43 protein-coding genes and 2 riboswitches (2 of these 45 cut by a window edge) are annotated in these 57,671 nt (G+C 39.8%); of the genes, 19 read left to right on the plus strand and 24 right to left on the minus strand.

Annotated elements, in window-relative coordinates:
* The 6 genes from H5092_RS13355 to H5092_RS13380 form a co-directional block, all read right to left on the minus strand.
* Window positions 1-1,258: the 5' portion of a PAS domain-containing sensor histidine kinase gene (locus tag H5092_RS13355; protein WP_182733686.1), read on the minus strand. Its footprint begins 56 nt before the window's first position; only the first 1,258 of its 1,314 coding nucleotides appear in the window; the start codon lies at window positions 1,256-1,258; its stop codon lies off the left edge, out of view.
* Window positions 1,258-2,589 carry a sigma-54 dependent transcriptional regulator gene (locus H5092_RS13360; RefSeq protein WP_182733687.1) on the minus strand — a complete coding sequence of 444 codons (1,332 nt, stop codon included), beginning with the start codon at window positions 2,587-2,589 and terminating at the stop codon, window positions 1,258-1,260. The genes H5092_RS13355 and H5092_RS13360 overlap by 1 nt, the downstream gene beginning before the upstream one ends.
* 71 nt (window positions 2,590-2,660) lie before the next feature.
* Window positions 2,661-3,869 carry an ABC transporter permease gene (locus tag H5092_RS13365; protein WP_182733688.1) on the minus strand — a complete coding sequence of 403 codons (1,209 nt, stop codon included), beginning with the start codon at window positions 3,867-3,869 and terminating at the stop codon, window positions 2,661-2,663.
* A gap of 11 nt (window positions 3,870-3,880) precedes the next feature.
* Window positions 3,881-5,194 (minus strand): ABC transporter permease, encoded by a 1,314-nt coding sequence (locus H5092_RS13370; protein WP_182733689.1) that lies wholly within the window; start codon window positions 5,192-5,194, stop codon window positions 3,881-3,883.
* Between the two features lie 3 nt (window positions 5,195-5,197).
* Complete coding sequence (locus H5092_RS13375; protein ID WP_182693985.1) at window positions 5,198-5,908, minus strand: ABC transporter ATP-binding protein; 711 nt, start codon at window positions 5,906-5,908, stop codon at window positions 5,198-5,200.
* Between the two features lie 42 nt (window positions 5,909-5,950).
* A complete protein-coding gene (locus tag H5092_RS13380) occupies window positions 5,951-7,204 on the minus strand; it encodes an efflux RND transporter periplasmic adaptor subunit (protein ID WP_182733690.1) in 1,254 nt (417 codons plus the stop codon).
* Between the two features lie 698 nt (window positions 7,205-7,902).
* Between H5092_RS13380 and gltB the strand changes: the two genes are divergently transcribed.
* The 3 genes from gltB to H5092_RS13395 all read left to right on the plus strand — a co-directional run bounded on the left by gltB (window position 7,903) and on the right by H5092_RS13395 (window position 15,581).
* Window positions 7,903-12,360 carry a glutamate synthase large subunit gene (gene gltB / locus H5092_RS13385; protein ID WP_004335377.1) on the plus strand — a complete coding sequence of 1,486 codons (4,458 nt, stop codon included), beginning with the start codon at window positions 7,903-7,905 and terminating at the stop codon, window positions 12,358-12,360.
* A 9-nt stretch (window positions 12,361-12,369) separates the two neighbouring features.
* Window positions 12,370-13,785 (plus strand): FAD-dependent oxidoreductase, encoded by a 1,416-nt coding sequence (locus H5092_RS13390; protein ID WP_004335378.1) that lies wholly within the window; start codon window positions 12,370-12,372, stop codon window positions 13,783-13,785.
* A gap of 854 nt (window positions 13,786-14,639) precedes the next feature.
* Entirely contained in the window at window positions 14,640-15,581 is a 942-nt protein-coding gene (locus H5092_RS13395; protein ID WP_182733691.1) for a GGDEF domain-containing protein, read from the plus strand.
* A 13-nt stretch (window positions 15,582-15,594) separates the two neighbouring features.
* On the opposite strand, the gene H5092_RS13400 is transcribed toward H5092_RS13395, so the two are convergent.
* The 4 genes from H5092_RS13400 to nadK form a co-directional block, all read right to left on the minus strand.
* Window positions 15,595-15,918 (minus strand): hypothetical protein, encoded by a 324-nt coding sequence (locus H5092_RS13400; RefSeq protein ID WP_182733692.1) that lies wholly within the window; start codon window positions 15,916-15,918, stop codon window positions 15,595-15,597.
* Window positions 15,919-15,950: 32 nt separating this feature from the next.
* Window positions 15,951-17,624, minus strand: a complete 1,674-nt coding sequence (gene recN, locus H5092_RS13405) for a DNA repair protein RecN (RefSeq protein ID WP_182733693.1) — start codon at window positions 17,622-17,624, stop codon at window positions 15,951-15,953.
* A gap of 75 nt (window positions 17,625-17,699) precedes the next feature.
* A complete protein-coding gene (locus H5092_RS13410; protein WP_024597393.1) occupies window positions 17,700-18,257 on the minus strand; it encodes a hypothetical protein in 558 nt (185 codons plus the stop codon).
* A gap of 77 nt (window positions 18,258-18,334) precedes the next feature.
* A complete protein-coding gene (nadK, locus tag H5092_RS13415) occupies window positions 18,335-19,219 on the minus strand; it encodes an NAD(+) kinase (protein ID WP_004335384.1) in 885 nt (294 codons plus the stop codon).
* Between the two features lie 154 nt (window positions 19,220-19,373).
* On the opposite strand from nadK, the gene H5092_RS13420 reads away from it, so the two are divergent.
* Complete coding sequence (locus H5092_RS13420; protein ID WP_004335385.1) at window positions 19,374-20,339, plus strand: HrcA family transcriptional regulator; 966 nt, start codon at window positions 19,374-19,376, stop codon at window positions 20,337-20,339.
* A gap of 58 nt (window positions 20,340-20,397) precedes the next feature.
* Window positions 20,398-21,009, plus strand: coding sequence for a nucleotide exchange factor GrpE (gene grpE, locus H5092_RS13425; protein ID WP_024597391.1), 612 nt, complete (start codon window positions 20,398-20,400; stop codon window positions 21,007-21,009).
* Window positions 21,010-21,035: 26 nt separating this feature from the next.
* Here grpE and H5092_RS13430 read toward each other — a convergent pair whose 3' ends face one another.
* On the minus strand, window positions 21,036-22,238 hold the full coding sequence (locus H5092_RS13430) for a Bcr/CflA family efflux MFS transporter (protein ID WP_182197406.1): 1,203 nt from the start codon (window positions 22,236-22,238) through the stop codon (window positions 21,036-21,038).
* 197 nt (window positions 22,239-22,435) lie between these two features.
* On the opposite strand from H5092_RS13430, the gene H5092_RS13435 reads away from it, so the two are divergent.
* Window positions 22,436-23,233, plus strand: a complete 798-nt coding sequence (locus tag H5092_RS13435; protein ID WP_004335391.1) for a M48 family metallopeptidase — start codon at window positions 22,436-22,438, stop codon at window positions 23,231-23,233.
* Between the two features lie 111 nt (window positions 23,234-23,344).
* On the opposite strand, the gene H5092_RS13440 is transcribed toward H5092_RS13435, so the two are convergent.
* From H5092_RS13440 to H5092_RS13450, 3 genes are all read right to left on the minus strand, one after another.
* Window positions 23,345-24,361 (minus strand): alpha/beta fold hydrolase, encoded by a 1,017-nt coding sequence (locus H5092_RS13440; RefSeq protein WP_182733694.1) that lies wholly within the window; start codon window positions 24,359-24,361, stop codon window positions 23,345-23,347.
* Window positions 24,362-24,559: 198 nt separating this feature from the next.
* A complete protein-coding gene (locus H5092_RS13445) occupies window positions 24,560-25,348 on the minus strand; it encodes a nucleoside-binding protein (RefSeq protein ID WP_182733695.1) in 789 nt (262 codons plus the stop codon).
* A gap of 132 nt (window positions 25,349-25,480) precedes the next feature.
* The gene (locus H5092_RS13450; RefSeq protein WP_182711679.1) at window positions 25,481-26,794 is read right to left on the minus strand and encodes a Na+/H+ antiporter NhaC family protein; all 1,314 of its coding nucleotides are present in this window, start codon (window positions 26,792-26,794) and stop codon (window positions 25,481-25,483) included.
* Between the two features lie 352 nt (window positions 26,795-27,146).
* On the opposite strand from H5092_RS13450, the gene dapB reads away from it, so the two are divergent.
* The 6 genes from dapB to ribB all read left to right on the plus strand — a co-directional run bounded on the left by dapB (window position 27,147) and on the right by ribB (window position 35,573).
* Window positions 27,147-27,950 (plus strand): 4-hydroxy-tetrahydrodipicolinate reductase, encoded by an 804-nt coding sequence (gene dapB / locus H5092_RS13455; RefSeq protein ID WP_004335398.1) that lies wholly within the window; start codon window positions 27,147-27,149, stop codon window positions 27,948-27,950.
* 361 nt (window positions 27,951-28,311) lie between these two features.
* Window positions 28,312-29,448: a glutamine-hydrolyzing carbamoyl-phosphate synthase small subunit gene (carA, locus tag H5092_RS13460; protein ID WP_004335400.1), complete on the plus strand. Its 1,137-nt coding sequence runs from the start codon at window positions 28,312-28,314 to the stop codon at window positions 29,446-29,448.
* 16 nt (window positions 29,449-29,464) lie between these two features.
* The gene (gene carB, locus H5092_RS13465) at window positions 29,465-32,683 is read left to right on the plus strand and encodes a carbamoyl-phosphate synthase large subunit (protein ID WP_182733696.1); all 3,219 of its coding nucleotides are present in this window, start codon (window positions 29,465-29,467) and stop codon (window positions 32,681-32,683) included.
* A gap of 48 nt (window positions 32,684-32,731) precedes the next feature.
* On the plus strand, window positions 32,732-33,208 hold the full coding sequence (greA, locus tag H5092_RS13470; RefSeq protein WP_004335404.1) for a transcription elongation factor GreA: 477 nt from the start codon (window positions 32,732-32,734) through the stop codon (window positions 33,206-33,208).
* Between the two features lie 158 nt (window positions 33,209-33,366).
* Complete coding sequence (locus tag H5092_RS13475; protein ID WP_182733697.1) at window positions 33,367-34,425, plus strand: S66 peptidase family protein; 1,059 nt, start codon at window positions 33,367-33,369, stop codon at window positions 34,423-34,425.
* 76 nt (window positions 34,426-34,501) lie between these two features.
* Window positions 34,502-34,673, plus strand: a riboswitch (FMN riboswitch).
* Window positions 34,674-34,919: 246 nt separating this feature from the next.
* The gene (ribB, locus tag H5092_RS13480) at window positions 34,920-35,573 is read left to right on the plus strand and encodes a 3,4-dihydroxy-2-butanone-4-phosphate synthase (protein WP_182733742.1); all 654 of its coding nucleotides are present in this window, start codon (window positions 34,920-34,922) and stop codon (window positions 35,571-35,573) included.
* An 80-nt stretch (window positions 35,574-35,653) separates the two neighbouring features.
* On the opposite strand, the gene H5092_RS13485 is transcribed toward ribB, so the two are convergent.
* Together H5092_RS13485 and H5092_RS13490 are read right to left on the minus strand one after the other, a co-directional pair.
* Complete coding sequence (locus H5092_RS13485; protein ID WP_182733698.1) at window positions 35,654-36,310, minus strand: nitroreductase family protein; 657 nt, start codon at window positions 36,308-36,310, stop codon at window positions 35,654-35,656.
* Between the two features lie 362 nt (window positions 36,311-36,672).
* Complete coding sequence (locus H5092_RS13490; protein ID WP_182733699.1) at window positions 36,673-37,698, minus strand: zinc-binding alcohol dehydrogenase family protein; 1,026 nt, start codon at window positions 37,696-37,698, stop codon at window positions 36,673-36,675.
* 133 nt (window positions 37,699-37,831) lie between these two features.
* Between H5092_RS13490 and H5092_RS13495 the strand changes: the two genes are divergently transcribed.
* From H5092_RS13495 to rhlP, 3 genes are all read left to right on the plus strand, one after another.
* Window positions 37,832-38,767, plus strand: a complete 936-nt coding sequence (locus H5092_RS13495) for a LysR family transcriptional regulator (RefSeq protein WP_182733700.1) — start codon at window positions 37,832-37,834, stop codon at window positions 38,765-38,767.
* A gap of 13 nt (window positions 38,768-38,780) precedes the next feature.
* Window positions 38,781-39,125 carry a lactoylglutathione lyase gene (locus H5092_RS13500; protein WP_182715803.1) on the plus strand — a complete coding sequence of 115 codons (345 nt, stop codon included), beginning with the start codon at window positions 38,781-38,783 and terminating at the stop codon, window positions 39,123-39,125.
* Between the two features lie 83 nt (window positions 39,126-39,208).
* Window positions 39,209-39,970: a rhombotarget lipoprotein gene (gene rhlP, locus H5092_RS13505; protein WP_404936177.1), complete on the plus strand. Its 762-nt coding sequence runs from the start codon at window positions 39,209-39,211 to the stop codon at window positions 39,968-39,970.
* 69 nt (window positions 39,971-40,039) lie between these two features.
* Here rhlP and H5092_RS13510 read toward each other — a convergent pair whose 3' ends face one another.
* The 3 genes from H5092_RS13510 to H5092_RS13520 all read right to left on the minus strand — a co-directional run bounded on the left by H5092_RS13510 (window position 40,040) and on the right by H5092_RS13520 (window position 45,480).
* Entirely contained in the window at window positions 40,040-40,930 is an 891-nt protein-coding gene (locus tag H5092_RS13510; RefSeq protein WP_182733702.1) for a dienelactone hydrolase family protein, read from the minus strand.
* Between the two features lie 219 nt (window positions 40,931-41,149).
* Window positions 41,150-44,299 carry an efflux RND transporter permease subunit gene (locus H5092_RS13515; RefSeq protein WP_182733703.1) on the minus strand — a complete coding sequence of 1,050 codons (3,150 nt, stop codon included), beginning with the start codon at window positions 44,297-44,299 and terminating at the stop codon, window positions 41,150-41,152.
* A 2-nt stretch (window positions 44,300-44,301) separates the two neighbouring features.
* Window positions 44,302-45,480 (minus strand): efflux RND transporter periplasmic adaptor subunit, encoded by a 1,179-nt coding sequence (locus H5092_RS13520; protein WP_182711580.1) that lies wholly within the window; start codon window positions 45,478-45,480, stop codon window positions 44,302-44,304.
* A gap of 169 nt (window positions 45,481-45,649) precedes the next feature.
* Here H5092_RS13520 and H5092_RS13525 point away from each other — a divergent pair, with 169 nt between their 5' ends.
* Complete coding sequence (locus tag H5092_RS13525) at window positions 45,650-45,913, plus strand: YkgJ family cysteine cluster protein (RefSeq protein WP_182733704.1); 264 nt, start codon at window positions 45,650-45,652, stop codon at window positions 45,911-45,913.
* 384 nt (window positions 45,914-46,297) lie between these two features.
* On the opposite strand, the gene H5092_RS13530 is transcribed toward H5092_RS13525, so the two are convergent.
* Window positions 46,298-48,148 (minus strand): TonB-dependent siderophore receptor, encoded by a 1,851-nt coding sequence (locus tag H5092_RS13530; protein ID WP_182733705.1) that lies wholly within the window; start codon window positions 48,146-48,148, stop codon window positions 46,298-46,300.
* A 340-nt stretch (window positions 48,149-48,488) separates the two neighbouring features.
* Here H5092_RS13530 and H5092_RS13535 point away from each other — a divergent pair, with 340 nt between their 5' ends.
* Window positions 48,489-48,977, plus strand: a complete 489-nt coding sequence (locus H5092_RS13535; protein WP_182715797.1) for a peptide-methionine (S)-S-oxide reductase — start codon at window positions 48,489-48,491, stop codon at window positions 48,975-48,977.
* Window positions 48,978-49,266: 289 nt separating this feature from the next.
* On the opposite strand, the gene H5092_RS13540 is transcribed toward H5092_RS13535, so the two are convergent.
* The 4 genes from H5092_RS13540 to H5092_RS13555 all read right to left on the minus strand — a co-directional run bounded on the left by H5092_RS13540 (window position 49,267) and on the right by H5092_RS13555 (window position 54,524).
* Window positions 49,267-49,818, minus strand: a complete 552-nt coding sequence (locus H5092_RS13540) for a DUF4136 domain-containing protein (RefSeq protein WP_024595193.1) — start codon at window positions 49,816-49,818, stop codon at window positions 49,267-49,269.
* Between the two features lie 108 nt (window positions 49,819-49,926).
* Complete coding sequence (locus H5092_RS13545) at window positions 49,927-52,704, minus strand: ATPase (RefSeq protein WP_182733706.1); 2,778 nt, start codon at window positions 52,702-52,704, stop codon at window positions 49,927-49,929.
* Window positions 52,701-53,249 carry a condensin complex protein MksE gene (locus tag H5092_RS13550; RefSeq protein WP_024605891.1) on the minus strand — a complete coding sequence of 183 codons (549 nt, stop codon included), beginning with the start codon at window positions 53,247-53,249 and terminating at the stop codon, window positions 52,701-52,703. Before H5092_RS13550 ends, H5092_RS13545 begins: the two co-directional genes overlap by 4 nt.
* Window positions 53,250-53,252: 3 nt before the next feature.
* Window positions 53,253-54,524, minus strand: a complete 1,272-nt coding sequence (locus H5092_RS13555) for a hypothetical protein (protein WP_182733707.1) — start codon at window positions 54,522-54,524, stop codon at window positions 53,253-53,255.
* Between the two features lie 222 nt (window positions 54,525-54,746).
* Between H5092_RS13555 and nhaD the strand changes: the two genes are divergently transcribed.
* Both nhaD and lysC read left to right on the plus strand, forming a co-directional pair.
* Entirely contained in the window at window positions 54,747-55,994 is a 1,248-nt protein-coding gene (gene nhaD / locus H5092_RS13560) for a sodium:proton antiporter NhaD (protein WP_101217585.1), read from the plus strand.
* Window positions 55,995-56,095: 101 nt separating this feature from the next.
* Window positions 56,096-56,268, plus strand: a riboswitch (Lysine riboswitch).
* A gap of 75 nt (window positions 56,269-56,343) precedes the next feature.
* A protein-coding gene (gene lysC, locus H5092_RS13565) for a lysine-sensitive aspartokinase 3 (protein WP_182693750.1) crosses the window boundary here: on the plus strand, window positions 56,344-57,671 show its 5' portion. It continues 64 nt past the right edge of the window; only the first 1,328 of its 1,392 coding nucleotides appear in the window; it begins with the start codon at window positions 56,344-56,346; the stop codon falls past the right edge of the window.

A 57,671-nucleotide genomic window follows, 5' to 3' on the forward strand; every position in this document is an offset into this window, starting at 1 on the left:
AACTTATATGCCCTTGGTGCGCTTCTGCTATTTCTCTGCATAAGGCTAGCCCTAAACCACTCCCCGTACTTTTTGTTGAATAAAAGGGCACTAAAGCATTTCCCATTACTTGCTCGCTCATTCCTTTACCGCAGTCGCTTACATTTATAACACATGCTTGGGGTACAAACTCGACCTGAATATGTATTTCATTGGCATTGGAACCTGACTCGTGCGAATTTTTTAATAGGTTTATGAGCAGCTGCTCGAGTTGTGTTTGATCAGCTTGTAATTCATTGTGTGAATTTTTTATTTCGTAGCTAAATTGCCAGTGGTTTTTTAAATTATTGAGGGTGTTTTGCCAGTTAACCCGCGTTTTTTGTGGCTGAGGTAATTTAGCAAACTTGCCATAGCCTTGTACAAATTCAGTTAAATGACTAATTCGCTCATCAATAGTTGCAAATACACGGACAAGACGAGGCTCATCAACTTTATTTGCGAGCAATTGTGCGCTGTGTAGCATGGATGACATAGGGCCGAGTGAATTATTTAATTCGTGGCTAATAATGCGTATTACTTTTTTCCACACCGCAACTTCTTGACGACTAAGTTCACGGGTTAACTGTTTAAATATATATAAATGATGCTTTTGATTATTAAGTAAAAACTCCCCAGTGGCTAAATGCCAAGTTTGCGAGTCTTGATTCTCTATTTCTATATTAAAGAGGCCATCAATACCGTGCTCTATAGCTGCTACTAATTGCAGAGGCGAATTTTCGAGTAATCTACTTAGCTGCATACCTTCAAGGCGAGTTGCGCTATTAAATAAACTACGGCTAATTAAATTACTAAATACCACCGTATTATTATCATTGACCAGCAATAACGCTTGCGGCGAGCTTTGCAAAACTTTATCAAGCATTAACTCGCGCTGGTAAATCCATTGTTTTTCTTGGCGAAGCTGTTTTGCGGTTTGATTATAAAGTTGGCATAGTTTTCCAAGTTCATCATTACTTTTATACGCAAGCAAACTGGAGAGCTCACCATCTTTAAAATTAAGTAATCCGGTTTCAAGCGATTGCATGCCAAGCTTTATTGGCTTGGTGAGAGCTCTTGAAAGTAGAGTGCTAAATGTAAGCGTTAGTAATATTAAAAACAGAGTGTAGTAAATATCAAAGCCACTTAGCGCGGCAATAATAACAACAGGCAGCGCGCTACAAAGTCCGCAAATTAATATAACCTTTTGGCTTAGGGTAAAGTGGCTAATAATGCTCGGCATTAATAATCAATACCCATTTTTTGTAATCGACGATAAAGTGCTTGTCGACTTAAACCAAATTCACGGGCCACTTTGGCTATAACACCTTGATGAGCGCGCATTGCGTGTTCTATTTCCTGTTTGGTAGGCTCTGCTTTTGCTTCTTGTTGAGCAGTAACCGGTGACGATAGTGCAAAGTCATCGACTTTAAGCGCACCTGTAGGTTTTAGTACCGCTACACGCTTACAAGCGTTTTCTAGCTCTCGAACGTTACCTGGCCATTTGTAGTGTTGAAGTGCTTGCTCTGTGTTTATAGTCAGCTCTCGGTGAGGTAAAAAATGGCTAATAAGTGCTAAAACATCATCTTGTCTTTCGCTTAGGGCAGGCACATTGAGCTCAATTACATTAAGGCGATAATATAAGTCTTCCCTAAATCGACCTTGTTGAATTGCTTGTAGTAAGTTCTCGTTAGTGGCCGATATAACCCGCACATTTACCTTTCGTGTTTGTGTTGAGCCTAAACGTTCAAACTCGCCGGTTTGTAGTACGCGTAGTAATTTTATTTGTCCTGAAAGTGGTAAATTACCAATTTCATCTAAAAATAACGTACCGCCATCAGCTGCTTCAAATCGACCAATACGTTGTTTGGTTATCCCCGTATATGCACCGGCTTCAGCGCCAAAAAGCTCGGCTTCTATAAGTTCTTGCGGTAGTGCACCGGCGTTTACCTTAATAAAAGGCTGCGATACAAGCGGGGAGTTTTTTTGAATAATATGCGCAATACACTCTTTGCCACTCCCATTAGGGCCTGTAATTAATGCAGATATATCAGATTTAGCCACTTGAAGCGCCATAGTAACCAGTCGTTCCATCGCAGTACTTTTAAATATTAGCCCAGCAAGGTCTGCATTTTTAAATGTACCTTCACGTTCTTGTTGATGGCGATTATGCGTCGCCATTATTTTTTTAGCACTGCCTAGCTCTATTAAATTACTGATACAAACTAGTAGTTTTGCATCATCCCAGGGTTTTGGTAAGTAATCAGCAGCACCTGCTTTTACAAGCTCAATGGCGGTGGCAAGTTCGGTCCAGGCTGTAATAAGTATAATAGGTAGGTGTGGGTTTATTTCTCGTAGTTCATAAAACAACGCTTTACCTTCTTCGCCAGAGGTGGTGTCACTGGTAAAGTTCATGTCTTGAATTACAAGCTCAATTCGCTGATAGCGAACTATTTGCAAAGCATCAAATGGATTTGTTGCAGTGACTACCGAAAAATCGTGGATCTCGAGCAACAATGAAAGTGCGTCGAGTACTGCTTGGTTATCATCAACAATGAGTATTTTATGAGTCATAGGTTATTTTTATAATTTTTTAATGGCTACACTGCCTTACTAAGCAGTGTAGCATAGTGATTTACATATTATTAAATAGTGCGAGTTGCGATACTGGGCGAAATATTGGCAGCGCGTTTAGCCGGCGCTAATACTGCAAGTAAACTCATTAAAAATACGGCAATGGCGGTAACGGCTATATAACTTGGCGGTAGTGCGGCTACAGAAAAATACTGCATTAACATTTTCCCAAGTAGTATTGCTGTTACTACACCTAAGGCTAAACCTAGGCTACAAATTAATGCATTTTCTACTAAAAAGTAGCTAACAATAGCTGACTTTCTTGCGCCAAGTGCTCTGCGTGTACCAATTTGCTTAGTACGTTTGCTAATATTAAATAAGGTTAAGCCAAAAATACCGAGAGCGGTTATAAGCACTAAAATAGTGATTAATACTATGAGCATGCGCATCATAAGGCGATCTTGAGCGGTATACTCATTTTTTAATTCATCAAGCCCTTTAATGTTGTTAATAACGCGTTTGCTGTAATTTTCGAGCATAGCATTTTCTATTTCTTTCATTACAGCTGCTCGCTGACCAGGCTTAGTACGAACGGCAACTTGTGCATAACTTGCTGCTTTAATATAAGGAATAAACGCAAGATTATCGGGTTTACTGTCTTTGAGCCACGGGCCTTTCATTTTTCCGATCACGCCAATAACTTTAAGTGGTAGGTCACCAAAATAAACTATTTTCCCTAAACCATCTCCATCAGGGTAGAGCTCATCAAGTAAGGCTTTAGTGACTATAGTGACGTTGGTGCGCTTTTGTGTAATTTCGTTTGTAACGAGCACTTCATCTTCGGTAAAGTTTCGCCCTGCAATTAAGTTAACGCCGTAGGTATTAATAGCATGATCGTCTATAAAAATATAAGCGGCCCTGACACTTAGGCCTTCTTGTGGGGCAGGTTTTAAATTAAAGCTCGAAGCGCTGCCACTCCCTGATAGTGGAATACTACTGCTTAATGCGGCATCGACCACGCCTGGCATTTTTCTAAGCATGCTTTCATCAAGCTCAAACTGCTGACTTAAGTTAATATCAGTACCAAAGGTCATTACATTAAACTTAAATATATCTTGTTCAGGGTAGCCCGTTTCTTGGTTTAAATAACTAATTCTATCTTGAATGATAAATGCAGCATTACTGACTATGGCTGTGGTAATTGCAATTTGAATTAGCAGTAATACAGCGCCCACCTTTGAGCGGCATAAGGCGTTAAATATAGGTTTTATTTCTAACATTGTGACATTCCTTATTGGCTCTTAAGATAAATAGCAGGATTGGTTTTACACACTAACCAAGCTGGGTAAAAACCAGCTAAAATGCAGGTTGTAATTGCAATCAATGGGGCGCTCAATAGCATGGTTAAATCCATTGTCGCTAAGTTTTCATAGTAGTCGTAGCTTTGCCCTACGCCCATTAAACCAAGTTGTGCTAGTACAATTCCTAGCATGCCACCTATAAAGCCAAGCATGGCGACCTCAACTAAGTGCTGTAAAAATATTTGCCTTTTACTAGCACCTAATGCGCGTCTTACACCTACTTCTGGCGCTCTGCGTAAAAACTTAGCTAAAAGTAAACCTAAAATATTGGCTAAGCAGACACCTAAGAACATAAAGCTCAGGCCCACTAAAATTTTATTGTCTTCGGTGACGACGTTGTTGTATTGCATCCATTGGTTTACATCGCGAAGTTTATACTCAAGTTCTTTACGATTAAATCGACCACGTTTTTGTTGTTCTTGCATATAGGCTAATAAGTAATTTTGATAGGCTTGTTTTTGTTCAAGCGTATTTAGCTCTGCCCAAAACTGGATCCATACTTGCTCAGATTGCAGTTTATCTGCAAAGGTTGGTGTGTTTTCGTGTTTCCATCCGTTGCTATTGCCCCAACTTACTAGCTCTTTTGTCTTTATTAAGCTAAAGGGCATAAATAATTCTTCTACTTGATTAAATGCACCGTTATTTAAATCATAATATTTAATATTGAGAGGCCAATGGTTAATAACACCAACTACTTGATAGCTTGCATCATCTAAGTAAATCAGTTCTCCGACGGAGTTTTGTCCTGCAAATAGTTTATCGTTTATCTCTTGGGTAATAACAACCACAGGTGCGCCAGAGTCTTCTTGCTCTTTGCTCCAAGCCCCTCCGTATAAAAATGACAAATTAAACATGCTAAAAAACTCAGGCGTTGTCATGCGAGCATTACCTATAAAAGGTTTTATTTTGTCGGAGTCTAGATAAACTGAGAAACCGGTACGTATCATAGCCACTTTTTTCTCTGGCGTGGGTGCGTTTAATAAGTTCTCTGCATCTTGATAGGTCAGTTGCAGTGGCATGTTATCTTCTGTCCACCACGTACTACCATCGTCCATTGTTTGTAATTGCACACTGTAAAGTTGGCTGCTTTTTTCTGGTATAGGATCGGCCGACATCATGTGATAAACACTAAGGCTGGTCATTGTTATGCCTATACCTATCGCAATGGCAAGTACCATTAAAAAGCTAACCAATGGGGTGCGCTTGAAGCTGCGCCAACTTAAATCTAAATAATGAATAAACATTAGTTAAACCCCCGATGCTGTTTTTATAGTTTGCGCGCCTTGATAAAGTGTAAAGTCGGCAAGTTGCCCATCAACTACTTGAATATTACGCGGAGCACGGCGGGCTAATTCGCTATCATGCGTTACCATTATTATAGTGGCACCGTCGCGATTTATTTGCTCAAGTAACTCCATAACTTGGCGAGCCATTAAGCTGTCAAGGTTACCTGTTGGCTCATCGGCAAGTAAAAAACGAGGTTCACCAGCAAGCGCACGAGCTATTGCCACACGTTGTTGCTGGCCACCGGAGAGTTGCTGAGGTAAGTGTTTAGCGCGAGATGCTAAACCAACTTGTTCAAGGCATTGCTCAATTCGACGTTTTCGCTCATTTGCTTTAATCCCTCTATAGCGAAGAGGAACTTCTATGTTTTCATATAAATTTAAATCGGGGATTAAATTAAAGCCTTGGAATATAAAGCCAATTTTTTGATTCCGTAAATCAGCACGTTGGTTATCGTTTAGGCTGCCAACATTAACGCCATCTAACAGGTACTCACCTTCGTTAAAAGGCTCGAGCATACCTGCAATATTTAAAAAGGTTGTTTTTCCTGAGCCGCTAGGACCGGTAACAGCAATAAATTCGCCTTCGTTTACTTGCAGGTTAAAGTCTCGAAGCGCATGGGTTTGTACCATTTCTGTTTGGTATACTTTACTTACATTGTTCATTTGTAACATGGTTGTTCCTAATTATTTTTAGCGTTGGTTGAGAACGTCTGTTTAATTTAATAAAATCGTATCGGCTTGCTTAAAGTCGCTGTAGCTTGAAATAATAATTTCATCGTTTTCTTTAACACCGCTTAAAAGTTCAACCGCATTAATGCTGGTGGCGCCGATTGTAATAGGTATACGCTTTGCAATATTGCCTTCTACCTTATAAGCAAAAATTCCGCCTTGCTGCATAAAAGCGCCGCGTTTTACTTGCATTACACCTTCTCGGTTGTCGAGTAAAATACGTGCAGTTAAGCGTTGGTTTTGACGGATGTTGTTAGTAACACCTTTAAATCGGACGCGTGCTGTTACTTCACGATTATTAACTTCTGGTGATATGGCGGATAAATTCCCCATCACTGTTTCATTGCCTAACTTAAGCTCTACTTCCATACCGAGTCCTAATTCGTTGGCGTAACTTTCAGGTACTTGAAGTTCCGCTTCGAAATTACTTAAGTCGACGAGAGTCATAAGAGGTTGGCTTTGCGTCACTGCGGCTTTTTGTTGCACTAATAGGTTACCCACGATCCCAGTAACGGTAGCCTTAATAGATAGGTTGCTTACTTTTCTGATTAAATCATCAACGATAAGTTGTTGGCGGGTCACATCACTTTTAGCAGCTTGTAGTTCAAAAGCGAGCGTGTCTTTGGCAAGCAATACCTCTTGTTGTGCATGTTTATAGGTGAGTCTTGCACGTGATAAATCATCAACTGCTTTTTCAAGATCAATTTGGCTAATTAAGTGCTTTTGAATTGATAACTGCGCGCGGCGATTTTCGCGCTCAGCGGCGTTAAGCTCAACTTGTGCCATATCGAGTGTTTTATTTAAAGTGAGTGTTTGGCGTCTTGCTTGCAAATACTGCCTTTGCTGCTCGCCTTGTAGTCGTTTAAGCACAGATTCTTGTTGCTTTAATTCGTTAGTTAACTCAGGGCTTTGTAGCAGGGCAAGTGTGTCCCCTTGCTTTACTGTATCGCCGGCCTTTACTTTTAAATCTATAAATCCACGTTCTGGACTGTAGATTTTAGGAGCATTAGCAGCAACAATTTTACCACTGGCGGCAATATCTCGAATGAGCGCTTTAACATGTACTTTTGCAACCTGTACTTTTGAGCGGCTAATAGAGCTTTTAGCGCTATGGTTAGTTAAAAAAATATAAGCAATTGTAGAGGCTGCAATGAAAATAACCGCAGTGATTATCGCGTATTTTTTATAGCTTATAGGTGCCTTTACTTGTACGTCTTGTGCGCTGGTATCTTTAATCATTTAATTCCCCCTACATTGCTTTTATGTATTTTTCGCACAGCAGTAATAAAGCAGCTGTGCAAATGGCGGCAATAGGAGAGAGCAAAAATAAGCTTAGAGTAAACATGGTAATTCCAATTAGCGATTATATGTAAAGCTATACGATTAATATGCCAACTATTATCACATTGATATTAAAGTGCTTTTTATTTTTTGTTCATGAAAATGATGTCCGCGGACAGTTTTTATGTCCGCATCGGACACCGCTTTAAATAAAAATTCACTATTAATGTACAAAAAAGGACATGAACTTTCATAACTATACTAATGAGCAGCAATAATCGGGGATGTTAAGCCATTAAAGTAATGAAATACCATAAAACTATCTAAATGTTAACTGAATAGCCCTTCATTTGTTGAATACTTATTCACTTTTACTCGCCTTTACGTTTACGTAAGCTGCACCTTTGGGTGCTTGTGTTTTTTACAATATGTTAAACTTGACACCAGTGTCATGAAAAAATAGTGGTTAAAATAACGCTAAATGTTAAAAATAATGATAAAAAGAAATCTTGCTATGAAGTGAGAAATATTCAAGAATGTGAATATGTATTCAAAGTGCTATTGACTCTATTTAAGATAGAGGCTAGTTTTGTCCGTCTGTTAGCAAATCGTCGAGCAGTTCATCCACGCTAACAGTGCAGCAAGGGGAGGGGTCTATGTTATACGACTCAAAGTTAGAAAAAGAAAATTGTGGCTTTGGCTTAATAGCCCAAGTTAATGGTCAAGCTAGTCATAGGCTTATTCGTACTGCTATTACGGGGCTTGATCGCATGCAGCACCGTGGCGGTATATCTGCCGATGGTAAAACAGGTGATGGCTGTGGTTTATTATTACAAAAACCAGATAGCTTTTTCCGTGCAATTGCCAGTGAACATAATTGGCACTTAGGCAAAAACTACGCAGTGGGTATGATATTTTTAAATTCAGACCCTGTTTTAGCACAAGCTGCAAAACAAATACTTAGCGAAGAATTAGAAAAAGAAACGCTAAATATTTTAGGTTGGCGTGTTGTACCAACCGACCCATCTATGTTGGGTCCTATTGCTGTACAGCAATTACCAGGTTTTGAACAAATTTTTGTTAGCGCGCCAGAAGGTTGGCGTTCTAAAGACTTAGAGCGTCGCTTATATGTAGCACGCCGCCGCGCTGAAAAGCGCATTGTTGATGATGAAGCTTTCTATATCGCAAGTCTATCTGGTTTGGTAACTATCTATAAAGGCTTAATGATGCCTGCGGATTTACCTAATTTTTACCTAGATTTAGCTGATATTCGTATGACGAGTGCGATTTGTGTTTTCCATCAGCGCTTTTCTACTAATACTCAGCCGCGTTGGCCTTTAGCTCAACCTTTCCGCTATTTAGCACACAATGGTGAAATTAATACTATTGAAGGTAACCGCCAGTGGGCACGCGCACGTTCTTATAAGTTTGCGTCACCGCTTATTCCTGACTTACAAAGCGCAGCGCCGTTTGTAAACGAAACCGGTTCTGATTCATCAAGCCTAGATAATATGCTTGAGCTATTTTTAGCTGGCGGCATGGATTTATTCCGCGCTATGCGTATGCTCGTGCCGCCTGCATGGCAGAAAAACCGTGCAATGGACGACGATTTACGTGCATTTTACGACTTTAACTCTATGCATATGGAACCATGGGATGGCCCGGCAGGTATTGTTATGTCGGATGGTCGTTTTGCAGCGTGTAACCTTGACCGTAATGGACTTCGCCCAGCACGTTATGTAATTACACAAGATGGTTTTATTACGCTTGCATCAGAAGTGGGTATTTGGGATTACACTGCCGATGAAGTGGTTGAAAAAGGCCGTGTTGGTCCAGGTGAATTATTAGTTATTGATACTAAACTTGGCAAAATCTGGCACTCGGATGAAATCGATCAAGATTTAAAATCTCGCCATCCTTACAAGTCATGGCTTGAAGAAAACGTTAAACGTTTAGTTCCATTTGAAGAACTTACTGAGCAAGACGCTGGTAATCGCTCATTTGATGACGAAACGCTAGCTAAATATCAAAAAATGTTTGGTTATACCAACGAAGAGCTTGATAGCGTTATTCGTGTAATGGGTGAAAACGGCCAAGAAGCGACAGGCTCAATGGGTGATGACACGCCATTTGCTGTGCTTAGTGAAGGGCATCGTTCACTTTATGATTACTTCCGCCAAAAATTTGCGCAAGTAACAAATCCACCTATCGATCCACTACGTGAAAACCATGTAATGTCGCTTGCAACCTGTATTGGTAGTGAGCAAAACGTATTTAACGAAACAACGGGCCACGCTAAGCGCCTACAGTTTGATACACCAATTTTAATGTACGCAGATATGCAGCAGCTATTAAATGCTGATGAAGCGCACTACAGCTACTGTAAAATTGATATTACCTACACAGTTGAAGAGGGTTTAGAAAACGCGGTTACGCGTATTTGTGACCAAGCACAAGAAAAAGCAGCTGCGGGCTGTATCATGCTTATTTTAACTGACCGTAACTTTGATGAAATAAATTTACCAATTCCAGCAGCTATGGCTGTAGGTGCGGTACAAAAACGCTTAGTTGATAACAACTTGCGCTGTGAATCAAATATTATCATTGAAACTGGCAGCGTGCGAGATGCGCACCAGTTTGCTGTGCTATTAGGTTTTGGTGCTACGGCAATTTATCCATACCTTGCGTATGAATCGTTAGTTGCGATGAGCGACAGCAAAATTATTGATAAGTCGTATTGCGAAGTGACCCTTGCTTATCGTAAAGCCATTAATAAAGGCTTGTACAAAATTATGTCTAAAATGGGCATAAGTACGGTTGCGTCTTATCGTTGTTCAATGTTGTTTGAAGCGGTGGGATTATCTGATGCGATTATTGAAATGTGCTTTAAAGGCGTTGCAAGTCGTATACAAGGTGCATGCTTTACCGACTTTGATGACGATCAGCAAAGTTTGCACAAACTTGCTTTAAGTAAGCGTAAATTATTAAGCCACGGTGGTTTATTTAAGTACGTTCACGGTGGTGAGTATCATGCTTATAATCCAGATGTTATTCAAACTCTGCAAAAAGCGGTTCGATCAGGTGATTATAAAGACTACAGTGCGTACGCTGATTTAGTTAATAATCGTCCAATAGCGACTTTGCGCGATATGTTAGCGCTTAAATTACCTGAGCAAGGTATAAGCATCGATGAAGTAGAGTCTGCAGAAAACCTATACAAGCGTTTTGACTCAGCAGCAATGAGTATTGGTGCGTTATCACCAGAAGCGCATGAAGCGCTAGCAATTGCAATGAACCGCTTAGGTGGTTGTTCAAACTCGGGTGAAGGCGGTGAAGATAAACTGCGTTATGGTACAGAGAAAAACTCGCGTATTAAGCAAGTCGCTTCAGGTCGATTTGGTGTAACGCCTCATTACTTACGCAGTGCTGACGTTATTCAAATTAAAGTAGCGCAAGGTGCAAAACCAGGCGAAGGTGGACAATTACCAGGTGAAAAAGTAACGCCGTATATTGCTAAGCTTCGTTATTCGGTACCAGGTGTTACGTTAATTTCGCCACCACCGCATCACGATATTTACTCAATTGAAGATTTAGCACAGCTAATTTTCGATTTAAAACAAGTAAACCCTAAAGCACTTATTTCTGTAAAACTGGTTTCAGAGCCAGGTGTGGGAACCATTGCAACAGGTGTTGCTAAAGCATATGCCGATTTAATTACTATTTCTGGCTACGATGGCGGTACAGGCGCAAGCCCACTTACTTCTGTTAAATATGCGGGTAGCCCATGGGAGCTCGGACTTGCTGAAACACAGCAAGCACTAGTTGAAAATGGCCTTCGTCATCGCATTCGCCTGCAAACAGATGGTGGCTTAAAAACAGGTTTAGATATTATTAAAGCGGCAATTTTAGGTGCTGAAAGCTTTGGTTTTGGTACTGGTCCAATGGTTGCCCTTGGGTGTAAATACTTACGTATTTGTCACTTAAATAACTGTGCGACCGGTGTTGCAACACAAGACGAAACACTTCGTCAAAAGCATTATCACGGCTTACCAGAAATGGCGATGAACTACTTTAAGTTTATAGCGCAAGAAGCGCGTGAAATTATGGCTAGCCTAGGCGTTGCAAATTTAACTGACTTAATTGGCCGTTTAGATTTATTAGAAGAAATTGAAGGCAAAACTGCAAAGCAGAAGAAAATTGATTTATCGTCTGTTATTGCTCAGCCGAACAACCCAACTGGCGAAACGCTGTATTGTAGTGCGCCTAACAGTTCGCATTATCTAGGTAAGTTAAACGAAAGTTTATTAGCTAAAGCGCAAGAGGCAATTGATACGTCAAGCGGTATCTCGCTTGTGAGTCGTATTTGTAATACTGACCGCTCTGTAGGTGCAATGCTTTCGGGTTATATTGCTGATAAACACGGTAATCAAGGTATGGCGGCAGACCCCGTAGCAATTGAATTACACGGTACGGCGGGTCAATCGTTTGGTGTTTGGAATGCCGGTGGTCTTGAAATGACATTGGTTGGCGATGCTAACGATTACGTAGGTAAAGGCATGGCAGGCGGTAAGTTAGTTATTCGTCCACCACTTGGCTCATCTTTTGAAAGTCATAAAGCAACCATTGCTGGAAACACATGTTTGTACGGCGCTACAGGCGGAAAACTTTTTGCAGCGGGTTGTGCCGGTGAGCGCTTTGCAGTTCGTAACTCAGGTGTGCAAGCGGTTGTTGAAGGTGTAGGTGACAACGGTTGTGAATACATGACCGGTGGCGTTGTGTGTGTACTTGGTAATGTAGGTGTTAACTTTGGCGCGGGCATGACTGGTGGTTTTGCTTATATTTTAGATGAGCGAAATGATTTTGAAAAACGCATTAATCCAGAGCTTGTAGAAATAGTAACACTAGACGAATTAACGTCACATCAAGAGCATTTACGCGGCTTAATTGCTGAGCATTTAGAGCTTACGGGTTCGTGCAGAGCAGAAAGCATTTTAGCTAACTTTGAACTGTACTTACCGATGTTCAAATTAGTAAAACCAAAATCAAGCGACGTAAAAAGTTTACTCGGGCATCGCGCTCGTAGTAGTGCCGAACTACGTGTTCAGGCGCAATAAGGGGGCAGTATGAGCGAAAATGTATATCAATTTATAGACGTGCAGCGTGTAGACCCACGCAAAAAACCAATCTCGTCACGTAAAAAATCTTTCGTAGAAATTTACGAACCCTTTTCAGAGAATCAGGTTAACTCACAAGCTGATCGTTGTTTAGATTGTGGTAACCCGTATTGTGAGTGGAAGTGCCCAGTACATAACTACATTCCACAATGGTTAAAGTTAATACGCACAGGTCGTATTATAGAGGCAGCTGAGCTTTCACATCGTACAAACAGTTTACCAGAAGTGTGTGGCCGCGTTTGCCCACAAGACCGCTTGTGTGAAGGCTCGTGTACGCTCGACGAAGAGTTTGGTGCAGTTACAATTGGTAATATTGAAAAGTATATTACCGATGAGGCATTTAAAATGGGCTGGAAGCCTGATATGTCTTATGTAACTTGGACCGACAAAAAAGTAGCTATTATTGGTGCAGGCCCAGCTGGTTTAGGGTGTGCTGATATTTTAGTTCGTAACGGCGTAAAACCAGTGGTGTTTGATCGTCACCCAGAAATTGGCGGACTACTCACGTTTGGTATTCCTTCTTTTAAACTTGAAAAAGAAGTGATGCAAAAGCGCCGTGAAATTTTCACTGAAATGGGCGTGGAGTTTAAGTTAAATGTTGAAGTAGGTGTTGATATTACGCTTGATCAAATTTTAGCTGATTACGACGCCGTATTTTTAGGAGTTGGTACGTATCAAAGTATGCGTGCAGGTCTTGAAAATGAAGATGCACCAGGTGTTCACGATGCACTCCCGTTCTTGATTGGTAACACTAACCGTGTAATGGGCTATGACGAGACTAAGCAGCCGTGTATTGATATGGCTAACCAAAAAGTAGTTGTACTTGGTGGTGGTGATACAGCGATGGACTGTGTGCGTACGTCTATTCGTCAAAATGCTGCAAAAGTAACGTGTGCTTATCGTCGTGATAAAGAAAATATGCCTGGTTCTAAACGTGAAGTTAAAAACGCCAAAGAAGAAGGCGTTATATTTACCTATAACGTTCAGCCTAAAGGTATTGTATTGAACGATAAAGGTAAAGTAACTGGCGTTAGAATGGTTAAAACTAAATTAGGCGAACCTGACGCAAATGGCAGAAGTCGTGCTGAAGAAGTACCTGGTTCAGAGCATGTGATTGAAGCTGACCAAGTTATTATGGCATTTGGTTTCCAGCCTCACAAAATGGATTGGTTAGAAAAATACGATGTAGAAATAAACCACTGGGGCGGCATTAATGCACCAGAACAGGGTGAATTTACACATCAAACAACGAACCCTAAAATATTTGCTGGTGGCGATATTGTGCGTGGTTCAGATTTAGTGGTAACCGCTATTTTTGAAGGACGTAATGCTGCAGAAGGTATTATGGATTACTTAAAAGTTTAATTGTTCGTATTAATAAAATAAATAAGAAGCAAGCCAACTGGCTTGCTTTTTTTATTGTTTGATTCGAATGTAATGCCAACGTAGTTAGCCACAAACGGTATTATATTAATATCACCTGTAGCATAGCTTGCTTTAGCGACACCTTGAGCTTTTACCTTTAGTGTAACTATTTAGTGAGGGTATGCTTGTTTCGAGCTAAATACGGATGCTTTGGGCATCTATTAAGCAGCCTTGAGGGTTAATTTATACATGCAAACTTTACGCTTTACGTAACCAACACAAGGGTACAGGCATATACTTATAGCAACTCGAGTTTTTGGATTTTCAGCAGTACTAGCTAACGTTATTTGGCCATAATCTGTAGCTTCTTTTGTTGCTTAATATGCTATAACTCTTGTTTGCATCGTTGTATAAATACTTTGATTTGAAGAGTTAATTGATTGGTTGCTTGTCTAAATACATATATACAGTACCGTTAACACCATCTTTAACTGCGAGTGTTATACCACTACTTTTACTATTACTCAGTACTATTAGTGCGGGTAGTGCGGGAATAAAAAAGTAAACTTATTTATTTTTTAACTCTTAATATTATTGCATTATCCCTTACAAAGGTAAGTAATGGTTAAAGTATTCGCTTTTATCAACCCGAAATAACTAATCTTAAGAGTTGATTTAAATATAAAGTTGGTCCATTATCGCACGCTGTTTACGGTTTGCTTACTTTTTTTCTACAAGTAAGCTTTTATATATTAATAAAATAAATAGAAATTATGTACGAATATTCAAACAAGTCGGAAAGGAAACTCATTGTTCGATTCTTCTCTTCAATAGGGTTTATAGCAACGTTTTCTATGGCTAGCCTAGCATTTATTAATAGCAGTTATTTATTAGCGTGTACCTTGGTTGTTTCTTCGTTTGTTTATTTATTGGCATTTAGCATAAGTAGGGGAGTAGAGAAGTCAGGCACTATAATTTTATACAACCTTTATGCACTAATGTTTTACCTAGTCCTCACTGGTGGAGCACAAGGAACAGGTCCTATATGGATATTCATAGTGTCTCCTGTTACTTATTCAATACGCGGACTTAAGCGAGGTACATTTGATATAATTTTGTTTTTATTAGCGATTATTTTAGGCTTTTACTGCGCTGATACATTCAATATATATGACTATAGTCCGGAACAGTTTCCTATCAGAATCATACTCGCTTTTATAATTGTCGCGTCGCTGAGTGGCTACTACGAGTTTTCAAGAGAAAAATACAGCAGTAAAATAATTGCTTTGAGTCAAAAAAATGAATTTTTAGCAACTATAGATCCACTCACTAACCTGCCAAACCGTCGCTATACCATGAATAAGCTTGTGGCTTTCAAAAGTGAGCTGAAAGATAATAATACTCCCTTTGTAATTTTATTAGCTGATGTAGATAATTTTAAAAAAATTAATGATCAATTCGGCCATGATTTTGGCGATGAAGCACTTATTCAGTTAGCTAAAACCTTTGATAAAAGTATTCCAAAAAATGCGATTGCATCACGTTGGGGCGGAGAGGAGTTTTTAATTGTTATCCCAAATGCAACAGTTGAGCAGGGGGAGCAAGTTGCAGAAAAAATCCACAACGCCCTTGAAGCTTCAGCTGTGAGCTTATTTTCAGATAGTACCAATATTACGCTAAGTATTGGTGTTATCTCTGCAAGTGCCGAACGCTCAATTGATCTTGATATCAAGCGTGCTGATGAACTACTTTATAAAGCAAAAGCGCAAGGTAAAAACAGAACGTGTTCTTCTTAAAAGTTTATCTACTTTAATCCATTGAAAACGAATCAAGTGATGGCTTTATTTTAGCCTTTCTGCGCTTTACGCTCATGTAACACATTGCATTACAGACAATCTGCATTGTAATTAATAGCCAATAACTTATGCCTAAGTCACTTAGGTTATTTACTTTTTCGCTAGTAAAGTAATAGGCTACAGCGATTATCTGAAGAACTAAAAAGCTATTTAAAAACCTCAGTAAACGCTGTTTAAAGTAAGTATGCTTATATTTACTAAAAATAATTAAACAGCTGCTTAGCGCTAATAAAAACCAACTTAAAATGATACAAAAATTAACTAAAGTACTGTGCATTATTTAATCCTTCAAAGCTCTATTAACCAATGTTAGGCATGGGCCATTATTAGTTCTTTAGCATTCGCTTTAGCTGTTTTACTGATATTATCACCACCAAGTAAGCGAGCTATTTCATTAATACGACCATCTTTATTCAAAGGCAGCATATGAGTGAACGTTTCGCCTTGTGCTATTTCTTTAGCTACAAAAAATTGTTGGTGTGCGCTACTAGCAACTTGCGGTAAATGGGTAACACAAATCACTTGAGTAGACTTACCTAACTGGCGCAATAGTTTGCCTACGGCTGATGCTGTAGGGCCAGAAATACCTACATCAACTTCATCAAAAATAAGCGTTGGGGTTGTTACTTTTTGGGCAATAATTACCTGTATAGCAAGGCTAATTCGCGAAAGCTCACCACCTGAGGCTACTTTAGCTAACGGCTGAAGTGGCTGCCCAGGATTAGTTGATACTAAAAACGACACATTATCGTACCCTAAGCTATTAGGTGCGCGGCTACTCTCTTGAGTTAAAGCTATTTCAAATACACCGTTTTCCATCGATAAATTAGCCATGCTTTCACTTATTAGTGTGTTAAGTGTATTCGCATACTCATAGCGACTTTTACTTAGTTCATCGGCAGCTTGCTTATAACTAAGTAACGCGCTTTCTATTTCTGACTCTAGTTGCTCCAGACGATTACTATTATTACTTATTGACTCAAGCTTCTGAGCAATCGATTGATGAAACTCAACTAGCTGCTGTGGTTTTATGTGATGCTTACGCGCTAAATCCATCGCACCGCTTAGTCTATTTTCTACTTCACCTAAACGAGCAGGATCTAAATCTGCTTGCTCAGTATAATTTCGAACTTCACGGCTTGCTTCTTCAACTTGTACTGCGGCTTCACTAAGGAGCGCTGCTACGCCTGCTAAGCTTTCGTCGTATTGAGCCAGCTCAGCGAATTGTTGGGCACTGTGCTGCAGCATTGAACAAGCATTTTGTTCATCACTTTCATATAAGTATTGTAATTCACGTTGGCACGATTCTAATATTGTTTGGCTATTACTAAGTTTGTAATGCTCGGCCTCAATTAAATCAAACTCACCTTCTTGTAAGGCAAACTCATCGAGCTCTGCAACTTGGTATTCTAACAATTGTTTTTGCGCTGCTTGTTGCTGCTGTTGTTGCTCTAAATGTTTAAATTCTTTTTGTAAGTTAGCAAACTGTTTATAGTTGTTATTTACATCATTTACTAAGTGGTGATGCCCTGCATAGGCATCTAAAAGCTGTAACTGATGCTCAGCTTTTAATAAGTGTTGGTGGGCATGTTGTCCATGAATAGATATTAAATATTGACCAAGTTCTTTTAATTGTGATGCGGTAACGGCACTGCCATTAATATAGCTTTTACTGCGTCCATTTTTGCAAACAACACGACGTAATAAACATTCATTATCGTCATTGTTTAGCATATGTTGCTCTAAAAACGATTGAGCTAGCGGTAAATCTGTTAGGTCAAATTGAGCGCATACTTCTGCTTTATCAGAGCTTGGGCGCACTGCTGATGCTTCAGCTCGTTCACCTAAACATAATGATAGCGCATCAATAGCAATAGATTTACCAGCACCTGTCTCGCCAGTGATCGCGGTCATACCGCTGCGCCATTCTGTGCTTAAATTACTAACAATTGCAAAATTTTTAACTTCTAAACCAATTAACATACTGTTTATCCATCCAGTCAATTAACTGTTAATTTATACAGTGTTTTGGTTTTTTGCAAATTAATTTTTTATTATTTATGCAACGCTTACATCTTGAGTAAATTGTGTATCAGAAGTTTTTGGGGAGGTATCAATTTGATCATCAACAATATCAGTAGCTTGTATAATGTCTTCGGTTTTAAGTAGCCCGATAAGTGGAGGTAAAGTATTTAGGTAAAAACTCTTATTGTATAAAATTCCTTGCTGAGGTAACTCAGATACAAAGTACTGTATATTATCAATCAATGGCTGGATTATATTCGTTTGATTAGTTTTAATTAACTCGTTGGACAACGTATTAATTAGTAGGTCAGCGGTATCTTCAAGTTGTTGCAAATTCTCGTCTGTATGCGATTGCACAACAAAAAAATTATTTACAATAGCTTGAATACGAGGAACGTATTTTGGGCGAATTATTTTAGCATCAAGAAGATCATTAAGCTTTGCTTTAAGGCGTGAATTTACATGCGAAACCCGTTCATTAAATAGTTTTTTTCTAGCTTCGATTGCTTTTTTGCGATTACTCTCAATTTTGAGGTAACTGTATAAAAGTGTAATTAATAGCAGTAAAGCAAAGAATACTACATAAGTCATTGCTACTCGTTCCTAAATTATTTGATTATTATTTTAAGCCGCCATTTTGCTTTATAGTACTAAATTTGGCAATAAAATTAGTACAAACGACTACCCCAATTTAATTTTGTACGTAAAACGTTGTAGTACGAGTAATTTTTTGGATGAATTAAGCGCAGTTGTTTATCCGCTTTTTTAATTACTACCTCATCGCCGGGTAATACGGCAAGCACAACATGGCTGTCGCAACTTACCTGTAGGCTATCTGTATTTTCTAGGCTTAGCTTTAAGCGTACTTCGTTATCGGCATCGACCACTAAAGGTCTACTAGATAAGGTATGAGGAAACATAGGCACTAACGATATTGCATTTAGCTCTGGCGTTAAAATTGGCCCGCCACCTGAAAGTGAATATGCCGTAGAGCCAGTAGGGGTTGATACTATTAAACCGTCAGAGCGCTGAGAAAACACAAAGTCATTATTTATAAAAGCTTCAAACTCAATCATATGCGCTACTTTATCGGCATGAAGTACCGCTTCGTTAACGGCTGAGTTTGCACTCTTTAATTCGTTGTGGCGATATACTTCTACTTCTAATAAAAAGCGTTTTTCTTCAAGGTACTCACCACTGAGGACTTGCTCTAAGCTCGCTTCAAACCCTTCAGGGTTTAAATCAGTTAAAAAGCCAAGGTTACCTCTATTTACTCCAATTACAGCAATGTTAAAGCGCGCAAGCACGCGTGCAGCACCAAGCATGTTACCGTCACCGCCAACAACAATAGCTAAATCGGCTTGTTCTCCTAAGTCGACTAACTTAACAAGTTTGTCATGCGGGATATCGTCTAATTGACTCCCTGTACGTTTTTCTACTATTACCTCAAAACCAAGCGCAAGTAAAAATGTATGTAAGCGCTGAAGGGTAGCAGCGGCTCCCGGGTGATTAGGTTTGCCAATTAGGCCTATGGTATTAAAAGGAGAGTCCATAATGTACGCACAAAAAGATTTAATAATTGTAGAGTAACTCAAAACAGAAGTGTTTGAAAATACAGATTATAGCAATATTATAAACCTTCAATTTTATTCGCAGTGAGTTAACTGCACGACTTGAAAAACAACTAAACGCCCCGATATCTCTTTCATGCAACAAGATGTAGATACCATGAAACTAAACTCACGAGATCAGCAAATTTTTTCAGCTGTTATGAACATGTACTGTAATGGTGAAGGCTTGCCTGTCCCATCAACAAAAATTGCCAAGCTCAAAGGCATGGCAGTATGCTCGGCTACGGTTCGTAATGCTATGGCTCGCTTAGAAAAAGTGGGGCTATTGTATTCACCTCATACATCTGCAGGACGAGTGCCAACAAATGAAGGGTTTGATTATTGGTTTGACGAGTTTTTTCCACTCGCTGACATTGCTAATTATTGGCAACCAGAGCAATCACAACTCGTTGAACTAGCACATGGTTTGAGCCAAAAATACCAAATATGTTGTTGTGTTGGTTTACCACAAGCCAGCTCGCAGCAAGTGTTTAGAGTAGAAGTGCTTGATTTTGATTCTACCGACTGGCTTATTCTATTAATAGACAGGGCTGGGCAGAGCCACAACATTTGTATTGATAAACCTCATGACTCGTCAGACTCTGTTCGTTATCAGTTTGCAACATGGTTGAACACCGTATTTAGTCAACAAACTCTTATGGAGGGTTTGTATCGTATGCAGGCGATGGCAAATACAGCGCCTCGAAATTGTCATGATTCGCTTAATCAATGGACTCGACAACTAAGTCAAAAATTAGGCTCAGATAATAGTATTGTAGTTGGCGAAAATTACCTCTATAAACAAATCGATTGTGAGCAAAGTTTAAATATTGGTGTTTCGTTTTTAAATTATGTAGAAGATAAACTCGCTTTTAAAAACGGTGTATCGGTACTTAATAGCGAAAAATTGCCTTTTACTGAGTGTGATGAATTGATCGTAATAAGCGTGCCGTACTTTCAAAATCAAGAATACCAAAGCCGCTTTTGTATAATTTGCCCTAAATCAGCGCAAATCGAAGAAATAATTCGAGAATTTAAATTAATTGAGGCATCTAACTCTTGAATCTTTTTATTCAATCCCCATAATTACCGCAGTTGTAAAGAATTGGAGCACGTATTTTATGTCTGAGCAGACACAAAACCCTGAGCAAGAAGTAGAATTAAACGAAGAAATTTCTAAAATGCAGGCTGATGTAGAAGCAGCAGTAGAAGCCGCTGATCAACATGCAGAAGAAGAGCAAAGCCCTGAAGCAGAAATAGCTATGCTATATGCAGAGCTTGAAGCTGCTAAACAAACTATTGCTGATCAAAAAGATGGTGTTGTTCGTGCTGCAGCAGACGTAGACAACATTCGTCGTCGTGCAGCACAAGATGTAGAAAAAGCGCATAAGTTTGCACTAGAAAAATTTGCTAACGAATTACTACCTGTAATTGATAATCTTGAGCGTGCTATTGAGTTTTCTGATAAAGAAAATGAGACTTTAAAGCCGTTGCTTGAAGGTATCGATATGACAGTTAAAAGCTTTAACGATGCTGTTGCAAAGTTTGGTGTTGAAATTGTAAACCCACAAGGTGAGCAGTTTAATCCAGATTTTCATCAAGCAATGTCAATTCAACCAAGTAACGATGTAACACCTAATACAGTACTTGCTGTTATGCAAAAAGGTTACACATTGAATGGTCGTTTATTACGCCCTGCAATGGTTATGGTTTCTAAAGCTGCTGATGCTTAATTGAATTATTAGTTTTGAAAAATGCCTCATATTGAGGCATTTTTTTTGTCTTTTTTATAGTGAATTAACTGTACGAGCATAGTAAGCAACACAGCGCTAAACATTAGACTTGAAAATGGCACTGCGCTTTTTGCATGCATAATAGCGAGTAGTGGGCCAACTAACGCGCCACTGCCAAAACGAAGTGTGCCAATTACGGCCGTTGCCGTGCCTGTGTTTTTTTCAAACTTCATTAATATTAGCGAGTCAGCATTACTTGCAGTGACGCCTAAGCTCATCATTAATGGCGCAATAGCAGCCACAATATAATAAAGTGATAAATGCAATAAGCTAAATGTTAACAAAGCCAGCCCCGATACAAATCCAAATGTAAGCCCAATATAGAGCATTTTTCGAGAGCCCAGCCTTGGTACAATTCGCGTATTTAAAAAGTTACCAAACATCAGCGCCATTACGTTAAAGGCAAATAACACACCAAATAACTGTTCTGACACTTCATATAAATCTAAATAAATAAATGGTACTGAGGTCAAAAAGCAAAAAAATCCAAACGATACAAACATAGAACTGAGTATGTCGGCACGTGCATCTTTATTACTGAGCACTGTTTTATAGCTGTCGAAAAACAGAGCGAGACCCTTTTTTTCGTTTTTGTGAATAGGAATATCAATTAGATACACTTGCACAAATGCCAATATTAAAAAGCTATACCCAGCAAGAACCAAGAATATGGTTGACCAAACTGAAAATCCTAAAATAAACGAACCAACAGAGGGGGCAACTAACGGCGCTACCATCATAATCATCGACACATACGACATTCCCTTAGCTGTATTTTGCTGATAAATATGGCGAATAATACCGGGTACTACTACCGTTGCTGCCGCTCCCGTAAATGCTTGCACTGCTCGAAGAGTCCAAAAAGCATGGATTTCGGTGGTAAATGCCAGTGCAAGTGAGCTTGCACCAAATAAGGTTAAGCCGATACGTGCAAGCTTACGGCGGCCAATTTGATCGGCAATCGGGCCAAAAAATAGCATCCCTAATGAATAGCCTGCTAAGTAAATACTCAACGATATTTGTACATTGGGCATATTAGTGTGTAAATCGTTTGCAATTACCAGCATGGCAGGTAAGTACATATCTATCGCCAATGGCGTAATCGCCACGATACTGGCTAATAAAGGCAATAAAATACGGGTATTAAAAGACGAGGCTGAGGCGTCCATGTGTAAACTCAACAATCACTAAAAACAAGGGTTATAGTGTAACAGGGCATTGTATTTGGATAAACTTAGTTTGCCCGCTAAGTTTATCGTCATATTGCTTTTTTTTAATATAACGGTACATAAAGCAAATATTTTAAATTGGTACTGTGTTTGCTATTCTACAAGCAATAAAAAATTCATTACTTAAGAGAATTATCATGAAAAAACTAGTACTTGCAGTATTAGCGACAGCCGTTTTAGCCGGTTGTAAAACGTCACCAACAGGACGTACTCAAATAGCGCTTTACTCAGATCAACAAATGAGTGAAATGGGTACTGCTAGCTTTGCAGATATGAAAAAAAGCCAACCAATTAATAAAGATGCTAAAACAAATTCTTATGTAAATTGTATTGCTGAAAAAGTAGTCGCTGTATTACCAAAAGAATACGCGTCGCAAAATTGGGAAGTAGTAGTATTTGAAGATGAATCTGCTAACGCCTTTGCACTACCTGGTGGTTACATTGGGGTTCATACGGGCTTACTAAAAATAGCCACCAATCAAGACCAACTAGCAACAGTACTAGGGCACGAAGTAGGGCACGTAATTGCTGAGCATTCTAATGAGCGAGTTTCACAAAGCTCTATTTTAGATACCGGTATGCAGCTTGGTAGTGCTGCACTTGAAATGGGTAATATTCAATACCGTAACGAAATTATGCAAGGCTTAGGTTTGGGCGCACAATATGGAGTTGTTTTACCATTTAGCCGCTCTCACGAATCAGAAGCCGATACTATAGGTCTGGATTTAATGGCACAGGCGGGGTTTAATCCACAAGAGTCGGTTACACTTTGGGAAAATATGAGTGCAGCGGGCAGCGGTACAACCCCTGAGTTTTTATCTACTCACCCAGCGCCAAGTAACCGTATTAAAAATCTACAAGCGCAAATGAGTAAAGCACTTAGCGAGCAAAGCACTGCTAAAGCACAGGGTAAAAACCCACAATGCACACTGTAGTTAAGCGCTTTACTATCTGAAGTAGTGTACGTTTAGTATTAATGCGTAATTAAAATAAAACCCCTGTAAGTATTTTACCTACAGGGGTTTTATTTTAGTTTTTAAGCGTGGTCATTCAGCAGAAAGTGCTTGTTTAAATACATTTTTAAAGCGTTCGAAATCTTCAATGTGCGGCAAGTGCCCTAAATTATCCAGTTCAAATAATTGTGCGTCAGGGATAAGTGTGGCAGCGTGTTTGCCTAATTTATCATATCGACCAAGCTCGTAATCAACACCGTCTTTTTTCCAGTTACGGCCAGGGCCGGTTCTATCGCGTGTACCAATAATTAATTTAACCGGTACAGTTAAATCTTTAAATTCGGTTATTACAGGTTGAGTGAAAATCATATCGTATGTTTTTGCATTTACCCATGCCATTTGTTCTTTATCCGGGCCTTGTATTTGCCCTGTTATAAAGTCGGTTAAGGCTGAATATGTGGCATTCCACTTACCATCGTAGTAATTTTTTTGTTGGTATTTTCTTACGCCTTCTGGCGTTTTTGAAAATTCGTTTTTATAGAAAAAATTTGTATCTTTGTAATCAACATACTGCAGGTAGTTTTCAAGCCCAATAGGGTTAAGTAAAATTAATTTACTAGTTGTGTTTGGGTACATTAGTGCAAAACGACTCGCTAGCATCCCACCCATAGAGTGCCCTAATACAATTGACTCTTTTATATTAAGTGAGTCCATTAACGCATGAGTATGATGAGCAAGAGCCGCAAATGAATACTGGTAATTAGTTGGTTTAGATGATTTTCCAAAACCAATTTGATCAGGAATTAATACGCCGTAGCCTAAAGATTGCAGGTATTGCGCAGTGGTAGTCCAGTAATCTGCATTAAAATTTTTGCCGTGCATAAGCGTCACTGTAGGCATGCCGGATTTGGTAGGCTTTAAGTAAATATAGGCCATTTTAAGGGACTGTTTTTGTGACTCAATGTTAAAGTAATTTACTTTAAAGTCGTACTGATAACTGCTTAAAAGTGCATCATAAGAAAGTGAAGAGGTATCTTGCGTTGTGCTCGCTAATGCATTGTTTGTTAATAACAATAAAGTAGAAAAGCAAATAACTTTAATCGACGACATTTGGTTACTCCAATTAAGGACAAATAATATGAGCTCTAATATATAAAACTCAGAATAATTCATTATAGTAACCAAACATTAAGTACTATTCAATTGAGGCTTTGTCATGCTCAACGTTGTTTAATTTGGAGATGAAAAAAGCGAAGCTAAAAGAGAGCTTCGCTTATTAATGTAGAGTAAAACGAGTATCGTTAAAGCTTAAAACGTCCACTCAATATGGATTTGTGACACTGACTCAGTGACTTCAGTACCTAGTTTATTGTGCCAGTATTGTAATTCCATACCCAACAGTAGTGTGTTTTCTTTCATTTGAAGAGCGTGGCCCATATCCCATACTAAAATAGGCTGTGCGAGTATCCACGCCTCTACATCGTTACCAAATTCATCTTCACGTTCTGCAATGTATTCAGCGTGGCCTTTAAAGCTAAATTTTTGTGAGCCAATAGTGAAAGGGTATTCAAAGGCAACATCAAGCATCCAGCTATTTGTTTCAATAGGAGCCCCGCCTTTTGCTACACCTTCACTATCGTCAATGTAAGCTGTGAATAGCGTTTGAAAAAAGTTAAACCCAGGTACATCCCAGCTTAATTTAACACCAGGCAAGTATTTCATTACTTTAGCGTCGCCAGCAACGTTAATACCACCGGTAAGGCCCACATCTAATAATGCGCCTGCGCCAATTTTTTCGCCGCTAATGGCCGATAAGCTTACCGTTGAATACCACTCACCATAAAAATCAGCATCTTGGTAACCATCATCGGTATCGTCTTTACTGTAATCGATAAAAAAGAAGTTATCGCCGTAATCGTAACCCGATGCATGTTGAACCGAGTAAACAGTGGTGTTTGACTCTTGCTCAGTGAATGGGTTTTTTTGGTCGCCATTATTAATATGTAGTGCTGTGCTGCTCCAATTAGCCGCAAAAGCAGAAGACGATAAAGCAATTGATGTAAAAGTAACGAGAGGAAGTAATTTTTTAAATTTCATATCTGTATTTAACTATAATTTTAGTGACACGCGAAGGCGCGCATTATAGCAAAAGTGATTGATATGTAGAGTATTATTTTAACATATGTTGCAGCTTACTTATTAAGCTGCAACATAGTGTCGATGTTTAAACTATGCTTTATTACGGCGTAAGCAAATAACTGCAATGGCTGTAAATGCTAAAATAAAGCAGTAATAAGAAGACGTTGATACTTCCCACGGGCTAATTTTAAACGTAGCACCTAATAACAATGCTTGGGCACCGTATGGCAATGAACCCTGTGTAACACAGGCAAATATATCAAGTAAACTGGCAGAGCGTTTAGAGCTTATTTCACCGTCATCTGCTAGCTTTTTAGCAATAGGACCCGCGACAATAATAGACACTGTGTTATTAGCAATACATACATTACTTGTTAAAACTAACGCAGCGATACCTAATTGATCTGCCACTTTACGGTGCCATTTTGCAATGATTTTAGTAATCGCTTGAATTTTTTGTGCAATGTAATCAAGACCACCGTTAATACGAATAAATTCAGATAAGCCACCAATAAACATAGAAAGTAAAAATATTTCCTGCATATCAGTAAAGCCTTTGTAAATGTCTTTTACAAAGCTTGCGCCTTCGTAACTTCCTGTAAAGCCCATTAATGCGGCAAAAATAATACCGCTAAACAACACTACAAATACGTTCAAGCCAGCAACTGCTAACACTAAAATAAAGGCATAAGGAAGTACTAACCAAATATCATAGTCTTTAGTTTCAACTACTTGTGCAGCAGGTGTTAAATAAAACAACAGGGCGATTGTTAGAATGGCTGCAGGGACTGCAATTTTAAGATTTTCTTTAAACTTGTCTTTCATTTCACAGCCCTGCGTGCGCGTAGCTGCAATAGTGGTGTCTGAAATAATAGATAAGTTATCGCCAAACATAGCGCCAGATACAATCGTACCGGCCATTAATGCTGGATCTATACCCGTTTTAATTGATACCGCATAAGCGATAGGGCCAATGGCGCCAATCGTACCCATTGACGTTCCCATTGCAGTAGAAACAACGGCCGCAATTAAAAACAAACCAGGGAGCAATAACGAAGGTGGAATAAGCGATAAGCCTGCATTTACTACCGCATCTACACCACCGGTTGCACTTGCCACAGCCGAAAAAGCACCTGCAAGTAAGTAGATTAAACACATGGTAATAATATTGTTGTGTCCGGCACCTTTAATAAAGGTCTCTACACATTGGTTTACCGTGCCTTTATTTAAAATAAACGCAAGCATGATGGCGGGCAATATAGCAACAGGTGCAGGTAGTTGGTAAAAAGCATAATCAACCCCTTGCGATTGCAAATACAAACCTGAGCCTAAAAATAGCGCTACAAAGGTAAGTAGGGGAAGTAAAGAAAGTATTGCTTTGTTTTTATTAAATGATGGCTGCATCATAATCCTCATAACCAGTAAAATTTATCACAGCCAAAACTCCTCTTTTAGCTGAATTTAGCAGTACAACTTTTTATTTTAAAAAGTTGTTAGCCGCAGCGTCCGCAAGCCAAAGACCAAATCGACGCGAAAGAGAAGTTTAAATGTATAGATGGCTAAAGTAAACTGGTATTGTTATTATTATTAAATTAAAAGGTCACCTGACTATTGCATGACTTTTAGATAATATCTATAAAGCAACGCGATTTTCAGCGATTAATATTTATCCAACTGCATAAAAATACCCACCTGCGTATTTTTATGCCCGGATATATGGCTAATAAACGGATTCAAATTAAATTAGGTAAAAACCATGACTACAAATCGAATAGGTGTTTTTGGTGCTAACGGCAGAATGGGCTTAGCCCTATTAGAAGCCGCGACAATTAAAGAGCAAACACAACTTACAGGCGCATATGTTCGTAGTGGTTCATCGCTATTAGGCATTAATGTAAATCAAGTAAATAGCGCAGCCGATAACAGTGTTAGCTTTAGCGACGAAAGTACAATAGATGATGTAGATGTTTTAATCGACTTTACGCTGCCAGCGGGTATGAAAAACCATTTAAAAACAGCTGTTGCACAAAAAATTCCTATGGTGATTGGCACAACAGGTTTAACAAATGATGATATGGCGCTATTACACGATGCCGCTAAACATATCCCTATTGTATTTGCGCGAAATTACAGCGTAGGTGTCAATGTATTACTTAACCTTGTGCAAACTGCAGCGACTAAATTTGGTGACGATTTAGATATCGAAATATTTGAAGCGCATCACCGTCATAAAATAGATGCACCATCAGGTACTGCACTGGCAATAGGTGAGTCAATCGCGCAAGCGAAAGGCTGGGATCACGACGAGGTTGCGGTATATGACCGAAGCCAAGTAGAAACAGCGAAATCTCAAAATGAGATTGGTTATTCTGTCCTAAGAGGGGGCGATATAGTAGGTGAACATACCGCATACTTCGCTACAATGGGCGAAAGGCTTGAATTAACACATAAAGCAAGTTCGAGAATGACGTTCGCTCTAGGTGCTATAAGGGCTGCAAGCTGGTTAAAAAACAAACCTGCTGGACTTTATGATATGCAAGATGTGCTAGATCTTAAGTAGTTTAGTTACTATTTTAACTGTTTGGGTCTAATTTCACCTACAGTGACTTATTTGTAACAATTAACCAAATAATGTTAGACCTAAATAGCAACTTCATGTAATATGCAGCCAATTTGCCAAAAATTACTAAATGCGTGTTTCCAATTATACCCAAGTGGCTAGTAAATCCAGGGTTTCAGTGGGAATGAAAATAGTTTTAGGCAAGAAAAATGATTGAAGGTTGAATGCTTTACATCTGCATCATTTAAGACTGCGTAAAACAATTTAAGCTCACAAAAATCTGGTTTTGACGATCCCTCTGGGTATTGGCGGGGTGTTAAGCAATTGCTTACTCCCGTTTTTTACTGTTAGGAGGTTTAACTTGACTAAATCCGCTCTGTTAGTCCTAGAAGACGGCACAGTGTTTCGCGGTACTGCAATCGGCGCTGACGGCATGTCAGTCGGTGAAGTGGTATTCAATACGTCTATGACTGGTTATCAAGAAATTTTGACTGATCCATCATACGCGGAACAAATCGTAACTTTGACGTACCCACATATCGGTAATACGGGTACCAACAGCGAAGACGAAGAAGCGAATCAAATTTGGGCTAAAGGCCTAGTGATCCGTGATTTGCCACTGCTAGCAAGTAACTTTCGTAACGAGCAATCGTTAGATGATTACTTAAAAGAACGTAATATTTTAGGTATTGCGGACATCGACACCAGAAAGCTAACTCGAATTTTGCGTGATAAAGGCGCACAAAACGGGTGTATTGTTGCCGGTGACGAGCTAGACGAAAATAAAGCGTTACAAGCCGCGCAAGCCTTCCCAGGTTTAAAAGGTATGGATTTAGCAAAAGTTGTCTCAACCAAGGAAAATTTTGAGTGGCGCGAATCAAGCTGGACATTAGGTGAAGGATTTAAAACCCTTGACGCTGCTGATGAAAAGTTTCATGTTGTTGCCTACGACTTCGGTGTAAAACGTAATATTTTACGTATGCTTGTAGACCGTGGTTGTAAACTTACAGTAGTACCAGCGCAAACTTCTGCCGCTGACGTACTTGCTTTAAACCCTGATGGTATCTTCTTATCTAATGGCCCTGGTGATCCTGAGCCATGTACTTACGCTATTGAAGCCATTCAAGCCTTTTTAGAAACCGACACACCTATTTTTGGTATCTGTTTAGGTCATCAGTTATTAGCCCTTGCCTCAGGTGCTAAAACAGAAAAAATGAAATTTGGCCACCACGGTGGTAACCACCCAGTTAAAGACCTAGACCGTAATGTAGTTATGATCACAGCTCAAAACCATGGTTTTGCAGCTCAAGAATCAAGCCTACCAAGTACGCTTCGTGCCACGCATAAATCGTTATTTGATGGAACGCTTCAAGGTATTCATCGTACTGATAAGCCTGCGTTTAGCTTCCAGGGTCACCCTGAAGCAAGTCCAGGTCCACACGATGCAGCACCATTATTTGACCACTTCATCGATTTGATGCAAGCGCGTAAACACTAATTTAACTGGAGTAATAATGCCAAAACGTACCGACATAAAAAGCATTCTTATCTTAGGCGCAGGCCCAATTGTAATTGGTCAAGCTTGTGAATTTGACTACTCTGGTGCTCAAGCGTGTAAAGCACTTAGAGAAGAAGGCTATAGAGTTATATTAGTTAACTCAAACCCTGCAACTATCATGACCGATCCTGAAATGGCCGATGCTACCTACATCGAACCAATTCACTGGGAAGTGGTAGAAAAAATTATTGAAAAAGAAAAGCCAGATGCAGTACTGCCTACAATGGGTGGTCAAACAGCATTAAACTGTGCACTTGATTTAGACAAGCACGGTGTATTGGCTAAGCACGGCGTTGAGCTAATTGGCGCAACGGCGGATGCAATCGACAAAGCAGAAAACCGTGAACGCTTTGACGTAGCAATGAAAAACATTGGCCTTGAATGTCCTCGTGCTGAAATTGCTCACTCAATGGAAGAAGCTAAAGATACAATGAGCCGAATTGGCTTACCATGTATCATTCGTCCTTCTTTCACCATGGGTGGCACCGGTGGCGGTGTTGCTTACAACATGGAAGAGTTTGAAGAAATTTGTGAGCGCGGTTTAGACTTATCGCCAACAAACGAATTATTGATTGATGAATCACTGATTGGTTGGAAAGAGTACGAAACAGAAGTTGTACGTGATAAAAACGATAACTGTATTATTGTTTGTACCATTGAAAACTTTGACCCTATGGGTGTTCACACTGGCGATTCAATCACCGTTGCACCAGCGCAAACGCTAACCGACAAAGAATACCAAATTATGCGTAACGCCTCTATGGCGGTATTACGTGAAATTGGTGTAGAAACTGGCGGTTCTAACGTGCAGTTTGGTATTAATCCTGAAGATGGCCGTATGGTTATCATTGAGATGAACCCACGCGTATCACGTTCATCTGCACTTGCATCAAAAGCAACGGGTTTCCCAATTGCTAAAATTGCTGCAAAGCTAGCAGTAGGTTATACGCTTGATGAACTTCAAAACGATATTACTGGCGGTAAAACTCCAGCATCTTTTGAGCCTTCAATCGATTACGTTGTAACAAAAATTCCTCGCTTTAACTTTGAAAAATTTGCCGGTGCTAACGATCGCTTAACTACGCAAATGAAATCAGTTGGCGAAGTAATGGCGATTGGTCGTAACCAACAAGAATCATTACACAAAGCATTACGTGGTCTTGAAGTGGGCGCAACAGGTTTTAACCCAATAGTTGCACTTGATGACCCTAAAGCTAAAGAAAAAATCATCCGCGAATTACGTGAGCCAGGTGCTGAGCGTATCTGGTACATTGCCGATGCAATGCGCCATGGTATGAGCGTTGATGATGTTTATGAGCTGACTAAAGTTAATCGCTGGTTCTTAGTACAAATAGAAGATATTTTAAAAGACGAAGCAAAAATTGGTGAAGTAGGTATGGCTGGTTTAAATGCCGACTTCCTACGTAAACTTAAACGCAAAGGTTTCGCAGATCCACGTATAGCTGAAATTGCTGGTGTATCTGAAGCTGAAATTCGTAAAAAACGTCACCTATTAAACATCGTGCCAGTATACAAGCGTGTTGATACGTGCGCCGCAGAATTTAGCTCAGACACAGCTTACATGTACTCATCTTACGATGAAGAGTGTGAAGCAAACCCAACAGATAAAGACAAAATCATGGTTATTGGTGGCGGTCCTAACCGTATCGGTCAAGGTATTGAATTTGATTACTGTTGTGTACATGCCTCGCTTGCGCTTCGCGAAGACGGTTATGAAACAATTATGGTTAACTGTAACCCTGAAACGGTTTCTACCGATTACGATACATCTGATAGACTATACTTTGAGCCAATTACACTTGAAGACGTACTCGAAATCGTACGTGTTGAAAAGCCAAAAGGCGTTATCGTGCAGTACGGTGGTCAAACACCACTTAAATTAGCGCGTGAGCTTGAAGCGAATGGCGTTCCAGTAACAGGTACTTCACCTGATGCGATTGACCGTGCAGAAGACCGCGAACGTTTCCAACAACTTGTTGAGCGTTTGAACTTACTTCAGCCAGAAAATGCAACAGTAACTTCAACTGAAGAAGCACTACTTAAATCAGTCGAAATTGGTTTTCCACTAGTTGTACGTCCGTCGTATGTACTAGGTGGTCGTGCAATGGAAATTGTATACGATGAAGACGATTTACGTCGCTACATGACCGAAGCTGTATCTGCATCAAACGAAGCACCTGTATTACTGGACCGTTTCTTAGATAACGCAATTGAAGTTGACGTTGACGCAATTTGCGACGGTGAGCAAGTAATTATTGGCGGTATCATGGAGCACATTGAGCAAGCCGGTGTTCACTCTGGTGACTCAGCATGTTCATTACCAGCACATTCTTTATCGCAAGAAGTGCAAGATGTAATGCGCAAGCAAGTAACCGATATGGCGCTTGAGCTTGGTGTTGTTGGCTTAATGAATACACAGTTTGCTGTAAAAGATGGCAAAGTGTACTTAATTGAAGTTAACCCGCGTGCCGCACGTACTGTACCGTTTGTATCAAAAGCAACCGGTGTAGCGCTTGCAAAAGTGGCGGCTCGTTGTATGGCGGGTCAGTCTTTGGCAAGCCAAGGTATTACTAAAGAAGTGATCCCTCCTTATTACAGCGTTAAAGAAGTTGTTTTACCATTTGCTAAGTTTCAGGGTGTGGATCCAATTCGTGGCCCTGAGATGCGCTCAACGGGTGAAGTGATGGGTGTTGGTGATACTTTCGCCGAAGCATTCGCAAAAGCACAATTAGGTGCAAGCAACACTTTACCACGCGGTGGTCGCGCGTTATTATCTGTTCGTAATAGCGATAAGCCACGCATTGTTGAATTAGCCAAGATTATGACCGACTTAGGTTTTGAACTTGACGCAACGGGTGGCACGGCACAAGCTCTTGAAGAAGCTGGCATTGAAGTACGACGTGTAAACAAAGTATATGAAGGCCGCCCGCATATTCTTGATTATATCAAGAATAAAGAGTACAGCTATATCGTTAATACCACCGAAGGTCGCCAAGCGATCGAAGATTCGAAGGTGTTACGTCGTGGTGCATTGCAAAATAAAACCAACTATACGACAACCTTGAACGCGGCTTTTGCTAACTGTACTGCTAACAAAGCAGATGACCGTAGTAAAGTAACGTCAGTTCAAGAGCTACACCTGCGATTGAACTAAGGAAATGTGCCAAGGCCAACTAGGGCCTTGGTGTTAAGTGAGAAAAGTATGCAATCAATTCCGATGACAGTTCGTGGCGCAGATTTACTGCGCAAAGAGCTTAACGAATTAAAAACAGTTACCCGTCCAAAAATTATCGCCGACATTGCTGTTGCGCGTGAACACGGTGACTTAAAAGAAAACGCTGAGTACCACGCTGCACGTGAGCAACAGGGTTTTTGTGAAGGTCGTATTCAAGAAATTGAAGCTAAACTTTCAAATGTTCAGATAATCGACGTAACTAAAATGCCAAATACGGGCAAAGTTATTTTTGGTACTACCGTAACTATAGTAAATGTAGATACGGATGCTGAAGTAAAATACCGTATTGTAGGCGATGATGAAGCAGATATTAAAAACAACTTAATTTCTGTTAATTCACCGATTGCACGTGGCTTAATTGGTAAACAAGTAGACGATGCAGTGTCTATCCAAACGCCAAAAGGTATCGTTGAGTACGAAATCATTGAAGTTGAGTATCTTTAACGCATAACTCACTTTAACGTTTTAAATAAAAACCGATGTATTTACATCGGTTTTTTTATGCCTTAAATAAATCACTATACTGATAAGGGTGTTCATATTGCATAAAGAGTGAGCATGATGATATAGGTACATAATCACTTCATTAAAAGGAACACTCAATGGCTAATATACTTTACCCAGCGCCTTTAAAAGTAGGCTCTAAAATTGCTATTTGCTCGCTTTCATCTGGGCTAAAAGAAAAGTATCACGGACGCTTAGATATTGTTATAAATGGACTACAACAACGAGGGTATAATGTTGTTGAAGGCGAGTTTTTACGTCAAAACAAACCACGTGAACAGCTTAATGCTAAAGCGCATGCTAAGCAGCTAATGGGTTTTTTATTAGATGATGAAATAGATGCGATTATGCCGCCAATGGGTGGTGAGCTGGCAATGGAAATACTGCCACTACTTGATTTTAACGCCATTAAAGAAGCAAAGCCTAAGTGGTTAGTTGGTTTTTCTGATGTGAGTACTATTGCATGTGCACTCACTGCTAAGTGCCAATGGGCAACCCTCCACAGCGCCAATCTTATGCAGTTACACCCAGATGAAAAAAATCCGTACAGCTTACAAATATTTGAAACTCTGACCTACGAAGCCGGTAGTAAGTTTGAGCAAGGTCCTTCTTCTTTATACCAAAAAAATAAGCCTAATTACGCGCAAAACCCGAACGAATTACTCAGCCCGAGTGAGCCCACAAACTGGCAATGTTTAAACTACACAGATAAACGTACCATAGAAATGTCTGGTCGGTTATTTGGTGGGTGTTTAGATACCGTAGGTTTATTGCTCGACTCGCCATTTTTAGCGCTGCATGAGTTTAAAAAGGACAGTGCGCCCGAAGGGCTTATTTTATACCTCGAAAACTCAGAACTTACACCAACAACCGTTGCACGATTTTTACTGTCATTAAAATTAGCCGGAATATTTGATGATATCAATGGATTGGTTTTAGGGAGAAGTGAAATAACACAAGGTCATTACGATGCCTTTGATTATCGCCATGCATTAGATGTAGCGCTAGGTGGGTGTTTATTTCCTGTAATTTTTGATGCCGATATAGGGCACGTTCAACCTAACTTAAATTTGGTCAATGGTGCTACCTGTACGCTAGTTGCTGATATAAACGAAGGTATAGTAGATCGCGCATCGTTAAATATTCAACTTTCGTAGTTTTTATTGTATTTAGTTTTGAAAAACAAATAAATACAAGCGTATAATATGCCTACAGTAAGTGCTAATGCTTACTGTAAATTCTCAGGGCGGGGTGAAATTCCCCACCGGCGGTATGTTTAATGTTTTTTATGACTTAAACGAGCCCGCGAGCGCTTTATTTAACTTATTTTAGGTTAAGTAAAGGTCAAGCAGATCTGGTGAGATGCCAGAGCCGACGGTTACAGTCCGGATGAAAGAGAATATGGCTTATTATACTAAAACCAATTTTATTAAAGACATGATCCTTGTATCGCGTTAAGTGAGCTATTTTTCTTTGCGCTATAATTAGTCACTAATTTAATGTTATTGGTATAACAGTGTGCGCTGCATTTTGCTGCGTGCTTTTTGTTATTCTATTTAAGCTATTTTTGTAGTGATCGCTTTAAATTTAAGTGATGTATTACTGATCCTTTCACAGTCCTGAATCTATTATTTTTATTTGGAATATAATGATGATTCAGTCTCTACTTACTCAATTCGGCGAAAGCCATACCCGCGTACAAAGCGCAATCACTGCACTACAGCAAGGCCAAGGCGTACTTGTTGTTGATGATGAAAACCGTGAAAATGAAGGCGACTTTGTTTTTTCAGCTGAGCATTTAACGACTTCTCAAATGGCCGAAATGATCCGCGAAGGCAGCGGTATTGTTTGTTTATGCATGGGGGATGAGCGCATTAAACAGCTCGACTTACCGCAAATGGTAGCTAAGAATACGAGTCAAAATAACACCGCTTATACAGTCACTATTGAAGCTAAGCATGGCGTAACAACAGGTGTGTCTGCTGCTGATAGAGTAACTACTATAAAAGCAGCGACAGCGGATAATGCAAAACCAAGTGATTTATCGCGCCCAGGGCATGTATTTGGTTTAAAAGCACAAACGGGTGGCGTATTAGTGCGTCGCGGTCATACCGAAGCATCCGTTGATTTAATGCAACTTGCCGGCTTAAAACCATTTGGCGTAATTTGCGAACTAACAAATCCTGATGGCTCAATGGCGCGCTTACCTGAGGTGAGTGATTATGCTAATAAACATAGTATGACCGTGGTTTCTATTGAAGATTTAGTGCAATACATTCAGGCTGCACAGCGCAAAGTAAGTTAAACTGCTTTAAAGCAAAAAAACCACTTATTTAAATAAGTGGTTTTTTAATATTGTTATCATTTAAGTTTATAACGTATTACTTATAAAACCTGAATAACTTGCTCTTTTGCTAAGCGAGATTTAGGTAATTTAGCATTATAATCTTCAGCGCTATCATGATAGCCAAGTACTAATGCGACGTCGCATACGTAACCATCAAGTTCTTTTTCAAAGACTTCGCCAATCAGCTCGGCATCTACGCCTTCCATTGGGGTTGAATCAATGCCTAAACGTGCAGCGGCATGCATAGTGTTACCCAGTGCAATGTAAGTTTGTGCTTTAGTCCACTCTTCATTAACGCCTAGCTCATCAGTATTCATATCAACAAACGCATAAGCACCAAAAGCTTGTTCGCGATTTTCTGCTTTAGTACGGCCATTTTTAATATCTGCATCAATAACTTGTGCGTAGTCATCGCGGGTATATTTAGGATTGTGAGCGAACAATATTATATGCGAAGCTGTTTTAATATGTGGCTGGTTAAACGCAAATTTATTAGCAAATGTACTATGCATACGCTCTTTAGCCTCATCTGATTCAATTACGATGAATTTCCAAGGCTGCGAGTTAATAGATGATGGAGATAGGCGCATAGCTTCGTAAATAACGGCTAAATCGTCTTGAGATACACGTTTCGTTGCATCGTAACGTTTTGCTGTGTAACGCTTTTCTAAGTCATTAATAATAGGGTGAGTCATTAGTTTCTCCATTGAATAGGTGTTTTACCAGTATTTACTATGTTGAGTCAGTTTTAGTAAAAACAAACCCTTTTAAAAATTTATTACAAAAATAATATCGTGTTTTTAAATCACTCTACTTATTTAATTCAATTGATATCTACGTAAAGTAAGGCCTATCAATATAGCTAGGTACGGATAGTAGTGGGTTATTACAATATGATAAACAGGTATATGGTTGAATCATTATCAAATATTATTAGGTAATAGTTTCTTTAATAAATATAAATACAGCCATAGCCACCCCGAAATATTGGCTGAAGACACCAATTACATTGGCGCCTTCAATTAATTCAGGCAGCGCGTATTTAGTATTTATGGAATTAAAAATCTTCCAACACTATTTTTCCAATAGAGCGACCTTCTTCAAGTTCTGCGTGTGCAATACGCAGGTTAGCCGCATTTATAACGCCTAAATTTTTACCAATCGTTGTTTGAATATGGCCCTGATCAATTAACTCAGCAACATGATTTAATAACTTGCTTTGCTCAATTAAATCTTTGGCATTAAACATTGAGCGGGCAAACATAAATTCCCAATGTAGCGATAAGCTCTTCATTTTTAATTTACTAACATCTAATGACTCAGGATCGTCAATCATTGCAATTTTACCAAAGGGTGCAAGTACCTCTGTATACGCTTCAAAATAAGTATCAGTACTGTGCAGACTTGCTACATGTGTTACCGAGCCAATGTTTAATGCATCAATTTGAGCGGGTAATGGTTTTGTATGATCAACAACATAATCTGCGCCTAGTTTTTTAACCCATGCTTGTGAGCTTTCACGCGATGCAGTGGCAATCACAGTTGCGCCAGTAATCGCTTTAGCAAGCTGGATAAAAATAGAACCAACGCCGCCTGCGGCACCTGTTACTAAAATAACTTCGTCTGATTTTGTTGTTGAATCAGCTGCTTGTTTTACAATGTTTAAATGCTCAAATAATAATTCGTACGCTGTTATTGCAGTAAGGGGTAATGCAGCAGCTTCAGCATCGTTTAAGCTTTGTGGTTTGAACCCTACAATGCGCTCATCCACTAATTGAAATTCTGCATTACTACCTGGGCGGGTAATATCACCTGCGTAGTAAACAGCATCGCCAGGTTTAAATGCCGTTACAGCATCGCCGATGGCAACAACTTCACCAACAGCATCCCAACCAATAACTTTTATTTCACCATCAGCAGGGGGCATAGATGCACGCACTTTGTAATCTGCTGGGTTAACTGCAATAGCTTTAACTTTAATTAATAAATCACGACCTGTTGCAACTGGCTGTGGTAATTCAACATCAATTAACGATTCAGGGTTAGAAACAGGAAGAGATTTTTTATAACCAATGGCTTTCATAATAAGTGTCCTAATTTGTTTACATATAAGCTGCAAGCCATGCTTTGGCTAGCTGATGGATATATAGTAGACCTTGCTTTAATATAGATAAACCGCATAATTGTTGAATCATTATCAAATATAAATAGATAATATGAACATAGAAGATTTAAAACTTATTTTAAAAGTCGCTGAGTTTAGAAGTATTACGCTCGCAGCTGCTAAGTTAGATATGCGTACAGCTACAGCAAGCGCTGCTATTAAACGTGTTGAGGCAGCCCTTGGTAGTGAGCTATTTGTTCGGACAACACGTCATTTAAGGTTATCGGCTGCTGGGGAGCGCTACATACCACAATGTGAGCAGGCTTTAGCTGTACTTGAGCTTGCAAAGCAAAATCTAAAAGGTGAACACGACGAAATAGAAGGCGAGCTGCGTGTTGCCCTTTCATCTGACTTAGGCCGTAACTTAGTGATCCCATGGATTGATGAACTCATGGACACTTATCCAAAGCTAAGTTTAAGAACGCATATAAGTGATAGTAATATCGACTTTTACCGTGACTCAGTTGATATAGCGCTTCGTTATGGCTCGCCTAATGATGCTAGCGTTTATGGATTCAAAATTTGTAACGTACCGCGCTTGTTATGTGCAACTGACGAATATCTCTTACAAAACGGGGCTCCCATGCATCCCGATGATTTAGCGTCGCATCAAGGTTTGTTTTATCAGTTGCAGGATATTATAAATAATACGTGGGAATTCACCGATGGTGAGTCAAAATATAAAGTTAAAATGAATGGCAGGCGCGCCTCAAACGATGGCGATTTAGTAAGGCGCTGGTGCGTAGCTGGTAAAGGTTTGGCTGTAAAATCAGCCCTTGATATAGCCAATGATTTACTCAATGACAGGGTGGTTACTGTAATGCAAGATTATCAACATGTTAATGGTGAACTTTGGCTTATTTGCCCAAGTAGGCAGTCAATAACCCCAGCGGTGCGTTTACTACGTGATGCATGCAGAGCAAAATCCCAAGCTATTTTGCAGCAGTTGGTAAATAAAGGAATTATTGATAAAAGCGTACTGAGCTAATTTAGGAAGAGTTATGCAAGTTGATGATATTAGAGTTTTTATTCCCTGTAAAAGCTATGAACAATCTCAGCGCTTTTATAAAGCGCTTGGATTTAAGATTGAAGATGCTTCAAATGATTTATGTGTGTGTACCTTTGGCGAATGTACGTTCTTTTTACAGCGTTATTATAATAAAACGTTTGCTGAAAACTTAATGCTGCAACTTTGTGTGTTAAATATAGATGAAGCATACGAACTCATTAGTAACCTAAACGGTTTTGACATCCGGTTTGAGGGTATAAAACAAGAATCTTGGGGTAGCGTTATTTACTTATGGGGACCATCGGGTGAGCTTTGGCACGTAACTGAATTAAATTAAAAATAAAAAGGAATAAATATGAAATTTAATAAATATATATAATCATTTTGATGGCGGCCTTACTTGCTTCTTGTAGCTCGTTTATGAGTAACAATACAGGTAAAAATACACAATCTAGTAGCTTAATGGATTTTTTATATCCTGATCAACAAAGCCGTGCTACCTATAAACCTGAAATACCTGTTTTAAAACTCCCTGTTACCGTCGGAATTGCATTTGTACCGTCTAAAAACTGGCAGCCAGACGGGTTAGAGACCCAAAACCAAGTCGAATTACTCGAAAAAGTAAAAAAGTCATTTCTTCAATATGATTACATTGACCGCATTGAAGTTATACCAAGCACCTATTTAAAGGGTGGTGAAGGTTTTGCAACACTCGAGCAAGTAGGGCGACTTTACGATGTAGATTTAATCGCACTGGTTTCATATGATCAAATTACGCAATCGTATGAAAATAATGCAGCCTTACTTTATTGGACAATAGTGGGTATGTACGTTATTCCAGGTAATGAAAATACAATTCAAACCTTTGTGGATACAGCTGTTTTTGATATTAAAAGCAGAAAAATGCTATTTAGAGCACCAGGTATAAGTAAACTTGAAAAAAGAACAACAGCAATAGGTATTGATGAAACGTTATCTGAAAAGTCGGCAGAGGGCTTTAATCTAGCGGTTAGTGATATGAGTACTAATTTAGATGCAGAACTAGCAAGGTTTAAAACACGTGTTAAAGAAGAAAAAATTGCAAAAGTCGAAAATAAAGATGGCTCTAGTAGCGGTGGCTCTTTGAGTATTTATTTACTCGTTTTGTTGTCGTTATTAGTTATGCGTAGCAAAAAAATTTAAAGTTGATAAAAAACTAAGTATTTTTAATAATGCCACCGGCTTAGAGCTGGTGGCATTATTTTTTATTAGCTAACTTAGCTTTTTATTAAAAAACTCAACGGTACGTTGCCATGCAAGCTCGGCATTGTCTTTATCATAGCGACCTGTCGAGTCGTTATGAAAACCATGATTTGCCCCTTTATACATATGCATAGTGTATTCAACATTATTAGCTTTTAAATCTTGTTCGTACTGTGGCCACGACGCGTTTACACGTTTATCCAGCTCGCCTAATTGAATCATTAACGGTGCTTTAATATTTTTACGTAAACTTTCACTGGCGGGAGTGCCGTAAAAAGGCACGCCAGCGCTGATTAAATTACTATCTACTGCCGCTAAATAATTAACAATGTAGCCACCAAAACAAAAACCGACAGCGCCTAACTTACCGTTACTGTTAGCATGTGATTTTAAAAAGTGCGCTGCGGCAACAAAATCGTTTTGAATTTTAGCGCGATCCATGGTTTTTTGCATAGCGCGTCCTTCATCATCATTACCAGGGTAACCACCCAGAGGAAAAAGCGCATCGGGTGCAAATGCAATAAAGCCTACCTTCGCTAAGCGTCTTGCTACATCCTTTACGTACGGGTTCAAACCACGGTTTTCGTGTATCACGAGTACAACAGGGAGCTTACCTTCTATGTTTTTAGGGGTTGCTAAGTAACCTTTGCCTTTACCGTGCCCGTCTGGCGAATCGAATTCTTCGTATGTTGCTTTAATATCGTCGTCATTAAACGACACTTGTTCAGCCAATGCGTAATTAGGTAATAATGCTGATGTAAGTACAGCCATCGAAAAGCCAAGTGCAGCAAGGTCACCGAGTTTTTTCATAAAAGTACGTCGGTCCATTAAACCGTGGGCGTACTCGTCATACCAATCAAAGGCTTCTTGAGGAATGTGATCAGAGGGAGATGTATTCATGGCTGTTCCTTAATTTTATTATGTCTATTTATTATTTAAATACCATAACGTATTAGAGATAAAAAACGAGCAATATTTCTATCAATTATTAGGACTGGTAATTAATCCTGCGTGTTAAAAAATAAGTAATGTTAGCAAATAGGTGAATATCATTTTTAAGCTAAAAATAAAAAGCTCGACATAATATGCCGAGCTTTTTTGGTTGGGATGTTACTTAATTTAGCTGTGAGTAGGCGCTGGTTGGGCATCTACTAGTGGTGGCTTGCCACGCATTTTACGTACTAATCGTTTAGCATCTTCTAGTGCAACATACTGGCACGGTATAAGTATCAGTGTAATTACTGTGGCAAATAACACACCAAAAGCAAGTGATACAGCCATTGGGATAACAATTTTAGCTTGTAAACTCGTTTCAAAAATAATTGGCATTACACCAATAAAGGTAGTGATTGAGGTAAGTAATATCGCTCTAAAGCGACGAGCACCGGCTTGCATTACAGCATCCTTAATCGCAACACCTTCAGCGCGTGCTTTGTTTACAAAATCAACCATAACGAGGGAATCATTTACGACCACACCCGCTACAGCAATAATGCCAAACATCGATAAGCTACTCATGGTCATACCTAAAATCATATGCCCAAACATCGCGCCCACTACACCAAACGGAATAACCGACATTATAATAAGTGGCTGCGAGTAAGAGCGAAGCGGAATGGCTAACAAGGCAAATATAATCATCATTGATATACCAAAATCACGAAGCTGCTCTGAAGCGCTATCCATTTCTTCTTGAATGCGCCCAGCTACATCACTTGTAACGCCAGGGTAGCTTTTAAGTAATGTTGGTAAGTATTCATCACGAATTTCTTCTGCAATCGCAAATGGTTCGGCTTGGTCGGTATTTACCGCAGCCCATACGTTTACAGTACGTTTAGAGTTTTCGCGGCGGATACGGTTAACACCGTCAACAAGCTTAACTTCGGCTACTTCACTTAGCGGTACTTCAGCGCCAGTAGGTGTAATAATACGCACACTTGCGATGTCACTAATTGAGTTACGTTCGTCTTCTGGATAGCGGATCATGACTTTAATTTCTTCGCCTTCACGCAATATTCGCTGCGCTTCTAAGCCGTAGTAACTAAAGCTAACTTGCGATGCTACATCAGCAAGCGTTAAACCCATGCTATAAGCGAGTGGTTTTAAATCAAGTTGCACTTCGTCGGTGGCACTTTGCATTGAGTCGTTTACGTCGCCAACACCTTCCATTGTTTGTAATTTGGCTTTTAATTTACCAGCCACTTCTTTTAGCTCGTTAGCATTTTTGCCTTCAAGTTTAAAGCTAACGTCGCCATCATCTCGACCGCCATTCATTATACTGTCTTGAATGGTCATGGTTTTAATGCCTGGTAGGGCGGGCATTTGCTCGCGCCATAACGCACTTAGGGCAAAGGTGTCGATAGGGCGTAAGTCAGGCTCTACCAAAATGGCCATAATATTTGCTTCAGTTCGCCCGCGCAGGCTTACCGATAAATCGCGGATCATCGGTTTACCGTATTGCTCTTGTAGTTGCTGATCGACCTTTAACAACACGCTTTCTATTTTACGTGCGGTTTCAAGCGTTGCTTGCTCAGATGAAGCAAGGTTCATTTCTATATCAATACGTGGAAAGTCGTGCGGTATTTTAGGGTTTGGTACAAACTTAACTAAACCACCTGCAAACATACCTGCGCTTACAATAAGCAAACACATAAAGCCGACAATCACTGTATAGCGATAATGAATACAGCGGCTAACAAAAGGAAGGTAGTAGTTATTCACAAAGCCTTTTAAGCTGCTATCAATCACCATACGTAAGCGATGTAATAGGTTTTTAGGATTTGGTTTACGTGGGTTCATTGCTGCAATATGTGCAGGCAAAATAAGTTTTGATTCAATGAGTGAAAAAATCAAACATAAAATAATCACGCCACCAATGGCCTTAGAAAAAGCAGCACCAGGGCCGGTTGCGAGTGTTTGTGGTAAAAATGCAGCAATAGTCGTTAGCACACCAAAGGTTGCTGGCATCGCAACGCGTTTTACACCGCGTACAACGTTATCAAGTGTGTGGCCGTATTTTTCTATTTCGGCACTGGCTGACTCGCCCACAACTATGGCGTCATCAACAACAATCCCGAGTACAAGTATAAAGGCAAAAAGAGAGGCTAGGTTAATTGTTACATCTAAAAAGCCAATAGGCATAAACAAAAAGGCGCCTAAAAACGAAACCGGTAAACCCATCATTACCCAAAATGCTAAGCGGAGCGGTAAAAATAGTGCCAGCACTATCATTACTAACAAGCCACCCCAAATCATGTTATCGACCATCATATCGAGTCGACCTTCAAGGTAGTAAGTTAAATCAACAATAGGAGAGAGCTTAACGCCTGCAGGTAAAAGTGGCTCTTTAGTTGCCATGTAGCTTTTAAGTACTTTTGCTACATCGGTAATGTCTTGATCTTTTGATGCGTTTACTTCAAACGAGAGTGAATTTTTACCATTGTATTTTGAATATTGTAGACCTTCTTCAAAGCCATCATTAATAGTTGCAACATCGCCTAAATAAATTTGTGCGCCATCAGCAAGGGTAATAAGTGGCAGTTTTTCAAACTCAAAACCACGGTAGGCTTGTTTTTCAACACGCATCGAAATATAACCATTTTCAGAGCGTATTTGCCCCGCCGACATATTTGCCGAAAAATTTTGCACAGCACCTGCAATATCTCTAAATGTTAATCCGTACTCGCGTAGTTTATTAGGGCTGACTTCTATACCAATTTCGTATTCTAAGCCGCCGTTAAAATTAACAAGGTTAACGTGAGGCAGTGCTTGTAACTCGTCTTTTATATCGTTGCCAAGCTCTTTTAACTGGTAGTTACTCATGTCGCCGTAAAGCGCGAGTATCATTACCTCTTGCTCAAACTTATCGCGGCGCACAACAGGGCGCTCCATCCCCGCAGGAAAGGTGTTTATTGAATCAACTTGTACTTTAATTTCATCAAGTACTTCTTGTGGATTGTATTGCTCTTCTATTTCAATCCACGCTTGTGAAAAACCACGGTTAGAGTACGTAATTAGGCGTTTAATGCCTTCAATACCTTCGAGGTTTTCCTCAACTTTTATGGTTATGCCTTCTTCAACCTCTTGCGGGGCTGCACCTGGGTAAACTGCTTGTACGCTTATCCAGTTGCTTTCAAACTGTGGGAACATTTGTTTGCGAATGGTCATCGCCATTAAAATACCGCCTACTAATATAAATATCATTAGTAGGTTGGCAGCAACGGGATTTCGGGCAAACCATGCTATTAACCCTGTTTCACGAGTGTTCATGATTATTCCTCTTTCAGCGCAAGTTGAGTTACATCAGTTTTATCAGGCGCAATATCTTCAATTTTTACTGCCATACCTTCAGTTGGGTATTCAAGCGCTGAGGTAACAATTTGCTCGCCATTTTTTAACCCTTGGCTGGCTATAATCATGCCGTTTTGTTCGCGTATAATATTGAGGGTTTTAAACGACAATGTTAAATCGTCATTTAAAATTACAATTTTATTATCTTTAACTAAGTGGTGCGCAACAATAATTGCGTTATCAAGCGGGCGACCTTCAATGGTAGCGTTAATGTACGAACCAAAACGAAGAGGGCGTGTTTTGTCGCCATAAGGTGTTGCAAGTTGTGCAACCAAGTAGCTCATACGGCTTGTTTGATCAACCACACCTTCGGTGCGAATTACTTTGGCTTGCCACATTGTTTGCTTACCCGCGTATTCTGCGTTAAATGTAACATTTGAGCCTACGCCGCCATTTTTTAAATATTGCAGTTCTTGATCGGCAACCGGTAAACGTACCTCTGCAACTGAGGTTGCACTTAGTGCGCCAAAACTATTACCTGGGTTTACTACTGAACCCAAGCTAATTGTGCGCTCATTAATAATGGCATCATAAGGGGCTTTAATATAAGTACGCTCAAGATTGCGGCTAGCACGTTTAACACTTGCTTGAGCAGAGCGATAACGCGCTAATTTTTCGGCCAGCTGTGGTTTTCGTAAATAAAGTTCTGATGCGATAGCGTCGCTTGAGTCTGACTTAATGCGCTCCCACTCAGCTTGAGCGACATGTGCTTGCGCGCGTTCTATTTCAAGTGCTGAGCTTGCTTGTGCTAAACCCGCTTGCGCTTCAATAAAGTCTGCTTCGTAATCATTTGCATCAATTCGTGCTAAAATATCGCCTTGCTTTACAAACGCGCCTTCTACAAATTGATCTGATACCGAAATAACTTGCCCGCTGACTTGTGCTATTAGCTCGGTACGATACTTTGGTTTAACAATGCCGTACGATTTAACATCGAGCGTTATAGAATCTAAAAGTACGCGTTGTGTTGCTACTAAAGGACGTAAATCTTGCTCTGGCTTTTCTTCGGGTGGTTTTTTCATTGCCATAAAGGCGAAAGCTAAAGCAATACCGCCTGCTAAAACAGCGATTGGGAGTATTATTTGTTTTGTAGTAGCCACAAGGCATTCCTTCATAATTGATGGTGACAGAGCAATAATACGCAATAAAGTGTTTACAAGCTGTTTTAAGATGTAACAAAGCATTACATGTGTGTGTTACAACTCACTATGTGACTAATTAAGTTCCTAAAAAGAAATTAAAGTAAGTGTTTTTTATACAGAGGAAATTATGAAAACCGAATCGATGAATTGCAGGCTAGGCTGCGGCGCATGTTGTATTGCGCCAAGTATTAGTTCGCCTATTCCAGGTATGCCAAATGGTAAAAAAGCCGGAGAGCGTTGTATTCAGCTGGACGAAGGTAATTTATGTAAGTTATTTGGTGATGAAAGTCGACCAAAAGTATGTAGTGATTTTAGTGCCACGCTTGATGTGTGCGGGTCTACAAATGCACAAGCCCTAGCACTTATTACAGAGCTTGAAGAGCTAACTTAATCCTCGTTTTTAATACACATCTATTTACACTTATTTTATTACTGAGTATTTATTTTACGTCATTCAAAGCTGCGCTTTTCACGCGAGCAAGCTCTACGTTTACCGCCAAAGTGTAGGCTTGTGTTTGTTTTGTAGACGTGAAGCTTGCTTACGTGACAGGCAAAGCCTGTAAAACTGATTTATTCACAAAGAGGGGAGGAGGCGCTGCGCTTTTAGAGGAGGAGATTAATTTAAAGTAATAGTTGGCTTTTGTTTTTCTCATTTACTCCTAATTCTTTTCTCTTTGTGTAATATTTTTTTCCTAAAAACTGCACTTTTATATAAATAAACACAGCGTTTACAAACCAAAGTATAAATTGAGTTCGTAAACGCTGGCTTTATTTTCTACCAGCTATACGTTGCGCTTAACGTATATTGCTCACCGCGCCCTGGTGTACCTGGTATTTCTTCAAACGACTCATCCCATAAGTTATCTGCCGCTAAGGTGATAAATAAATTACTCAACTGTGGCGGCGTTATTTTAAGCGTTAGCTGGGTAAATAACGCGTTGTCATTGCCGTTTCTAAGTGAATTTTTGTGTTGTGTACGCCATTCGTTATCTATTCTAAATTCTAAAATATCAGTTGGGTTGTACACAGCGCCAAGTGTTAAACGGTGATCAGGAAAGTTTAACGCGTAAAAGCTGGCATCAATATCGGCTGCGCCGTAGTTTTCTGATTTATGTAAATAGGTGTAGCTTGCTATAAGCTTTGCTGTATCAAAGTGCTTAGTCGCTAAAAATTCAACCCCTGCAGTATCAATATCTACTGGGTTTGCAAAGCGCGCTGAGGTTGAATCAAAATTAAAGGTCCAATCGGTCAAGTTATTATCTTTTCGATAAAAAATAGCCGAGTTTAACTGCCAGCTTTGTTCTTCAAGTAATAAACCTAGCTCCAAGTTTGATGTGGTTTCGCGCTCAAGGTTGTAGTTACTTCTAAATAACCCGCCAGAGTCGCTGCCGCCAATGGCTGTGTAGCCTGCAACTTGACTCGCTTGCGCGTATGATAAGTAAAGGGTTTGTGCTGTGCCGTCACTATTTTGGGTGTTTAAGGTTATGTCACCAATAGCTGATACTTCAGCATCATCACGATTTGTATCGTCATAGGCTGCGCCTAAACGAAAGGTAAGCTGTTGGTTTTTTTGCGCTATTGTGTATTGGGGCAATATACTTAGCTTGTAATACTTTCGTGAGGTAAAGTTGTTTTCAAGTGTGGTTGATTCAATCGAGTCATCAATAAATTGTGCAGAGTAATTTATTGCCAGTGCATCGCTTTGTGCATGGCGACCCGAAAGTCCAAACGATTTAACTTCGCTTTTATGAAAAGCTTCAAATGCACTAGGATTTTCGCGCGAGTAAATATAGTGATCGTCATGGGTACGATAATAAGCAGATACTTCAAAGTTGCTGTTATCAGCGTAGTTTTGCTTGTGATTAAGCATCCAAAGACGGGTTTCTAAATCTTCAGTTTCGTTAACGCCAAAAGGGGTGTACAAGTTAGGCCAGCCAAAAAACTTATCTTGTGAGCCAAAAAACAAATCTGTTTGGCTATGCTCGCTTGCTAATTGCACGCGAGCTGAGGCGCGCGAGAAGTCATGATCGCCATTATCAATGGTGCCATCACTTTGCGAATGAGAATACTCACCTTCAAAGCCCAGAGTATAGTTAGCTAAGCTATCAAGTTGTGTGTTTTTAGCAGCGTGAATACTTTGCAGATTAAAGTCGTTTGTACCAGTACCAAGGGATACACTACCGCCAGTAATAATCGGTTTCCAACCAAACGAAACTGTACCTACAGAGCTATTCATACCGTAAAGTGCGTTATCGGCACCGGTTAAAACATCTGGGCCGGTTAGCATTTGCGGTGCAATGGGTATTTCAGCAAAATAATGCCCAGATTGCGGGTCAAGCAGGGTAACGCTTCCTACTCTAAAACCGGTGTTTTCGAAAATACCGCCGCGTATAGTTACATCAGCCTGCGCCTCAGCCATATTACGCGATTGTAAATCAACACGGGGGTCATATTCTAAATTAGAAATAGGCGAGTCGAATGTACCTACTGGCAACTTATTTGCAGTGGGTGAGGCCTCAACCGTTATTTTCTCGATTGCCGACTCATCAGATAGCGTATTAGCATTAGCAAATGCAGTAACGCTGCATAATATTGCAGGTATTATAAGGTGTGGTGTGCGATTCATGTGTTTCTCGTCATTTTTTATTTGTAGCTGCGGTTACAATTAATTTCAAAGCTTATATTTGAGCATGATAAAATAATTAAATGTAACAGCAGTCATTTTGTGCGCGATTGTACATTAATTTGTTAATAACTGCATTTGATAACCATTTACGTAATACCGACTTTATTAAAAACATGGTCATTCTATCGTATTAAATAGCGCACTCACTGCGTTAAAAGTTATTTATATAGAACAACTATATGTCATAATTTTCGCCTTGTTATTGCGCTATTTTCTTGGCGCTATAATAGAACATTATTTTAATGCAATCGGTATAATTACTTATTAGGTAACATTTATAATGGATACGACACAACAAAATACTATTTACTTTGCTGGTGGCTGCCTGTGGGGCGTACAAGAGTTTTTAAAGCACTTACCAGGCGTAATAAGTACTGAAGCAGGTCGCGCTAATGGTACAAGCAAAACCACTGACGGCGAATACGATGGTTATGCCGAATGCGTAAAGGTCATTTTTGATTTAAAAGTCGTTAGCCTAAATAAGCTGTATGATTACTTTTTTGAAATTATTGACCCATACAGTATTAATAAACAAGGGGATGACGTAGGCCCTAAATACCGCACTGCCATTTATAGCAAAAACCAAAGCCATTTAGATGCAGCAAGCAATTATATAAACAAGCGCAGTGATGCCGATAAAATTGTGGTAGGGGTAGAGCTGCTAACTAACTACGTGCCAAGCGATCCTGAGCATCAAGACCGACTAACTAATCACCCTGATGATTACTGCCATATACCGCTTGAGTTACTGCATAAGTATAAATCGTAAATTTAACACGGTGTTTTTTTGTAGACGTGCAGCTTGCTGACGTGACGAGCGCAGCTCGTAATTTAAGATGGAATATAGCGCTATAAAGTAATTAGAAGCTATCGCTTCTCGCGCAAGCAAGCATAGCGCCTACAGGTAAAGTTTAATCCGGTATTTTGTAGACGTGCAGCTTGCTGACGTGATGAGCGCAGCTCATAATTATTTAAACCTGAAGTCCCAAAAATACATACCCACAAAAAAGCTCACGTACTGTGAGCTTTTTTAAAACTTACTTATAGCTAATTTTAACTTACTGCTGCTTTTGTGGCGGGAAGTTGCTTAAAATTTCGCTCACTGTTTTATTAATTGATGCTTCACGTTGTTCTGGCGATTGGTTTTTCTTTAATCGGCCTTCTTTAGCGCCGCGCCATACTAGCTGGTTAGATTCACGGTCTACAATATCAATAATCAGTGTGCCCACTTCGTATTCACGCGCGGTTGTGTCACGTTGAAAACCAGTACCCCAATAACCCCAATGCGGGCGGTAGTTTACATTAAATGTATCTACTTCAAGCTCTTTATCTACCGATGCATGATAGTTAACAAGTACATCAGCATTTGCTGCATCAACTAAGCTCATACCTAGTGTTTGGCTCAGTTCTGCGTTAACGGCAGTGCGAACACGTTTTTCCATTAGGCCATTAATTTGGTAATTATTTGTGTCTTTAGTTAGGCTGGCGTTTTCTACCCAAGCAAATGTTTTAAAATTACTAAAGTTGGCTGATTTATCGTAATCCCAATCAGGGGTTTGTGTACAGGCTGTAAGTAGTGCTAGCGCTGCAACGATAAGTATATTTTTCATTACGTTTGCTCCAATAAAATGCATTAATTTAAAATAACACACATCGTTTAAATGTGTATTATTTAAACGTCCTATATTTTAGTTTAGTTGGTTTGCCTTAACGGCCAATTAATTGTGTTCAACTTCAATCCAATCTTTTTCATCTACCCAGTTTTGTGCACCGTCTTTTACCGAGCGAATAGGCACAATGTAGTCACAACTTATTTGTGGTTTAACTGAGGCAAATATAGGTACAAAACCAAAGCTTAGTGCGGTTTCTATAATTGCTTTTTGATTTTGCGGGTCAATGTCGGCCGCTTCATCTATATAAATAGGTATACGGTATAGGTTTTGTTCTTGGTCACTTAATAAATAACGAATAAACAACATGCCACACAATAACTTAATCGTAATACGTGTGCCGTTTGAACCCGCAGAATCTATTTTTTCAAAGTGCTCTGTTTCACCTGCGCGGTTAACCACTTCAAAGCGAATATCAAATAAATCGGTAAGTGTTAAGCCCGCTTTATCTGAGGCGAGTTTAATTAAGTGATCTTTCGCTTCGTTTACCGCGCTTTCGCTATAAGGTTCTTGGCTAAGTAAATCAAGCGTGTCGCCTTGTTCAAACTGATGCGACGTGCTGATAATGGTATCGATACTATCAACCAGCATTTTGCGAGGTATTACGTTAATTTTAAACGCTTGCAGATTTGAAATACGGTGCTGGCTTATGCCTTTATTAAAGCTATTCATTTCGCGGCGAAGGCGGTCTAAATCTTCTCGCAAGCCTTTAATAGTTGCGGCCACTTCGGTAAGCGCAACGCGTGCTTGGCGCTCAACAGCATCGCGTTCGTTATCAATATTATGAAAGGCGCTTATTAGCTTTTGGTATTTAGTGTATTCGTCATTTTCGTTGTCGAATTTAGTAATACCCGCGTTATATACATGCAAATAGGTATTACGTACGTTTATGTCAAAATTACGCAGCTCTTGGCAGTCTTTATTAAAGTGATGAACAAGGTCGCTTAAGTTATCAAAGTCGACCGTAATATCAATCATGTACGGGGTTACTTTACCGCTGTATAAATCAAGCGTGTGGTCAATTCGCTCGCTTTTAACTTGGCGTAAGCGCTCAGTTTGGCGATTAATTTGCTCTTGTTTCGATTTAATTAACGAGCGACGATCGGCAATTGAGCCACTATTTTTTTGAATATCTTGCAGGTAGTCGTCAACTTGTTCGCGCTCAGCTAATAACTGCTCTTTTAGCATGGCTTGCGCTTCAACCGACTGCTGCATTACCTCAAACTGCTCTAAACGTTTTAGGGCGCCCTCGAGGCTCATTAGCTCATCGTATAATTCGTCTTTTTCTTTTTGTTTGTCGGCAACGTTTGCAGCAACATCGCGCTGTTGCTTAAACTCTTTAAGTGAATGCTCAAGAGCATTTAACTGAGCGGTTAATTGCTCTTTGTTTTCGCCGCTTTGCATTTGCACAGGCGAGAGCTTTTTAAGCTTAATGCTCGCACCTGGTAGCGTTAATACGCCGCCTTTAACGTTTTCACTTAACAGCGATAAAAATTCCCCAAACGCGTCTTCGTCATCAATGGTTATATCGCCATTAGTGGTGGTCGCAAATGAGAGAATATCAGGGTTTAAAATCCGCGATATTTCCTCTACTTCTTTTAACGAGAGGTCTTCGCGCATACGGGTAAACAAATTAAACTCAAGGTTTTTAAGTTGTAGCTTTAAGCTCTTAATTTGTTTTTGTGTTTCGCTAATGCGGTAGTCAAGCGTGTGTAGGCTTTGCCCTTGTGCGCTGGTTATAGAGTGCGAAAGCGACTCGTAATCTTGCTTTAATTGAGTCAGGCTGGTTTTAAGCGTGGCTTTATTTACCAGTTCAAACTCGCTTTTAAGCGCATCGTAATCTAAAAACCACTGCTCAATTTGAGTTTGTCTGCGCTCTATATCACGCGATTGCTGTACGTATAGGCTTTGTTTTTGCTCAAACTCGTGTTTTTCGTGCTCTATATCTTCAAGGGCTATACCCAGCTCATTAAGTTGCGATTCTTGATAGGTATCAAAATCAATCAGTGCTTGGTCAATTTTAGGTGCGTATGCGGCTAATTTACCTTTAAGCACGGTTTGGTTTTCAAGCATTGATTCAAGCGCTGCTATTGGCTCTTGCATTGACTCAAGGGCTTTTAATTCGCGTTTTGAGCGGTTTACTTTATCAAACGAGCGACGCCATACTTCATAAAAGTCGACCTTAGAGTTCGACATATGGCGTTCAAACACGCGTAGCATAAAGCGTTTTACGTCGCTTGCGCCCAATTTATGTAAGTTAAGAATACGTCTAAATATTTCTTTATAAATAGAAGAGTCTTGTACATTATTTAGCGGGATCATTTTTAGGTTAATGTCGCCGTCAAAAGGCGTTGCGCCGCCAGTCAACAGCGCGTTTAACTCTTGTGCTTTTAACTCAATAGGGTTGTAGTTAAGCGATTTTAAATGGTTGAACAGCTTGGTAAATTTAATAATAGTTTTACCTTGCGTATACTGCTCTAAATCAAGCTTACCTTGATAACAAAAGTACTGATGCGCGTAACCGGCAATTTTACCAAGTCCTGCAACACCTATTACTACCGAGCCATGAGGCAAGTTAGCTTCTAGTAAAATGTAGGACTGATCGGATGAAAAATAAAACTTACGGGTTTCATCTAAATCGTGTCCGTCCCATTCTGTTAAGCGCAAATCGTTAATAAGCGGAAACTGCAGGGCGTTAATAACCGAGCTTTTACCGGTGTTATTGGGCGCGCAAATAGAGCTGCTTTTATCAAGCGGGATCACACATTTTGCATAGCCTGCGGTGTTAAGTAGGGCGAGTTTGCTTAGTCCGTATAGATTTTTCATTCCTCGTCCTCTGTAATGTAGGTTTCTTCGTTTACTTCCATGAGTGCATCTATGTAGCGGTGAATTGGCGCTTGAAGCATAAAGCCGCCTTCTACTTCACGGGCTAAACCTAAGCGCACCATGCGCAGGTAAACGTCTTTACGCAAATCCGATCCCGAAAATATCTCAAGCTGATCAAACAAATGTTTGTTAATTTGCACCAGCGTTTGCATAAGCTCTAAATCGTTTACGTCGTCAAACAATGCGCGCATTGGGTCTTTACCCGTATTGGCGTAGTGCTCAATTAAAATGTAAATGGTGAGCGCGATAGCGCGAGATATTTTGCCCATATTGGGTGTGCTTTCGTCGCTACCAAAATAATAAAAGCCACGGCTATCGTGTTTTAAATCGTTACCTAGGGCGGTAAATAGGGCGGTGTAGTCTTCTATGTGTTGGTCAAGCTCTTGCCACATTACGTTGTCTTGCTCGCAAATGTGATAACCCGCTACTAATTTTTTATTAATGGCTTGTAGATGGGTTAGCTCGTCTAAGTTTATGTGTGTCATGGTTTATTTACCTGCCTTTGAATCTGGCTGAGGCTCTGAATTAAATGGATATAAAGAAAAGTGCTGACCGGCAATTTTTACGCGGGCTTTTTCATCGCTTTGAATTATTTTAATATCGCTGTCGCTGACTAATTTTTGATACAAAAATAGCATTTCGTCGGCATCGAGATCTGGATAGCTTTCATCTAAAAATTGCAGCAAGGGCTGCGGCTTTTTGCGTTTTTTATTAAAGCGCTTAGCAAAGCTGGTTTTAACATCGTTGTAGTCAGGAATATTAGGCGTAACAAATGCAGGCACGTCTTGCTGGTCAGGCAATTGGTATTCTTCGTGTTCAAATTCAACCAAGCTTGCCATGTAAGCCACAATATGGCGTTGCTGACCAAGCGAATATCGCTGCGCGTCGCTCACAAAATGTGGCTGCACAGCACTTAGCATATTGTCTACGCCATTTTTACGTACAAGCCCAAGTACTTTGGCTGCTTGGCGAGTAATTAAGTTATTACGACGTAGCTCCTCACGCAGTGGCATAAGCATATCGGCACTTTTACGTAAGCTTTCTCGGCCCATTAAATGCATTTCGAGTATACGGGTACGTAATTGCTCCAGCATACGTTTGTCGTTATACGCTTTACCTGAGCGCTCAATGTACAGTATTTGATTACTTATTTGCTCTTCAATGAGGGTAAAACATGCATGAAACTCACCACGAATATCAACCATTTCAAGCATTGGCTCTATGTATTCGTCAAAGGCTTCTATTACTGCTTTATAACGCTTTTGCAGCGATTGCACTGCATTATTTGATTTGGCTTGTTCAACAATGTTTAAAATAGCGTTTTCGTTGTGCGTATAAAGCTTCATTATTTTACGCACCCGATCATCCATAATGCGGCTGTAGCGGCGTAAGTCGTCAAAGTCTTCTATTTCGCCAGCGTTATCTAGGCGGTTACCTAAACGAGCCAGGTCCTCTACTAATACGCTAATTTCTTGTGCTAAACCTAAATGCTCTTCTTGCAGTAAAAAAGTAGCAAAATCGGCAATAGCACGATTTATTTCAAGCTGAGAGGATTTAGCCAGTGGAATTAAAATATCTTGGTTTAACAAACGATTTGTTTCTTTATAAATGCGTTCGTTTGACCACGTAGGCTGCTTTTGCTTAATCGCGTTTTGTACGTCTTTTAGACTAAAGTCAGCCATTTTAAAACGTTTAAATAATAGCTCTAATACACCCCAATGTTCGGTTATGGTGTTTAGCAGCTTTTTAGCTGGGATCATAAGGGGTTACAACATCCTAGTATTTTATTATTGAGTTCTTTTAGAAGACTCATTATTACGTATTTTTAATTAACCTTGTCTGTATATAGTATTCGTTTTTAAGACCATTTAATAATAGTTTTTGCATAGAGGCAGTGCTAAAATTCGCGCCGAAAATAGGCACATGAAATGGAATGTTATTTGTGTGTTCTTTAAAACTATATCAAAGGTTGTTTAACTACCATGGTTTCCTCGATTATTCTAACCCTGATAGCGATTGCATTTTTACTGATCGTTATAGAAGATATAATCCATGTCAATAAAGCTAAAACCACGCTGTTTTTTGGTACGCTTTGCTGGATTCTTCTTTTTATATACCCCCTACACGGGCAAAGCCCCGATACGATTCAACATCTTTTAAATGAAAATATTTTAGAAATTGCCTCATTATGGCTATTTTTAATGGCTGCAATGACCTTTGTCGCGTATTTAAATTCAAAGGGGTTTATAGAAAATATTGTGCACCGTGTTATGCCAAAAAGTATTAGCGAAAAAAAGCTCATGTTTTTGGTGGGTGGTTTTGCGTTTTTGTTTTCGTCGATTTCAGATAACGTAACAGCGACGCTTATATCGCTTGCGGTTGTTATGTCGTTAAAGCTTGAACCTAAAAAGCTCGTTAAATACGCCACGCTTATTGTGTTTGGAGTGAACTCAGGTGGGGTATCGCTAATAACAGGTGACGTAACCACACTAATGATATTTTTAGATGGCAAAGTAACCATTGCTCATTTATTACTACTTATAGCGCCAGCACTTGCAAGCGTTATGCTGCTTGCTGCGTTACTGTCTATAGGTATGAAAGGGCGTGTTGAGTTTGCTAGTGCAGGTAAAACCCGCATTGAAAAAACCGACATAACCATTGCTGTTATATTTTTATCTACCGTAGTGAGCACACTTACGTTGAGTGTAATTTACAGCGTACCGCCTTTATTAACCTTTTTGTTTGGCTTATCAGTGATGTTTTTAGTGGCGCAATTTTTAATGCGCAAAAAAGACATAAACAAAGACATAATCGATTTTGTTCGCGATATAGAATACGACACATTATTGTTTTTTGTAGGTGTACTTTTACTTGTTGGCGCACTTAAAGAAATTGGTATGTTGAGTAAATTTACCGACCTATACACGGTAATGGCACCAGAATACGCAAACTACTTAATGGGCATATTATCAGCTGGGGTCGATAACGTACCGCTTACCGCTGCATTATTAAAAGCCAATATAGTAATGAGCCAACAACATTGGTTGTCGTTTACGTATGCAACGGGTGTGGGCGGTTCAATGCTTATTATTGGTTCGGCTGCGGGCATTATTGCCATGAGTAAAGTTAAAGCGCTTACCTTTATGAGCTACTTGCGTTTATCGCTGCATTTATTAATTTGTTACACGGTTGGATATGCGGGCTCGTATTACATGGGCAGTTTTATTTAACTCATAAATTATTAAATGCTTGACAGCTAGACGTCTAAACGATAACTTTCAAAGCCCCGCTACTTAGTGGGGTTTTGTTTTATTAGCCACTGGTTAATAAAGCATTCAGAAGAGGTGCGATACTTAGGTACTTAATGTTAGGCGACGAAAGCCGATGATCATTAAGGAGGGAAGTACTCGCCGAGGAAAATAATGGTACGTCGTCATTGTTTTTCGGTTTATGGGGCTGAATCCTCAAAACTGTCACCAATATAGGTGGAGAGCTTCTGGCAGTGGACTTATCTTCAAGCATTCCTTTGCCAAGTTCTTCTTGTTTTATTGCGGTTTGGATACCGCGAAAGGAGACTAAATGACTACCCAATCAGTGCCACAAACAGTATCAGGCGCAAAATCAGATTACATCGTTGCCAAATTTGGTGGAACAAGTGTTGCAAATTTTGAAGCGATGAGTCGCTGTAGCGAAATTATTGTTGCAGATAAAAGCGTACGTATTGTTGCCGTGAGCGCCAGTGCCGGCGTAACTAATCACTTAGTTGCACTGTGTAAATCAAGCATTACTCCTAGTGAGCGCCAAGAACACATAAATGGCGTGCTTGCTATTCAACAAACTATTTTAGATGAATTATCGCTAGATGCCGATTTAGCGGTTGGCTTTAACGAAACCCTAAAAGCATTTCAAACATTGGCTCAAGAGCCACTAACAACCGATCAGCAACACGACGAGCTACTTAGCTTTGGTGAGCGTTTATCGTCGTATTTGTTTGCTCAGGTACTGCGTTTACAAGGTTTAAATGCCGATCGCTTTGATGTGCGCAAGGTGCTTAAAACCGACAGCCAATTTGGTAAAGCAACGCCCAATGTTGCAGCCACAGCGCAAGCTGCTAAAGAGCATTTAATTCCGTTATTAGACGCTCAAGTAATTGTAACTCAGGGATTTATTGGTAGTGACGAATACGGTCACACCACAACGCTAGGACGTGGTGGTTCAGACTACAGCGCTGCATTACTAGCTGAAGCGATTAACGCTAAAAGTGTGCATATTTGGACCGACGTAGTGGGCATTTTTAGCACCGACCCGCGTTTGTGCGCAAAAGCGACGCCTATTGCACGCTTAAGTTTTGACGAAGCCGCTGAAATGGCAACCTTTGGCGCAAAAGTATTACACCCAGCAACTATTCTACCAGCGAGCCGTAGCCACATTAACGTGTTTGTAGGTTCTAGCCGCGAGCCAGAGCGTGGCGGTACGTGGATTGAGCGCGAAAAATCGCAGCAACCAGGTATACGCGCAGTAACGCAACGTAAAAACCAAATATTGCTTACGCTTAAAAGCCCAGAAATGCTACTAGCAAGCGGCTTTTTAGCACGCGTATTTACACTATTAAGTGAATACAATATATCGGTAGATTTGGTAACTACATCAGAAATCAGTGTGGCTATAACGCTTGATAACGCGCAAAACGCCTCGCGCCCAGAGCTTGATCAAGAATGCCTAGATAAGCTTGCAGAGTTTTGCCATGTTTCGGTAGAAAACAACCTAACATTGGTGGCACTTATTGGCTCTGAGATTCAATTACGCCAACACGAAATGAACTTAATGAGTGTACTAAAAGACTTTAACATTCGATTAATTTGTCACGGTGCTAGTAAGCACAACCTGTGCTTTTTAGTAGAGCAAAC

Source organism: Pseudoalteromonas sp. SR41-7 (genome assembly GCF_014163935.1).
GTDB classification, from domain to species: Bacteria; Pseudomonadota; Gammaproteobacteria; order Enterobacterales; family Alteromonadaceae; genus Pseudoalteromonas; species Pseudoalteromonas distincta.

Coding starts and splice junctions, on each gene's coding strand:
- greA (WP_004335404.1), top strand. CDS start 32,732: ATGCAATCAATTCCGATGACAGTTCGTGGCGCAGATTTACTGCGCAAA.
- ribB (WP_182733742.1), top strand. CDS start 34,920: ATGATTCAGTCTCTACTTACTCAATTCGGCGAAAGCCATACCCGCGTA.
- H5092_RS13440 (WP_182733694.1), bottom strand. CDS start 24,361: ATGTCGTCGATTAAAGTTATTTGCTTTTCTACTTTATTGTTATTAACA.
- dapB (WP_004335398.1), top strand. CDS start 27,147: ATGACTACAAATCGAATAGGTGTTTTTGGTGCTAACGGCAGAATGGGC.
- H5092_RS13400 (WP_182733692.1), bottom strand. CDS start 15,918: ATGCACAGTACTTTAGTTAATTTTTGTATCATTTTAAGTTGGTTTTTA.
- H5092_RS13445 (WP_182733695.1), bottom strand. CDS start 25,348: ATGAAATTTAAAAAATTACTTCCTCTCGTTACTTTTACATCAATTGCT.
- nadK (WP_004335384.1), bottom strand. CDS start 19,219: ATGGACTCTCCTTTTAATACCATAGGCCTAATTGGCAAACCTAATCAC.
- H5092_RS13540 (WP_024595193.1), bottom strand. CDS start 49,818: ATGAAAAATATACTTATCGTTGCAGCGCTAGCACTACTTACAGCCTGT.
- H5092_RS13515 (WP_182733703.1), bottom strand. CDS start 44,299: ATGAACACTCGTGAAACAGGGTTAATAGCATGGTTTGCCCGAAATCCC.
- H5092_RS13370 (WP_182733689.1), bottom strand. CDS start 5,194: ATGTTTATTCATTATTTAGATTTAAGTTGGCGCAGCTTCAAGCGCACC.
- nhaD (WP_101217585.1), top strand. CDS start 54,747: ATGGTTTCCTCGATTATTCTAACCCTGATAGCGATTGCATTTTTACTG.
- H5092_RS13420 (WP_004335385.1), top strand. CDS start 19,374: ATGCAACAAGATGTAGATACCATGAAACTAAACTCACGAGATCAGCAA.
- H5092_RS13435 (WP_004335391.1), top strand. CDS start 22,436: ATGAAAAAACTAGTACTTGCAGTATTAGCGACAGCCGTTTTAGCCGGT.
- rhlP (WP_404936177.1), top strand. CDS start 39,209: ATGAGTAACAATACAGGTAAAAATACACAATCTAGTAGCTTAATGGAT.
- H5092_RS13450 (WP_182711679.1), bottom strand. CDS start 26,794: ATGCAGCCATCATTTAATAAAAACAAAGCAATACTTTCTTTACTTCCC.
- carB (WP_182733696.1), top strand. CDS start 29,465: ATGCCAAAACGTACCGACATAAAAAGCATTCTTATCTTAGGCGCAGGC.
- H5092_RS13360 (WP_182733687.1), bottom strand. CDS start 2,589: ATGACTCATAAAATACTCATTGTTGATGATAACCAAGCAGTACTCGAC.
- H5092_RS13485 (WP_182733698.1), bottom strand. CDS start 36,310: ATGACTCACCCTATTATTAATGACTTAGAAAAGCGTTACACAGCAAAA.
- gltB (WP_004335377.1), top strand. CDS start 7,903: ATGTTATACGACTCAAAGTTAGAAAAAGAAAATTGTGGCTTTGGCTTA.
- H5092_RS13395 (WP_182733691.1), top strand. CDS start 14,640: ATGGCTAGCCTAGCATTTATTAATAGCAGTTATTTATTAGCGTGTACC.
- H5092_RS13375 (WP_182693985.1), bottom strand. CDS start 5,908: ATGTTACAAATGAACAATGTAAGTAAAGTATACCAAACAGAAATGGTA.
- grpE (WP_024597391.1), top strand. CDS start 20,398: ATGTCTGAGCAGACACAAAACCCTGAGCAAGAAGTAGAATTAAACGAA.
- H5092_RS13380 (WP_182733690.1), bottom strand. CDS start 7,204: ATGATTAAAGATACCAGCGCACAAGACGTACAAGTAAAGGCACCTATA.
- H5092_RS13555 (WP_182733707.1), bottom strand. CDS start 54,524: ATGATCCCAGCTAAAAAGCTGCTAAACACCATAACCGAACATTGGGGT.
- H5092_RS13500 (WP_182715803.1), top strand. CDS start 38,781: ATGCAAGTTGATGATATTAGAGTTTTTATTCCCTGTAAAAGCTATGAA.
- H5092_RS13365 (WP_182733688.1), bottom strand. CDS start 3,869: ATGTTAGAAATAAAACCTATATTTAACGCCTTATGCCGCTCAAAGGTG.
- H5092_RS13535 (WP_182715797.1), top strand. CDS start 48,489: ATGGATACGACACAACAAAATACTATTTACTTTGCTGGTGGCTGCCTG.
- H5092_RS13430 (WP_182197406.1), bottom strand. CDS start 22,238: ATGGACGCCTCAGCCTCGTCTTTTAATACCCGTATTTTATTGCCTTTA.
- H5092_RS13530 (WP_182733705.1), bottom strand. CDS start 48,148: ATGAATCGCACACCACACCTTATAATACCTGCAATATTATGCAGCGTT.
- H5092_RS13545 (WP_182733706.1), bottom strand. CDS start 52,704: ATGAAAAATCTATACGGACTAAGCAAACTCGCCCTACTTAACACCGCA.
- H5092_RS13490 (WP_182733699.1), bottom strand. CDS start 37,698: ATGAAAGCCATTGGTTATAAAAAATCTCTTCCTGTTTCTAACCCTGAA.
- H5092_RS13495 (WP_182733700.1), top strand. CDS start 37,832: ATGAACATAGAAGATTTAAAACTTATTTTAAAAGTCGCTGAGTTTAGA.
- recN (WP_182733693.1), bottom strand. CDS start 17,624: ATGTTAATTGGTTTAGAAGTTAAAAATTTTGCAATTGTTAGTAATTTA.
- H5092_RS13510 (WP_182733702.1), bottom strand. CDS start 40,930: ATGAATACATCTCCCTCTGATCACATTCCTCAAGAAGCCTTTGATTGG.
- H5092_RS13525 (WP_182733704.1), top strand. CDS start 45,650: ATGAAAACCGAATCGATGAATTGCAGGCTAGGCTGCGGCGCATGTTGT.
- H5092_RS13410 (WP_024597393.1), bottom strand. CDS start 18,257: ATGACTTATGTAGTATTCTTTGCTTTACTGCTATTAATTACACTTTTA.
- H5092_RS13550 (WP_024605891.1), bottom strand. CDS start 53,249: ATGACACACATAAACTTAGACGAGCTAACCCATCTACAAGCCATTAAT.
- H5092_RS13390 (WP_004335378.1), top strand. CDS start 12,370: ATGAGCGAAAATGTATATCAATTTATAGACGTGCAGCGTGTAGACCCA.
- H5092_RS13475 (WP_182733697.1), top strand. CDS start 33,367: ATGGCTAATATACTTTACCCAGCGCCTTTAAAAGTAGGCTCTAAAATT.